The organism is Pseudomonas mandelii (assembly GCF_024138395.1).
GTDB lineage: Bacteria > Pseudomonadota > Gammaproteobacteria > Pseudomonadales > Pseudomonadaceae > Aquipseudomonas > Aquipseudomonas mandelii_E.
The window spans coordinates 57672-115342 of the sequence record NZ_JAMYDU010000016.1 but is presented as its reverse complement, the minus strand read 5'-3'; the positions used below and the strand labels follow the sequence as shown (position 1 = coordinate 115342).

Annotated in this window: 51 protein-coding genes and 2 pseudogenes (2 of these 53 cut by a window edge); 28 read left to right on the top strand and 25 right to left on the bottom strand. The window is 60.2% G+C overall.

What is annotated here, in order from left to right:
• Positions 1 to 189, bottom strand: the start of a protein-coding gene (locus NHU87_RS20920) for a hypothetical protein (protein WP_253552189.1). It extends 243 nt beyond the left edge of the window; 189 of the gene's 432 nt are visible here — the first part of the coding sequence; the start codon lies at positions 187 to 189; the stop codon falls past the left edge of the window.
• Positions 190 to 271: 82 nt separating this feature from the next.
• On the opposite strand from NHU87_RS20920, the gene NHU87_RS20915 reads away from it, so the two are divergent.
• The 6 genes from NHU87_RS20915 (at position 272) to NHU87_RS20890 (ending at position 6545) form a co-directional block, all read left to right on the top strand.
• Positions 272 to 622, top strand: coding sequence for a MerR family transcriptional regulator (locus tag NHU87_RS20915; protein WP_253552187.1), 351 nt, complete (start codon positions 272 to 274; stop codon positions 620 to 622).
• 25 nt (positions 623 to 647) lie between these two features.
• Positions 648 to 1334 (top strand): SDR family oxidoreductase, encoded by a 687-nt coding sequence (locus tag NHU87_RS20910; protein ID WP_253552185.1) that lies wholly within the window; start codon positions 648 to 650, stop codon positions 1332 to 1334.
• A 266-nt stretch (positions 1335 to 1600) separates the two neighbouring features.
• On the top strand, positions 1601 to 2959 hold the full coding sequence (locus tag NHU87_RS20905) for an 8-oxoguanine deaminase (protein ID WP_253552183.1): 1359 nt from the start codon (positions 1601 to 1603) through the stop codon (positions 2957 to 2959).
• 345 nt (positions 2960 to 3304) lie between these two features.
• On the top strand, positions 3305 to 4387 hold the full coding sequence (locus tag NHU87_RS20900; RefSeq protein WP_253552181.1) for a BMP family ABC transporter substrate-binding protein: 1083 nt from the start codon (positions 3305 to 3307) through the stop codon (positions 4385 to 4387).
• A 157-nt stretch (positions 4388 to 4544) separates the two neighbouring features.
• Positions 4545 to 5510 (top strand): 2-oxoglutarate and iron-dependent oxygenase domain-containing protein, encoded by a 966-nt coding sequence (locus tag NHU87_RS20895; RefSeq protein WP_253552179.1) that lies wholly within the window; start codon positions 4545 to 4547, stop codon positions 5508 to 5510.
• A gap of 81 nt (positions 5511 to 5591) precedes the next feature.
• A complete protein-coding gene (locus NHU87_RS20890; RefSeq protein WP_038978824.1) occupies positions 5592 to 6545 on the top strand; it encodes an adenosine deaminase in 954 nt (317 codons plus the stop codon).
• A 108-nt stretch (positions 6546 to 6653) separates the two neighbouring features.
• Here NHU87_RS20890 and NHU87_RS20885 read toward each other — a convergent pair whose 3' ends face one another.
• The 3 genes from NHU87_RS20885 to NHU87_RS20875 all read right to left on the bottom strand — a co-directional run bounded on the left by NHU87_RS20885 (position 6654) and on the right by NHU87_RS20875 (position 10149).
• Complete coding sequence (locus tag NHU87_RS20885; RefSeq protein ID WP_253552177.1) at positions 6654 to 8036, bottom strand: MFS transporter; 1383 nt, start codon at positions 8034 to 8036, stop codon at positions 6654 to 6656.
• A gap of 133 nt (positions 8037 to 8169) precedes the next feature.
• Positions 8170 to 8904, bottom strand: a complete 735-nt coding sequence (locus NHU87_RS20880; RefSeq protein ID WP_253552175.1) for an ArsR/SmtB family transcription factor — start codon at positions 8902 to 8904, stop codon at positions 8170 to 8172.
• 315 nt (positions 8905 to 9219) lie between these two features.
• Positions 9220 to 10149, bottom strand: a complete 930-nt coding sequence (locus tag NHU87_RS20875; RefSeq protein WP_253552173.1) for a LysR family transcriptional regulator — start codon at positions 10147 to 10149, stop codon at positions 9220 to 9222.
• A gap of 118 nt (positions 10150 to 10267) precedes the next feature.
• On the opposite strand from NHU87_RS20875, the gene NHU87_RS20870 reads away from it, so the two are divergent.
• A complete protein-coding gene (locus NHU87_RS20870; RefSeq protein WP_253552171.1) occupies positions 10268 to 11281 on the top strand; it encodes a zinc-binding alcohol dehydrogenase family protein in 1014 nt (337 codons plus the stop codon).
• 222 nt (positions 11282 to 11503) lie between these two features.
• Positions 11504 to 11674, top strand: coding sequence for a hypothetical protein (locus NHU87_RS20865; RefSeq protein ID WP_253552169.1), 171 nt, complete (start codon positions 11504 to 11506; stop codon positions 11672 to 11674).
• Between the two features lie 8 nt (positions 11675 to 11682).
• Here the strand turns inward: NHU87_RS20865 and NHU87_RS20860 are convergent, their stop codons facing one another.
• Both NHU87_RS20860 and NHU87_RS20855 read right to left on the bottom strand, forming a co-directional pair.
• Complete coding sequence (locus NHU87_RS20860) at positions 11683 to 12879, bottom strand: multidrug effflux MFS transporter (RefSeq protein WP_253552167.1); 1197 nt, start codon at positions 12877 to 12879, stop codon at positions 11683 to 11685.
• Between the two features lie 107 nt (positions 12880 to 12986).
• Positions 12987 to 13184, bottom strand: a complete 198-nt coding sequence (locus NHU87_RS20855; RefSeq protein WP_008069687.1) for a heavy-metal-associated domain-containing protein — start codon at positions 13182 to 13184, stop codon at positions 12987 to 12989.
• A 160-nt stretch (positions 13185 to 13344) separates the two neighbouring features.
• On the opposite strand from NHU87_RS20855, the gene NHU87_RS20850 reads away from it, so the two are divergent.
• From NHU87_RS20850 to cueR, 3 genes are all read left to right on the top strand, one after another.
• Positions 13345 to 13728 carry a hypothetical protein gene (locus NHU87_RS20850; RefSeq protein WP_253552165.1) on the top strand — a complete coding sequence of 128 codons (384 nt, stop codon included), beginning with the start codon at positions 13345 to 13347 and terminating at the stop codon, positions 13726 to 13728.
• Positions 13729 to 13959: 231 nt separating this feature from the next.
• The gene (locus NHU87_RS20845; protein ID WP_253552163.1) at positions 13960 to 16353 is read left to right on the top strand and encodes a heavy metal translocating P-type ATPase; all 2394 of its coding nucleotides are present in this window, start codon (positions 13960 to 13962) and stop codon (positions 16351 to 16353) included.
• On the top strand, positions 16350 to 16763 hold the full coding sequence (gene cueR, locus NHU87_RS20840; RefSeq protein WP_007907120.1) for a Cu(I)-responsive transcriptional regulator: 414 nt from the start codon (positions 16350 to 16352) through the stop codon (positions 16761 to 16763). Before NHU87_RS20845 ends, cueR begins: the two co-directional genes overlap by 4 nt.
• Here the strand turns inward: cueR and NHU87_RS20835 are convergent.
• Positions 16717 to 17932 (bottom strand): annotated as a pseudogene (locus tag NHU87_RS20835) (MFS transporter). The gene cueR and the pseudogene NHU87_RS20835 sit on opposite strands and share 47 nt — an antisense overlap.
• Positions 17933 to 18144: 212 nt before the next feature.
• Positions 18145 to 19038, bottom strand: coding sequence for a PA4780 family RIO1-like protein kinase (locus tag NHU87_RS20830; RefSeq protein WP_253552160.1), 894 nt, complete (start codon positions 19036 to 19038; stop codon positions 18145 to 18147).
• A 443-nt stretch (positions 19039 to 19481) separates the two neighbouring features.
• Between NHU87_RS20830 and NHU87_RS28705 the strand changes: the two are divergent.
• Positions 19482 to 20570: pseudogene (locus tag NHU87_RS28705) on the top strand (cache domain-containing protein); the annotation flags it as partial.
• A gap of 90 nt (positions 20571 to 20660) precedes the next feature.
• Positions 20661 to 21428, top strand: coding sequence for a methyl-accepting chemotaxis protein (locus tag NHU87_RS28700; RefSeq protein WP_370694472.1), 768 nt, complete (start codon positions 20661 to 20663; stop codon positions 21426 to 21428).
• Positions 21429 to 21584: 156 nt separating this feature from the next.
• On the opposite strand, the gene NHU87_RS20820 is transcribed toward NHU87_RS28700, so the two are convergent.
• Entirely contained in the window at positions 21585 to 22862 is a 1278-nt protein-coding gene (locus NHU87_RS20820) for an acetyl-CoA C-acetyltransferase (protein ID WP_253552156.1), read from the bottom strand.
• A 265-nt stretch (positions 22863 to 23127) separates the two neighbouring features.
• Between NHU87_RS20820 and NHU87_RS20815 the strand changes: the two genes are divergently transcribed.
• Positions 23128 to 24480, top strand: a complete 1353-nt coding sequence (locus NHU87_RS20815) for a 3-oxoacyl-ACP reductase (RefSeq protein ID WP_253552154.1) — start codon at positions 23128 to 23130, stop codon at positions 24478 to 24480.
• 2 nt (positions 24481 to 24482) lie between these two features.
• Entirely contained in the window at positions 24483 to 25337 is an 855-nt protein-coding gene (locus NHU87_RS20810; protein ID WP_253552152.1) for a MaoC family dehydratase, read from the top strand.
• Between the two features lie 166 nt (positions 25338 to 25503).
• Here the strand turns inward: NHU87_RS20810 and NHU87_RS20805 are convergent, their stop codons facing one another.
• Positions 25504 to 25914, bottom strand: a complete 411-nt coding sequence (locus NHU87_RS20805; RefSeq protein ID WP_253552150.1) for a response regulator — start codon at positions 25912 to 25914, stop codon at positions 25504 to 25506.
• A 69-nt stretch (positions 25915 to 25983) separates the two neighbouring features.
• Positions 25984 to 26196, bottom strand: a complete 213-nt coding sequence (locus NHU87_RS20800; RefSeq protein WP_253552148.1) for a Flp family type IVb pilin — start codon at positions 26194 to 26196, stop codon at positions 25984 to 25986.
• 325 nt (positions 26197 to 26521) lie between these two features.
• Here NHU87_RS20800 and cpaB point away from each other — a divergent pair, with 325 nt between their 5' ends.
• The 5 genes from cpaB to NHU87_RS20775 all read left to right on the top strand — a co-directional run bounded on the left by cpaB (position 26522) and on the right by NHU87_RS20775 (position 31803).
• Positions 26522 to 27451 (top strand): Flp pilus assembly protein CpaB, encoded by a 930-nt coding sequence (cpaB, locus tag NHU87_RS20795; RefSeq protein WP_253552146.1) that lies wholly within the window; start codon positions 26522 to 26524, stop codon positions 27449 to 27451.
• Positions 27452 to 27537: 86 nt separating this feature from the next.
• The gene (locus tag NHU87_RS20790) at positions 27538 to 28743 is read left to right on the top strand and encodes an AAA family ATPase (protein ID WP_253552144.1); all 1206 of its coding nucleotides are present in this window, start codon (positions 27538 to 27540) and stop codon (positions 28741 to 28743) included.
• Positions 28740 to 30020 (top strand): CpaF family protein, encoded by a 1281-nt coding sequence (locus NHU87_RS20785; protein ID WP_253552142.1) that lies wholly within the window; start codon positions 28740 to 28742, stop codon positions 30018 to 30020. Before NHU87_RS20790 ends, NHU87_RS20785 begins: the two co-directional genes overlap by 4 nt.
• A gap of 11 nt (positions 30021 to 30031) precedes the next feature.
• Positions 30032 to 30916, top strand: coding sequence for a type II secretion system F family protein (locus NHU87_RS20780; RefSeq protein WP_253552140.1), 885 nt, complete (start codon positions 30032 to 30034; stop codon positions 30914 to 30916).
• Entirely contained in the window at positions 30913 to 31803 is an 891-nt protein-coding gene (locus NHU87_RS20775; protein ID WP_253552138.1) for a type II secretion system F family protein, read from the top strand. Before NHU87_RS20780 ends, NHU87_RS20775 begins: the two co-directional genes overlap by 4 nt.
• Positions 31804 to 31990: 187 nt before the next feature.
• Here NHU87_RS20775 and NHU87_RS20770 read toward each other — a convergent pair whose 3' ends face one another.
• The 3 genes from NHU87_RS20770 to NHU87_RS20760 form a co-directional block, all read right to left on the bottom strand.
• On the bottom strand, positions 31991 to 32365 hold the full coding sequence (locus tag NHU87_RS20770; RefSeq protein WP_253552136.1) for a DUF6124 family protein: 375 nt from the start codon (positions 32363 to 32365) through the stop codon (positions 31991 to 31993).
• A 925-nt stretch (positions 32366 to 33290) separates the two neighbouring features.
• Positions 33291 to 34079 carry a response regulator gene (locus NHU87_RS20765; RefSeq protein WP_253552134.1) on the bottom strand — a complete coding sequence of 263 codons (789 nt, stop codon included), beginning with the start codon at positions 34077 to 34079 and terminating at the stop codon, positions 33291 to 33293.
• Positions 34080 to 34192: 113 nt separating this feature from the next.
• Entirely contained in the window at positions 34193 to 34663 is a 471-nt protein-coding gene (locus tag NHU87_RS20760) for a prepilin peptidase (protein WP_253552133.1), read from the bottom strand.
• A 75-nt stretch (positions 34664 to 34738) separates the two neighbouring features.
• On the opposite strand from NHU87_RS20760, the gene NHU87_RS20755 reads away from it, so the two are divergent.
• Both NHU87_RS20755 and NHU87_RS20750 read left to right on the top strand, forming a co-directional pair.
• Positions 34739 to 35179 (top strand): TadE/TadG family type IV pilus assembly protein, encoded by a 441-nt coding sequence (locus tag NHU87_RS20755; RefSeq protein ID WP_253552132.1) that lies wholly within the window; start codon positions 34739 to 34741, stop codon positions 35177 to 35179.
• On the top strand, positions 35176 to 37941 hold the full coding sequence (locus tag NHU87_RS20750) for an ATP-binding protein (RefSeq protein ID WP_253552131.1): 2766 nt from the start codon (positions 35176 to 35178) through the stop codon (positions 37939 to 37941). The genes NHU87_RS20755 and NHU87_RS20750 overlap by 4 nt, the downstream gene beginning before the upstream one ends.
• Here the strand turns inward: NHU87_RS20750 and NHU87_RS20745 are convergent.
• The 5 genes from NHU87_RS20745 to NHU87_RS20725 form a co-directional block, all read right to left on the bottom strand.
• On the bottom strand, positions 37911 to 39902 hold the full coding sequence (locus NHU87_RS20745; RefSeq protein WP_253552130.1) for a pilus assembly protein TadG-related protein: 1992 nt from the start codon (positions 39900 to 39902) through the stop codon (positions 37911 to 37913). The two genes, NHU87_RS20750 and NHU87_RS20745, sit on opposite strands and share 31 nt — an antisense overlap.
• A gap of 267 nt (positions 39903 to 40169) precedes the next feature.
• Positions 40170 to 40730: a DUF4136 domain-containing protein gene (locus tag NHU87_RS20740; protein ID WP_253552129.1), complete on the bottom strand. Its 561-nt coding sequence runs from the start codon at positions 40728 to 40730 to the stop codon at positions 40170 to 40172.
• Positions 40731 to 40783: 53 nt separating this feature from the next.
• Positions 40784 to 41410: a DUF4136 domain-containing protein gene (locus tag NHU87_RS20735; protein WP_253552128.1), complete on the bottom strand. Its 627-nt coding sequence runs from the start codon at positions 41408 to 41410 to the stop codon at positions 40784 to 40786.
• A gap of 12 nt (positions 41411 to 41422) precedes the next feature.
• On the bottom strand, positions 41423 to 42172 hold the full coding sequence (locus NHU87_RS20730) for a methyltransferase domain-containing protein (protein WP_253552126.1): 750 nt from the start codon (positions 42170 to 42172) through the stop codon (positions 41423 to 41425).
• Positions 42172 to 42474 (bottom strand): MazG-like family protein, encoded by a 303-nt coding sequence (locus NHU87_RS20725; RefSeq protein WP_253552124.1) that lies wholly within the window; start codon positions 42472 to 42474, stop codon positions 42172 to 42174. Before NHU87_RS20725 ends, NHU87_RS20730 begins: the two co-directional genes overlap by 1 nt.
• 292 nt (positions 42475 to 42766) lie before the next feature.
• Between NHU87_RS20725 and NHU87_RS20720 the strand changes: the two genes are divergently transcribed.
• The gene (locus tag NHU87_RS20720; RefSeq protein ID WP_008011267.1) at positions 42767 to 43060 is read left to right on the top strand and encodes a hypothetical protein; all 294 of its coding nucleotides are present in this window, start codon (positions 42767 to 42769) and stop codon (positions 43058 to 43060) included.
• Positions 43061 to 43246: 186 nt separating this feature from the next.
• Positions 43247 to 44587: an MATE family efflux transporter gene (locus tag NHU87_RS20715; RefSeq protein WP_253552122.1), complete on the top strand. Its 1341-nt coding sequence runs from the start codon at positions 43247 to 43249 to the stop codon at positions 44585 to 44587.
• A 23-nt stretch (positions 44588 to 44610) separates the two neighbouring features.
• Here the strand turns inward: NHU87_RS20715 and NHU87_RS20710 are convergent, their stop codons facing one another.
• The 6 genes from NHU87_RS20710 to NHU87_RS20685 form a co-directional block, all read right to left on the bottom strand.
• Complete coding sequence (locus NHU87_RS20710; protein ID WP_253552120.1) at positions 44611 to 45408, bottom strand: DUF4123 domain-containing protein; 798 nt, start codon at positions 45406 to 45408, stop codon at positions 44611 to 44613.
• The gene (locus tag NHU87_RS20705; RefSeq protein ID WP_253552118.1) at positions 45405 to 46724 is read right to left on the bottom strand and encodes a contractile injection system protein, VgrG/Pvc8 family; all 1320 of its coding nucleotides are present in this window, start codon (positions 46722 to 46724) and stop codon (positions 45405 to 45407) included. Before NHU87_RS20705 ends, NHU87_RS20710 begins: the two co-directional genes overlap by 4 nt.
• Before the next feature lie 232 nt (positions 46725 to 46956).
• Positions 46957 to 48870, bottom strand: a complete 1914-nt coding sequence (gene speA, locus NHU87_RS20700) for an arginine decarboxylase (protein WP_253552116.1) — start codon at positions 48868 to 48870, stop codon at positions 46957 to 46959.
• Between the two features lie 224 nt (positions 48871 to 49094).
• Positions 49095 to 49466, bottom strand: a complete 372-nt coding sequence (locus NHU87_RS20695; protein ID WP_074873454.1) for a translation initiation factor Sui1 — start codon at positions 49464 to 49466, stop codon at positions 49095 to 49097.
• 289 nt (positions 49467 to 49755) lie between these two features.
• Positions 49756 to 50325: an NUDIX hydrolase gene (locus NHU87_RS20690; protein WP_253552114.1), complete on the bottom strand. Its 570-nt coding sequence runs from the start codon at positions 50323 to 50325 to the stop codon at positions 49756 to 49758.
• Positions 50326 to 50328: 3 nt separating this feature from the next.
• Positions 50329 to 51396: a DUF2333 family protein gene (locus tag NHU87_RS20685; RefSeq protein WP_253552112.1), complete on the bottom strand. Its 1068-nt coding sequence runs from the start codon at positions 51394 to 51396 to the stop codon at positions 50329 to 50331.
• A gap of 441 nt (positions 51397 to 51837) precedes the next feature.
• Between NHU87_RS20685 and gcbA the strand changes: the two genes are divergently transcribed.
• The 4 genes from gcbA to aroQ form a co-directional block, all read left to right on the top strand.
• On the top strand, positions 51838 to 53508 hold the full coding sequence (gcbA, locus tag NHU87_RS20680; protein ID WP_253552110.1) for a diguanylate cyclase GcbA: 1671 nt from the start codon (positions 51838 to 51840) through the stop codon (positions 53506 to 53508).
• 51 nt (positions 53509 to 53559) lie between these two features.
• Entirely contained in the window at positions 53560 to 55506 is a 1947-nt protein-coding gene (locus NHU87_RS20675) for a methyl-accepting chemotaxis protein (protein WP_253552108.1), read from the top strand.
• A 176-nt stretch (positions 55507 to 55682) separates the two neighbouring features.
• Entirely contained in the window at positions 55683 to 57422 is a 1740-nt protein-coding gene (locus tag NHU87_RS20670; RefSeq protein WP_253552106.1) for a protein-disulfide reductase DsbD, read from the top strand.
• A gap of 132 nt (positions 57423 to 57554) precedes the next feature.
• On the top strand, positions 57555 to 57671 hold the 5' portion of the coding sequence (aroQ, locus tag NHU87_RS20665) for a type II 3-dehydroquinate dehydratase (RefSeq protein WP_007937215.1). It continues 336 nt past the right edge of the window; 117 of the gene's 453 nt are visible here — the first part of the coding sequence; its start codon is at positions 57555 to 57557; its stop codon lies beyond the right edge, outside the window.

Here is a 57671-nt window from a genome sequence, read left to right as displayed (position 1 = left end):
ATTCGCCATCAGCATGTGCATCGGCTCGAACGGCGGTAGTTCTCCAGGCAAATTAAAAGTCTGACTCAGGCTCAACAACACGCCATGCAACGCCGCAAAACTCCACGGCGTTACAAAAGCAGCGGTCACGATCAGGTCGTACCACGCGCTGCCACGCACCACTTGACGATATTGCGTTGAAGTCCACATCCGTCTTGCTCCATAAATTCAGGGAGCAACAAGGCTAAAGCCTGGAGTATGCTCCAGGGTCAAGCCCTCTCGAGACATCAAGATGCGCATCGGTGAATTAGCCCAGGCCAGCGCCGTCAGCCGCGACACGTTGCGCTTTTACGAGCAGCGCGGGTTGATTGCCGCGCAACGCAGCGCCAATGGTTATCGCGACTACCCGGCGGAGATGGTGCAACTGGTGCAGTACATCAAGACCGCTCAGCGACTGGGCTTTACCCTCGGCGAGATCGGCAGCAGCGTCGCCGCGCTGTGGCAGGCGCCCGACCCAGCCAATGCCGTTACCCAACTGCTGCAAGACAAACTGAACCTGATCGAAACCCGCATCGCCGAACTCGATGTCTTGCGTCAGGAACTGCAACATCGGCTCGGTCAAAGTTGTCCTTTAAATCCGTGATTTTCATCTATCAAGGAAGCCATTCATGTCCAAGGCAAAAAACGCACTCATCATCGGTGCCTCCCGAGGCTTGGGCCTCGGCCTGGTGAAAACCCTGCTGGCCGACGGTTGGCAAGTCACCGCCACCGTGCGCAACCCGCAGAGCGCCGAAGCCTTGCAAGCGTTGGGCAAGGTGCGAGTCGAAAAACTCGACATGGACGATCAGCAAGCGGTCATCGCCCTGAGCCAACAACTCAAGGGCGAGGTGTTCGACCTGTTGTTCGTGAATGCCGGGGTCAAGGGCCCGGAGGTCCAGACGCCGGGCGGCGCGACGTTGGCAGAGGTGGGTCAGCTGTTCTTCACCAACGCCGTGGCGCCGATCAATCTGGCCCAGCGTTTCGTCGGGCAGATTCGTGAAGACAGCGGTGTGCTGGCGTTCATGAGCTCGGTGCTGGGCAGCGTGACCATGCCCGACGCGCCGGAGCTGGCGTTGTACAAGGCCAGCAAAGCGGCGCTGAACTCCATGACCAACAGCTTCGTCACGCAGCTGGGCGAACAGAAACTCACCGTGCTGTCGCTGCATCCGGGTTGGGTGAAGACTGATATGGGCGGTGAAGGCGCGGACATTGATGTGGAAACCAGCACGCGCGGGTTGATCGATCAGGTGAACGCGTATGCCGGCAAGGGCGGGCATCATTTTGTGAACTACAGGGGTGAGACCATTTCCTGGTAACACCACCACACCCTGTGGGAGCTGTCTTGTCGGATCGCCGCACCGCTGCGATAGCATCACCTCAGTATCGCTGAAAGACCGAGGAGCCTGCATCGCGGGCAAGCCCGGCTCCCACAGGGTTTGGCATCGTCTGGACGAGTGAGGCTTGCTCGCGAAGCTTTTTTGTTCGAAACTCCGTACCTCGCCCCCGCGGCGACCCTGGATCAGCAGACAGGGCAACACTGAGCTGGCAACCCTGAACCCAACTTTCAGAGGAGCCGGCCACCATGCCTGCGACCCGTACCTGGTTAAAAAATCCCCTCGCCATTTTCACGGCCAACGCGCTCGATGCTCGTGGCGGTCTGGTGCTGCAAGACGGTTTGATCGTCGAAGTGCTCAGCGCCGGCCAGCAACCGTCCGCGCCCTGTGACCACGTTTTCGATGCGCGCGAACACGTGATCCTGCCGGGGCTGATCAACACCCATCACCACTTCTATCAAACCCTGACCCGTGCCTGGGCGCCGGTGGTTAATCAGCCGTTGTTCCCATGGTTGAAAACCCTCTATCCGGTCTGGGCTCGCCTCACCCCTGAAAAACTCGCCCTCGCCACCAAAGTCGCGTTGGCCGAGTTGCTGCTGTCCGGTTGCACCACCGCGGCCGACCACCATTACCTGTTTCCGGAAGGCCTGGAAAACGCGATTGACGTGCAGGTCGAGAGTGTTCGCGAACTGGGCATGCGCGCCATGCTCACTCGCGGTTCCATGAGCCTTGGTGAAAAAGACGGCGGCCTGCCACCGCAGCAAACCGTGCAGCAGGGCGAGGTGATTCTCGAGGACAGCCAACGCTTGATTGCCACGTACCACGAGCGCGGCGAGGGTGCGCAGATTCAAATCGCCCTGGCCCCCTGCTCACCGTTCTCGGTGACCCCGCAAATCATGTCCGCCAGCGCCGAACTGGCGAACACCCTCGACGTGCGCCTGCACACGCACCTGGCGGAAACCCTCGACGAAGAAGATTTCTGCCTGCAACGCTTTGGCCTGCGCACCGTGGATTATCTGGACAGCGTCGGCTGGCTCGGGCCGCGCACCTGGCTGGCCCACGGCATTCATTTCAACCCCGATGAAATCGCCCGCCTCGGTGCGGCCGGCACGGGTATTTGCCATTGCCCGAGTTCGAACATGCGCCTGGCCTCCGGCATTTGCCCGACGCTGGAGCTGACCGCTGCGGGTGCGCTGCTGGGTCTGGGCGTGGACGGTTCGGCGTCCAACGATGCGTCGAACATGATCCTCGAAACCCGTCAGGCGCTGTACATCCAGCGGCTGCGTTATGGCGCGGAAAAGATTACGCCGGAGTTGGTACTGGGCTGGGCGACCAAAGGCTCGGCGAGTTTGCTCGGGCGCAGCGATATCGGTGAACTGGCGGTGGGCAAGCAGGCGGATCTGGCGCTGTTCAAACTGGATGAACTGCGCTTCTCCGGCAGCCATGATCCGGTGTCGGCGCTGCTACTGTGCGGCGCGGATCGGGCGGACCGAGTGATGGTCGGTGGCAAATGGCGGGTGATCGACGGGCAGGTTGAAGGGCTGGACCTGAAAGCGTTGATTGCCGATCACAGTCAGGCGGCTCGGCAGTTGATCGCCGGAACCTGATACATCAAACAAATGTGGGAGCGGGCTTGCTCGCGAAGACGGCGTGTCAATCGATATCAATATTGCATGACACACCGCTTTCGCGAGCATGCCCACCCCCACAGTTTTGTGTGAGGCTCCCGCACCAGTGGATGGCGTGGATTGGTGAAGGCGCACCGGGATGGTTCTGTGGTGGTCGCCAGGGCCTCTTCGCGGGCAAGCCTCGCTCCTACAGAGTTTGCGCAGGTCATGTGGGAGCGGGCTTGCCCGCGATGGCCGTTACGCGATTTCAATCCATTTGTTGTCTTGTTGGTCAGCAATTTGCATTGCTCTCCTCCATCTCACAACAAAATGGAGTTCCCATTCATGCATAAACGTCCGTTGAAGCAGCTGCTTTGTGCTGTCGCCGCAGCCATCGGTCTGAGCGCCAGCTTGACCGCCAGTGCTGCCGACCCGCTGAAAGTCGGCTTCGTCTATATCGGTCCGATCGGTGACCACGGCTGGACGTATCAGCATGAACAGGGACGCAAGGCGCTGGCAGAAAAGTTCGGCGAGCAGATCACCACCAACTATGTGGAGAACGTCGCCGAGGGCGCCGACGCCGAGCGGGTGATCCGCAACATGGCCAAGGACAAATATGACCTGATCTTCACCACGTCTTTCGGCTACATGAACCCGACTCTGAAAGTCGCCAAGCAATTTCCCAAAGTGACCTTCGAACACGCCACTGGCTACAAGCAGGACAAGAACCTCGGCACTTATCTGGCGCGCACTTATGAAGGTCGCTACGTCGGCGGATTCCTCGCGGCGAAGATGACCAAGACCAAGAAAGTCGGCTACGTCGCTTCATTCCCGATTCCGGAAGTGATCCGCGACATCAACGCCATTCAACTGGCCCTGAACAAGTACAACCCGGGCACCGAAATCAAAGTGGTGTGGGTCAATTCCTGGTTCGACCCGGGCAAAGAAGCCGACGCGGCCAACGCGCTGATCGACCAAGGTGTGGACGTGGTGTTCCAGCACACTGACAGCCCGGCACCGATCCAGGCGGCCGAACGGCGCGGCGTATATGCCGTCGGTTATGCCTCGGACATGGCGCATTTCGGGCCGAAAGCGGTGCTGACGTCTATCGTCAACGACTGGGGGCCGCATTACATTCAGGCGACTCAGGGCGTGCTCGACCACACGTGGAAAACCCAGGATTACTGGGGCGGTCTGAAGGAAGGCACGGTTGAGCTGCCGATCAGCGACCTGGTGCCGGCTGCTGTGAGAACCGAAGCCGAACAGATCATCGCCGACATCAAGAGTGGTGCCCTGCATCCGTTCACCGGGCCGATCAAGGATCAGACTGGCGTGGAGAAAATCCCGGTGGGTGTGAGCGCGACGAATGCGCAACTGGCGTCGATGAACTACTACGTCGAAGGCATGAAGGCCGAGATACCGAAGTGACTTAGTCAGACACGAAACCCTGTGGGAGCGGGCTTGCCCGCGATGAGGCCATCACATTCAGCATCATTGTTGACTGTCAGTTCGCTATCGCGGGCAAGCCCGCTCCCACAGGGCTCTGCAGTGTTTTGTCAATCTGCGTACTCTTCAGGACAATCGCATGAACAGCCTCCCGATCATCGACATCAGCCCGCTCTACAGCGCTGATCAAAACGCCTGGCAATCGGTCGCCCTTCAAATCGACAGCGCCTGCCGTGACTGGGGCTTTTTCTATATCAAGGGCCACCCGATCGCCCCGTCGCGCATCGACGCCGTGCTCGACCATGCCCAACGTTTCTTCGCCCTGCCTACCGCCGAAAAACTCAAGATCGACATCACTCAAACCCGCCACCATCGCGGCTATGGCGCCATCGCCACCGAGCAACTCGACCCGAGCAAACCCAGCGATCTGAAAGAAACCTTCGACATGGGCCTGCACCTGCCGGCCGATCATCCCGAGGTTATTGCGGAAAAACCTTTGCGCGGCCCCAACCGTCATCCATCGATGCCCGGTTGGGAATCGCTGATGGAGCAACACTACGTCGACATGCAGGCGCTCGCCCAAACCCTGCTGCGAGCCATGACCCTGGCGTTGGGCATCGAGCATGATTTCTTCGATAGCCGTTTCGAACAACCGGTCAGCGTGCTGCGGATGATTCATTACCCTCCGCGCCACACTGCCAGCACTGAAGATCAGCAAGGTGCCGGCGCTCACACCGATTACGGCTGCATCACCCTGCTCTATCAGGATGCCGCCGGTGGCCTGCAAGTGCGCAACGTGCAGGGCGAATGGATCGATGCACCGCCGATCGAAGGCACGTTTGTGGTCAATCTCGGCGACATGATGGCGCGCTGGAGCAACGACCGTTACCTGTCGACGCCGCATCGGGTGATCAGCCCGCTGGGGGTGGATCGGTACTCGATGCCGTTCTTTGCCGAACCGCACCCCGACACGCCCATCGAATGCCTGCCCGGTTGCCAGGACGAACGGCATCCGGCGAAGTATCCGGCCACCACCTGCGCCGAGTTCCTGCTGTCGCGCTTTGCCGATACCTACGCCTATCGACGGGAACAGCAAGCCGTGTAATGAACCGGCTGGTCAGGTTTTGCTAATTGTTTCTGCGGGCATCTGTAGAATGCCCTCATTGCACCTGATGAGATTTCAAAAATGTACGACTGGCTGAACGCTCTGCCCAAGGCAGAATTGCACTTGCACCTGGAAGGTTCGCTGGAGCCTGAGCTGCTGTTCGCCCTGGCCGAACGCAACAAGATCGCCCTGCCGTGGAGCGACGTAGAAACCCTGCGCAAGGCTTACGCCTTCAATAATCTGCAAGAGTTTCTCGACCTGTATTACCAGGGCGCCGATGTGTTGCGCACCTCTCAGGACTTCTACGACCTGACCTGGGCCTACCTGTTGCGCTGCAAGGCGCAGAACGTGATTCACACCGAACCGTTCTTCGACCCGCAAACCCACACCGACCGTGGCATCCCGTTCGAAGTGGTGCTCAACGGCATCGCCGCCGCACTGAAGGATGGCGAGCAGCAGCTGGGCATCACCAGCGGTTTGATCCTCAGCTTCCTGCGTCACCTGAGTGAAGACGAAGCACAGAAAACCCTCGACCAGGCGCTGCCGTTCCGCGATGCGTTTGTCGCCGTGGGCCTGGACAGTTCGGAGATGGGGCACCCGCCGAGCAAGTTCCAGCGGGTGTTCGATCGTGCGCGCAACGAAGGCTTCCTGACCGTGGCGCATGCCGGTGAAGAAGGCCCGCCCGAGTACATCTGGGAAGCCCTCGACTTGCTGAAAATCCAGCGTATCGACCATGGCGTGCGCGCCATCGAAGACGAGCGCTTGATGCAGCGGATCATCGACGAGCAGATCCCGCTGACGGTGTGCCCGTTGTCGAACACCAAACTCTGCGTGTTCGATCACATGTCCCAGCACAACATCCTCGACATGCTCGAGCGCGGTGTGAAGGTCACGGTGAACTCTGATGACCCGGCCTATTTCGGCGGGTACGTCACCGAGAACTTCCATGCGCTGTACACCGATCTGGGCATGACCCAGGATCAGGCCAAGCGCTTGGCGCAGAACAGCCTGGATGCGCGGTTGGTGAAACCATAAGGCCGCCTTCGCGGGCAAGCCTCGCTCCTACAGGTCCAGTGTCAGTCTCACGACCTATGCAGAACTTGTAGGAGCGAGGCTTGCCCGCGAAGAACGATAACGCGGTGATTAATTGACAATCACCGGCTCACTCAACTCCTCCAACGTCTTGCCCCGGGTCTCCATCCCGAACATCCATACCACCCCCGCCGCAATCGCAAAGCACATCGCCCCCAGCGCAAACACCCCGCCCTGCCCGGTCATCGGGAACACCAGCCCGGTCACCAACGGCCCGAGCAACGACCCCACGCGGCCGATGGCTGACGCGAACCCCGAACCCGTGGCGCGTGCCGACGTCGGGTACAACTCAGGGGTGTAGGTGTAAAGCACCGCCCACATGCCGAACAGAAAGAACTGCATCAGCAGCCCCGAGGTAATCAACAGACTGACGTTGCCGCCAAACACCGCACTCTGGCCATAAAGAAACGCCATGACCCCGCCACCGAGCAACGTCACGACGCACACCGGTTTACGCCCCCAACGCTCCACCAGCCAGGCAGCCATGAGAAAACCGGGAATCCCGCCGAGGGAAATCAGCACCGTGTAATACACCGACTGGGTCACGGCGAAACCCGATTGTTGCAACAACGCGCTGAGCCAGGACGTCAGGCCATAAAAACCCAGCAAGGCGAAGAACCACACGCTCCAGATCATCATCGTGCGTTGGCGATACTGCGGCGACCAGATCTCCCCTAGCGCAGAGAAGAAAGTGCCCGGTTGACTCGCCACCCGAGGCAGACGAATCGGTTCAGGCAACTGCACATGGCCCAGAGAAGCCCGCACCCGATCTTCAATACCGAGCAAGACCTTATCCGCCTCGTCATGATGCCCGGCCTGCTCCAGCCAGCGCGGTGACTCGGGAATGAAAAAACGAATCGCCAGGACGAACACCGCCGGCACCGCCAACACCAGAAAGATGTCGCGCCAGCCAATCACCGGCAACAGGAAGTACGACAGCACCCCGGCCGCGACGAAACCGAGTGGCCAAAAACCATCCATCAACGCGATATAACGCCCACGTCTCTTGGCCGGAATCAGCTCGGACAGCATCGACTGGGCAATCGGAAACTCCATGCCCATGCCGATCCCCAACAAGACTCGGAACAGCGTCAGCGTTTCCACATTCTGCGCCGTGGAGCACAGGTAGCTGGCGATGCCCCACAACACAATGCTCCACTGGAACACCGGTTTGCGTCCGAAGCGGTCGGCCAGCATGCCGGACAGCGATGCGCCCAGAACCATGCCGAAGAAACTCGAACTGGCCAGCAACCCGGCCTGCGCCGTACTCAGGCCAAACTCGGTTTTGATCGAGCCGAGCAGAAAGGTCATCATCGCCAAGTCCATGGAGTCGAAGAAAAACGCCAGGGCAATGATGATGAAAATGATGCGGTGATAACCGCTGATGGGCAGCCGTTCCAGTCGTTCGGCCGCGCTGAAGCTTCGTGTGTCCATGCCACATTCCCCCAATCCTGATAATCCCCGGATCGAGTGTGCGCGATAGCGGCTGGGGGTTATTGCTGGATGCGACCTGGCCACAGCTCTGAACGACGCCTGAAACAAATCCCGGACGTCGCTCCTCAATGGTCTAAAGCGCCATTTCCAGCTCGGTTTCCTTGGCGAAGCGATGGATTTCCCGTTGCCCCGCAGGGGTGATCTGCAACGCTCGCGAATCGTTGGGCAGGCTCAACCAGCCCGATTGCATGAACAGCTGCAACAACGCCGCGCCCAATGAACCGCCCATGTGCGGACGTCTTTCGCTCCAGTCCGGGCAAGCGCAGGCGACTCTGCTGTTGCGATGAGCCAGCGCCTGGATGAACACACCATGCGTCGCCAATTGTGTGGCGCCCTTGTGAGTGATCATGACGCGCTGATCGAATTGCTCGATCCAGCCCGCATCCAGCAGACGCTGGTAGAGGTCGGCGGCCAGGGTGCCGCCCAGATGGTCCTCACAGAGCCTGGCTCGCAGCAATGACGAAGGCGCCGCCTGAGGTTTGGCGATAGGGCTCGTGCGTTTGAAAACCTCTGGAATGTCCCTAGGCGCGCTGGCCAGGGTCGCGCTGGCCAGGGCCTCTATCGCGGCGCCGACTTCGGGCGCGGCAAGCCGGAAAAACCGTTTGCGGCCACGGGTTTCGACTTTCAACAGACCTCCGGCGGACAAACGCCCTAAATGCGCACTGGCCGAAGACGGCGACAGGCCGGCCAGCAGCGCCAGCTCTTCGGTTTGCCGCGCCGAGCCGTCCATCAAGGCCCACATCATTGCGCTGCGCTTTGGGTCAGCCAGCAATGTGGCGATCTGGCTGATGCAAGGTGCATGTTCCATGTATTCACTCCCTGTTGAATCGTTTCGTCTACTGCTCAGAGACATCTTGACCAGTAATGTGTCGTCGGCCAAGACGCGAAAACCGCCATAAACCGGGCAAAGTCACCCACTCACCCAGGCCATGCTTCGCGGGTGCAACGAAGGTCCGGTGATGACCATCGGGTATGACCGAATCGAACCTGAACTCGCCATTGCGAGGTCGACGGTGCGTACATGAGGCGGGCGCTAGTATAAGCGGGTTAACCGCCGGTTCCTGCCCTCGGGGCTCCATTGGTGGTGATAGTTCCTGACAGAAATTTCGCTATTTGCCTGCGACTAATGATCGACATCCGATTTCGTCGGAAATTGACTGCTTATATGAGCGCATCGGCTGGCAAGCATTTCCCGCAAAAGATTCACCGGCTTACTCAATTGTGCGCGATGGGCGCACAGCAAATTCAGCGGTGCGCGCTCACAAAGCAGCTCCGGCATCAGCACTTTCAATCGACCGGCCAACACATCGGCGGCGACATCAAGCCAGGACTTATAGGCAACCCCCGCCCCCGCTATGGCCCACAGACGCACAACATCGGCGTCGTCACTGAAGCGATCGCCACTGACCGTCAGGCTCACTTCGCGTTTGCCATCGTGGAAACTCCAGTGATCGTGAACCCGGCTGCCGAGCATGAACAACAGGCAATTGTGCTGGGCCAGTTGCTCCAGATGCCGAGGTTCGCCATGCCGGGCCAGGTAACTCGGCGCCGCACAGAGCACACGACGGTTCTGCGGGGCGATGGGCAACGCCACCAGGCTCGAGTCTTCCGGCTCGCCATAACGCAGGGCAATGTCCACCGGTTGGCGGAACAGGTCGGCGATGCGGTCGCCCAGCAGCAACCGTACCGTGAGTTTCGGATGCTCGCGCTGAAATTCGTCGAGCCATGGCAACAGCAGGTTGCGCCCGAAATCCGAAGGCGCCGACAGCTGCAACATTCCGCTGACCTGATCCTGCCCGCTGGCCAGCAAGCGGCGGCCCTCATCGAGATTGCTCAAGGCTGCCCGGGCGTATTCCAGAAAACCCTCACCTTCCGCGGTCAGGCGCAGGCTGCGGGTGGAACGGGCGAGCAAGCGCGCGCCGAGTTGTTGTTCGATGCGCTTCAACGCCGCACTGGCCACCGCCGCCGACATATCCATCCCCCGCGCCGCTGCCGACAGACTGCCCAGGTCCGCGGCCCGAACGAACAACTGCAAGTCATCGAAACGCAACATCCTCAGCCTCGATTATCAAAAAAATATTGAAAGAGACTGCTCTTTTAGCGGGTTTTATCTTGCCGGGAAATAACCAATCATCTGTCCCATCGAAATCATTACCTCTCAGGAACCCACCATGAAAGCCATTGCCTACTACGCGTCCTTGCCCATCAGCGACGAAAAATCCCTGCAAGACATCGAACTGCCAGAACCGGTCGCCGGCCCGCGCGACCTGTTGGTGGAGGTCAAAGCCATCTCGGTCAACCCGGTGGACACCAAGGTTCGCCAGAACGTCCAGCCTGAAGGTGGCACGGCAAAGGTGCTGGGCTGGGACGTGGCCGGTGTGGTCAAGGCTGTCGGCAGTGAAGTGACCTTGTTCAAGGCCGGCGACAAGGTGTTCTATGCCGGCTCCATCGCCCGTGCCGGCGGCAATAGCGAGTTGCATGTGGTGGACGAGCGCATCGTCGGCCATATGCCGAAAACACTCGGTTTCGCCGAAGCCGCCGCCCTGCCGCTAACCGCCATCACCGCGTGGGAACTGCTGTTCGAACGCCTGCAAGTGCGCGAAGGCAAAACCGATGAGGGCCAGAGCCTGCTGATCGTCGGTGCCGCCGGCGGTGTGGGTTCGATCCTCACGCAATTGGCCAGCCAGCTCACCGGGCTGAAGGTCATTGGCACCGCTTCCCGTGCACAAACCCAGAGCTGGGTGCGAGACCTGGGCGCCGATCAGGTGATCGATCATAGTCAGCCGCTGAGTGAAGAACTCAAACGTGCGGGGTTCGAGCAGGTGACCCACGTCGCCAGCCTGACTCAGACCGATCAACACCTGGACCAATTGGTGGAGGCGTTGGCACCGCAAGGCAAACTGGCGCTGATCGATGATCCGAAGTCGCTGGACGTGACCAAGCTCAAACGCAAGAGCCTGTCGCTGCACTGGGAATTCATGTACACCCGCTCGCTGTTCGAAACCGCAGACATGATCGAGCAACACAAATTGCTCAACCGCGTTGCGGGGCTGATCGATGCCGGCACGCTGAAGACCACGGTCGGCGAACACTTCGGAACCATCAACGCGGCCAACCTGCGGCGTGCCCATGAGCTGTTGGAGAGCGGCAAGTCCAAGGGTAAAATTGTGCTTGAAGGGTTCTGAAGAGTAGGAGCTGCCGGAGGCTGCGATCTTTTGATTTTAGTGTTCTAAAAAGCAAGATCAAAAGATCGTCCGAACGCGGCCCGAGCCTTCGGCAGCTCCTACAGGGGATGATGGCGATCTTTTGCCGTCAGTCAGAGAATTGACCGTTGTCATAATTACGATCGTATTCAGGTCTACAATCGAAAACTCTGCGAACAATCATTTTACGAAAGGAGCTCAGCAATGAAGATCCTGATCAAAGAAGTGGCAAAATCCTGCTGGCAGGTCCGTCTGGATCAACACGCTGTGACGTTTCGCAGTGAAGCCGAAGCCTTGGCCTTCACTAAAACGCTTGAAGCGCGTTTGCACGCGCCCCATCAGATTCCCGACCGTCAGCAGCGCGCTGCTGGCTGAGTCCGTCCTCAGACCTGGGCTTGCACCAGCGCCCGGGCATTTTGCAAACGCCGGGTGAGCATCGCCGCGCTCACCACCAGAATCCCGCACAGGCTGATGACCATGGCCATCGGCATGGCGCTGCCATCGTGCAAAACACCCACCAATGCTGCGGCCCCGGCGGCGACGCTGAACTGCAGGCAACCAAGCATCGCCGAGGCACTGCCCGCCCGCGCGCCCTGCCCGTTCATGGCGCAGGCCGAGGCGTTGGGCACAATACAACCCAGGCTGGCGATGCAGAGAAAAAGCGGAATCAGCAACGGCCACAACTGCGCGGTGTGCAACGCGCTGACCGCCAACAGGGCCAGACCGCCCACCAGATAGAGCCAGACGGTACGCGCCAGTAAAAAGGTCGGGCCGCGCTTGGCCAGCATCCGGGCATTCACCTGGGCAACCAGAATGAAACCCGCCGCGTTAATGCCGAACAGCCAGCCAAAATGCTCGGCCGGCACACCATAGAGTTTGATGAAGACGAACGGTGAACCGGCGATGTAGGCAAACATCCCGGCGATGGCGATGCCACCGGTCAGGGCATGACCGAGGAAGATCGGATCCGCCAACAACCGACCGTACTGACGCAGCGCGCCCGACAACGGTTGGCGTGACACATGGGCCGGCAGACTTTCCGGCAGCCCGAGGGCCACCGCCAACCCTGCCAGTGCACTGAAACCGGTCAGCACCAGAAAGATCGATTGCCAGCCCGTCGTGTTAACCAGCAACCCGCCCAGCATCGGCGCAAGAATCGGTGCCAGGCCCATCACCAGCATCAACTGCGAAAAGACCTTCGCCGAACCCACGGCATCGCATTTATCGCTGACCACCGCCCGCGCAATCACCATGCCTGCGCAACCGCCCAGCGCCTGGACGAAACGTGCGCCGATCAGCCATTCCAGAGTCGGCGCATAGGCACAGGCCAATGAAGCGGCGGTGAACAAGCCGACGCCTGTCAGCAAGGGAATCCGTCGCCCAAAGCGATCCGCCACCGGGCCGTACGCCAGTTGGCCAATGGACAGACCGAGGAAATAGGCGGCCAGGGTCAGTTGAACGTGTTTTTCGTCGGTGCCGAAAGCGAGCGCCATCGCCGGGAATGCCGGCAGATAGAAATCGATCGCCAGCGGACCGAAAGCGCTCAAGGCACCAAGAATCAGGATTGTGCGAAGGTTCATCAGGCGTCCAGGTTGGGCATGCAGGTTGGCCATGGATCGGCAGGCCAACAGTCTAGCCGGGCGTGGACGCCTTGAACATTCCGTTAGGTCGCTAACTATTAAAAAACTCAGGCCAGTTTGACGCCATAACCCTCTTCGCTGATCGCGGCGATTACCTGATCGGCCGTCAGCGCACTTTCAACGCCGACTTCTTTTGCCGCCAGATCAATGCGCACGCTGGCTGCCGGATCCTTGGCTTGCAGCGCTTGGGTGATGGCCTTGACGCAATGACCGCAGGACATGCCTTCAACGTTGAACACTTGCATGGGACGTCTCCTTGATGGGGCCCTTCAATGAGGGTTGGTGGCAGTCTCGAGCTTGCCACCATGGCAAGGTCAAGTTCTCAAGCAAGCTGCCGGGCTGGCAATCGGCGCCGTGCTCGGCCAAGCTGCGTCCATCTATGACTCGACATCAGGAGATTCAGCCATGCGCTGGTCAGCTCTCAGCCTGTTTGGCTTCCTCAGCCTATTTGCCGCGACACCTTCGGTTCAAGCCGCCGGGGAGGACTACGGCGTGCTGATCATTTCCCGCGAGCGCCTGGAGGTTTCAACTTCCTGCGAGATCGGCGTGTACATCCAGGATCAGCTATCGGCGCGACTGTTCCAGGAACAGAGCACCTCGTTCAACCTGCCGCCAGGCAATGTGTCCCTGCGCCTCAAACTGCTGCCGGGCCAAGCGCCAGGTTGCAACCCGGGCATGCTCGCGCCGGGTTCGCAGAACATCACGCTCAAGGCCGGGGATGTGTTGAAGTTCCGGATTGCGATGACGCAGGAAGGGATGTACCTCAAGCCTGCTGCCCTCGGATATTGATCACCACCTAACCCGTAGGAGCGAGCGGTGCGGCGATCCGACTTGCCCGCGAAGAGGCCATAACAGTCGGCATTGATGTTGAATTTGATGGCCTCTTCGCGGGCAAGCCTCGCTCCTACAAAGTGCAAAGTCGCGCTCTGCATGGGCCCGCAACGATTTGCAGAGTGGCGCTTGACCTTGCCCGCATGGCAAGGTTGATCCTGTAGGCAATTTCTACAGGGAGCGTGACCGATGTCCGAATCCACCACTTTCGATCTGCCGATTGCCGGCATGACCTGCGCCAGTTGCGCCGGGCGTGTCGAGCGTGCCTTGAGCAAAGTTCTCGGTGCCACGGCCGTCAGCGTCAACCTGGCCACCGAACAGGCTCGGGTTCAAGCGCCCAGCGACAGCCTGCCGGCCTTGATGGACGCGGTGCAACAGGCCGGGTACAGCGTGCCACAGCAGAGCCTGGAATTAAGCATCGAAGGCATGACCTGCGCGTCATGTGTCGGTCGCGTCGAACGGGCACTGGCCAAGGTGCCGGGAGTCAAAAGTGTCAGCGTCAACCTGGCCAACGAACGGGCGCACCTCGAACTCCTCGGTCAAATCGATCCGCAAATCTTGATCGGCGCCGTGACCAAGGCCGGTTACTCCGCCAGCGTCTGGGAAGTCGACCACCCGCAAACCGACAATCAACAACAACGCCTGCACCGCGAACGCTGGGCCTTGCTGGCGGCCATCGCCCTCGCCTTGCCGCTGGTGCTGCCGATGGTGCTGCAACCTTTCGGCGTGCACTGGATGCTCCCGGCGTGGGTGCAGTTTGCGTTGGCCACGCCGGTGCAGTTCATCTTCGGCGCACGCTTCTATGTCGCTGCGTGGAAAGCCGTGCGCGCCGGCGCCGGCAACATGGATTTGCTGGTAGCCCTGGGCACCAGCGCCGGTTATGGCCTGAGCGTTTACGAGTGGGCCACCGCTGCGGGCCGCATGCCGCATCTGTATTTCGAAGCCTCGGCGGTGGTGATCGCTCTGGTGCTGTTGGGCAAATACCTGGAAAGCCGCGCCAAGCGCCAGACCGCCAGCGCCATCCGCGCCCTTGAAGCCTTGCGTCCGGAGCGAGCCATTCAGGTGATCGATGGCCGCGAACAGGACGTCGCGATCAGCGCTTTGCGCCTCAACGATCTGGTCATGGTCAAACCCGGCGAACGCTTCCCGGTGGATGGCGAAGTGGTGGAAGGCCAGAGTCACGCCGATGAAGCACTGATCAGCGGCGAAAGCCTGCCGGTACCGAAACAACCGGGCGACAAGGTCACCGGCGGCGCCATCAATGGCGAAGGTCGGCTGCTGGTTCGGACTTTGGCGCTCGGTGCAGAAACCGTGCTGGCGCGGATCATCCGCCTGGTCGAAGACGCGCAGGCGGCAAAAGCACCGATCCAGAAACTGGTGGATAAAGTCAGTCAGGTGTTCGTCCCGGCGGTGCTATTGATCGCGCTGGCGACCTTGATCGGTTGGTGGCTGTACGGCGCGCCACTGGAAACCGCGTTGATCAACGCCGTCGCAGTGTTGGTGATCGCCTGCCCTTGTGCACTCGGGCTGGCCACGCCGACGGCAATCATGGCCGGCACCGGTGTGGCGGCGCGCTACGGGATTTTGATCAAAGACGCCGAAGCGCTGGAGCGTGCTCATGAAGTCAGCGCCGTGGTGTTCGACAAGACCGGCACGCTGACTTCGGGTACACCACGCATCGCTCATCTGAGTGCCATCGAAGGTGACGATGCTGCTCTGCTGCAAATGGCGGGGGCACTGCAACGCGGTAGCGAGCACCCGTTGGCCAAGGCTGTGCTGGATGCCTGCGCCGAGCGTGGCTTGACCGTGGCGGATGTCAGCGACAGTCAATCGCTGACCGGGCGCGGCATTGCCGGCAATCTCGATGGTCGGCGATTGGCGTTGGGCAATCGGCGTCTGCTGGAAGAAAGTGGCCTGAGCGCCGGGCCATTGGCCGACTCCGCAAGCGCTTGGGAAACCGAAGGCCGGACCCTGTCCTGGCTGATCGAACAAAGCCCCGAACCGCGAGTGCTCGGCCTGTTCGCCTTCGGTGACACGCTCAAACCCGGCGCTCTGCAAGCGGTGCAACAGCTGAGCGCACGAAACATCAGCAGCCACTTACTGACCGGGGATAACCGCGGTAGCGCCAAAGTGGTCGCCGAGGCGCTGGGGATCAGCGATGTCCACGCCGAAGTATTGCCGGCGGACAAAGCCGCCACCGTCGCCGCATTGAAAAAAACCGGCGTGGTGGCAATGGTCGGCGACGGCATCAACGACGCGCCGGCCCTTGCCGCGGCAGACATCGGCATCGCCATGGGTGGCGGCACCGACGTTGCCATGCACGCCGCCGGCATCACCCTGATGCGCGGCGATCCACGGCTGGTGCCGGCGGCGCTGGAAATCAGCCGCAAGACCTACGCGAAGATTCGCCAAAACCTGTTCTGGGCCTTCGTCTATAACCTGATCGGCCTGCCACTGGCGGCGTTCGGCTTCCTCAACCCGGTGCTGGCCGGCGCGGCCATGGCGCTGTCGAGCGTCAGCGTGGTCAGCAATGCGTTACTGTTGAAAACCTGGAAACCCAAAGACCTGGAGGACAATCGATGAACATTGGCCAAGCGGCCCGCCAGAGCGGTCTGAGCGCGAAAATGATTCGTTACTACGAATCCATCGGCCTGCTCAAGGCGGCCCATCGCACCGACAGTGGCTATCGGGTCTATGGCGACGACGATCTGCATACTCTGGCGTTCATCAAGCGCTCTCGGGATTTGGGTTTCTCGCTGGAAGAGGTCGGCAAACTGCTGACCCTCTGGCAGGACCGTCAGCGAGCCAGCGCCGATGTGAAGGCGCTGGCCCGTCAGCACATTGACGAGCTGAATCAGAAGATTCGCGAACTTGGCCAACTGCGCGACACCCTGCAAGACCTGGTAGAACATTGCCACGGCGACCACCGGCCGGACTGCCCGATTCTCAAGGAGCTGGCGTCGGGCTGCTGCGCCGAACCCGCCCATTCCTGAGCGCCAACCCCTTCGCCACCAGCAACGTGGTGAGGGGAATGCCGTGGAACAACAACACCACTGAGCCGGGCGTCCACCAGGAATAGAACGGCGCGGCGATCAACATGCCGATGCCGAACCCGGTCATTTGCAGCAGCGTCAGAAAGCTGAAAATCGGCAGGCGCAGGTTGTCCGGTTCACGTTGCAGGCGCGACATCAGGCCGACTTCCGAGAACCCGTCGCCCAAGCCTGCTGGAAATGAAAACAGCAGCAAGCCGTAAAGGGTTTGCTGTTGGAACATCAGGATGAAGCCGCAGGACATCAGTAAAACGCCAAAGAAAAATCGCCGTTCAAGGTGCGCGTTGTCCGTACCTTTCAGGCGACTGGCGATTCGCGCACCGATGAATTTCCCAATGGCCCAGACCGCCAGCATCAGGCCCAGAGTGGTGCTGGCCGACTCGGGTGTCAGCAGTTTTGAAATGATCGGGAGGCCGACGTTGTGCGCGGCGCTGCCAAGGGTATCGGCCATCGCGACGGCAAGCATCGCCGTCAGTACCGGTGCCGTGCGTAAGCCCTGACGCAGGGCCGTCCATTCGCCTTGTTGGTGAAGGGGTTCATCACGGGGTGCAGGTCTGGGAAACCGCAGCGGCACTATCAACAACGCCGCCAGCAGGTAAGTGACCACGTTCAGGGCAAACACCGTTTCAAAGCCAAACCCCGCCACCAACAAACCCGCCACCAGACTCCCGCCGACCATCGCCGCGGACGACGCCGAGGTAATCCAGGCATTGGTCCTGAGCAGCTGCGCCTTATCGATCATGTGCGGTAATTGGCTGTTGAGGCCGATGGCGAACATCGAATTGCCGAACCCCAGGCCGAACGCGATCAGCGGTAGCAGCAGCGTTTGTTGGGTGACCGGCAACACCAGCAGCAAGCCCAGCAAACCGGCGCGCAGCAGGTCGAAGGCAATCAGCGGCAAGCGCCCGGCCCAGCGGCGATAGAACCGGGTGCCGATCAGACTGGCAAAAATCCCCCCGGCTACACGGCTGGCGAGGAAGATGCCGACACTCATGGCGCTGTTGCTGAGCAGGTAAACGTAGGTGGCCAGAGGCAACCATGTTGAGGAAAGCGCCGAAGTCCGAAATCAGCTGGGCGGCGATGATCAGTTGGGCATTGCGGGTGGAGTTCACATTCAGTCCTTGAGTGTGGGGAGTATCGCCGTGCTGGATTGTCTGTTCTGACGCCATCGCGGGCAAGCCACGCTCCCACAGGTCAGGTGTCGATCATAGAATCCGGGGCGACACAAAACCTGTGGGAGCGTGGCTTGCCCGCGATGCAGACGCCGCGATCCCAAAAAAGCATCTACAAAAAACCCGGCCGAAGCCGGGTTTTGGTCAACCGATCACTGCATCCACGGTGGAGGCGGCTCTTCGGTCTTGCTCGGTGGCGCATCATCCGCCGCCCGAACCGCTTGACGCCGCTCTTCATCGAGACGGGCCGCCTCGATCTCGCGCATGATCCCGCCGACGTCCGCCAGTTCTTCCGGCTCGTCGAACTCGCCGGTCAACACACTGGCCGGGTGCAAAGTGCCGGCTTCGTACAACGCCCACATTTCCTTGGCGTACTTGGTGCGTTTCAACTCCGGTGCAAAACGACCGAAGTAAGACGCCATGTTGCCCACGTCCCGCTCCAGCATATTGAACGCGTGGTTATTGCCCGCCGCATCCACCGCTTGCGGCAGGTCAATGATGACCGGGCCGGTCGGCGTCAGCAGTACGTTGAACTCGGACAGGTCACCGTGCACCAGACCGGTACACAGCATCAGCACGATTTGCGAAATCAGAAACGCGTGATATTCGCGCGCCTGGTCCGGCTCCAGCACCACATCGTTCAGACGCGGCGCGGCATCACCGTACTCGTCGGCCACCAGTTCCATCAGCAGCACGCCTTCGAGGAAGTCATACGGCTTGGGGACTCGCACACCGGCACCGGCCAGCCGGAACAACGCCGCCACTTCGGCATTCTGCCAGGCATCTTCGGTTTCTTTCTTGCCGAACTTGGAGCCCTTGGCCATCGCTCGAGCCTGCCGGCTGTTGCGCACCTTACGGCCTTCCTGATACTCGGCCGCCTGACGAAAACTGCGTTTATTCGCCTCCTTGTAGACCTTGGCACAACGCAGCTCGTTGCCGCAGCGCACCACATAAACAGCTGCTTCTTTACCACTCATGAGTGGGCGCAGCACCTCGTCGACCAGACCGTCCTCGATCAGGGGTTCAATGCGTTTTGGAGTCTTCATCAGCTTTTATTGTGGGTCCTTTATTACCAAACACGCGAAAGTCATTCGTTATACGGCAATCCTCTCATTCGCGGGAGGGGTTGCCGACCTATGAACGTTCCCATGACATCAAGAAGCACACAATGTGCCGGATTAATCGGCACAACCCATTGACCGTTCAGGATCATAGCTGAGCCTGCGCCACTTGTTGACGAAGGGCTACAAGAGCATTTGCGACAGAATCTGACACATAGCCCCTACCCTTCGCCGGATTTTTCTCAACAGGCCTAAATTTCCACGTTCCTCAGCCGAAGTCATTAGAGAGAAAAGGAATTGTCCGACAACCGCCCCGACAATGATAACGAGGGCGCACTCAAGGATGGGGTGTATCAAAAATTTTCGGCTGCCAATAATCCGCGAGTCATCTGCACTGCGTGGGCCTACAAGAAAAAACTGGAGCGCGGATGAACATCAAACAGAAGTTGACCTGGGCGTTTGCAATCATCGCCTGCTTGCCCGTGGTGCTGGTCGCCACCCTCGTGGTACTGAACTTGCGCAGCGATGCCAAGGACAATTTTGTCGACGGCAGCGGCCGGGAGATTCGTCAGGTCAGCAATGCCATGCAGCTGTTCTTTGACGGCATCAGCCAGAACGTCGATTACCTGGCCACCCAACCGCTGATCAAGAACTCCGACGACAGCCTCAAGACCTACATGAGCGCCAACGCCGAGAGCATTCCCCAAGGCGAGTCGGACAAAAAGATCTTCGCCCTCCTCCAGGACCTGGGCAACAGCCACCCGGCCTATGCCTATGCCATTCTTGGCACCGCCGCGGGCGGTTACGTGTCTTGGCCAGACGATGCCAAACTGAACAATTACGACCCGCGCCAACGCCCTTGGTATAAAGCCGCGCAGGCCAAACCCGGTAAGCCATTTCGCACCGAAGCCTATTACTGGGCTCAGGATGACGCGACTTACGTCAGCACCGTGCGCACCATCGATAACAAACTGGGCAGCAATGGCGGCGTGGTCAGCATCGACGTGACGCTCAAGCAGCTCACCGAAATCGTCAAACAGATCAAACTCGGCGAAACCGGCTACCTGATGCTGGTGGAAAATACCGGCAAAGTGCTGGTCGATCCGAAGCAACCGGAACACAACTTCAAAGCCCTGACCAGTCTCGGCGACGGTTACGCGCAATTGGCCAAGGCCAGCAAAGGGCTGGTGGAAGTCGAGCTCAATGGCGAGCGCTACATGGCCAACGTCTGGCCGTCGGAACAACTGGGCTGGACCTTTATCGGCCTGATCAAGCAGACCGACGTGATGAGTTCGGCCACCCAACTGACCTGGCTGATCGCGATCATCGCGGCGGTACTGGCGGTGTTCTTTGCCATCGTCGGCGCCAGTTTCGCCAGCCTGATCGTGCGACCGATCCGCAGCGTGGCCAGCGGTCTGGAGGGCATCGCCCAAGGTGAAGGCGACCTGACCAACAACCTGCAAATCCGTGGCAGCGACGAAACGGCTCAATTGGCCAATTGGTTCAACCAGTTTCTGGCGGCGATTCGCAACCTGATTCAGAGCATCGGCGGCGCCGCGACCAAGATCCTCGCCACCTCCCAGAGCTCGACGCAAGTGTCCAGCGACATGGCCGAAGCTGCCGGGCGCCAGCGTGAAGCGGTGGACATGGTGTCCACGGCGTTCCACGAAATGGTCGCCACTGCCAACGAAGTCGCGCGCTCCTGCAGCCAAGCCGCCGAGTCGGCTGACAGCGGCCAGCGCCAGGCGCGCGAAGGTCAGCAGCAGATCGATGCCGCAGTAAGCAGTGTTGATCGCTTGAGCCAGGAAATCGAACAGTCGGCGCAATCGATGCAACAGCTTGAGCGCGATAGCAACGACATTCAGTCGATCCTCGGGACCATTCGTTCGATCGCCGAACAGACCAATCTGCTGGCACTGAACGCCGCCATCGAAGCGGCTCGGGCGGGTGAACAGGGTCGTGGTTTTGCGGTAGTGGCTGATGAAGTCCGAGCCCTGGCCAAACGGACTGCCGACTCCACGGCGGAAATCGACGGGCTGCTGGGCAACCTGGCCAAACGCACCAGCCAGGTGACGCAGCAAATGCATGCGAGCCTGGAGGTGTCTCAGCAATCGGTGACCCGTATCGGCGAAGCGCGCAGCAGCTTCGGGCAGATTCGTGAGTCGGTGGATGTGATTCGCGACATGAACACTCAGATCGCCACGGCGGCGGAGGAACAGCATCAAGTGGCGGAAGACATCAATCGCCACATCAGCCAGATTCATGGTGATGCGCAATTGGTGGCGGAACTGGCGAACTCGGCGCGGCTGGATTCTCAGAGCCTGGCGGGGTTGTCGAATGAGCTGGATGGGTTGGTTCGGCGGTTCAGAACCTGAAGTTGGGTTTGATCGTTCCCACGCTCCGCGTGGGAATGCAGCACGGGACGCTCCGCGTCCCTGCCGAAGCGGACGCGGAGCGTCCAATGAGGCATTCCCACGCAGAGCGTGGGAACGATCAGTGCTTGAAGAGTTCACCGGGTGTAAACCCGATAATCAGCGCTCGATAATTGCCGTCACGCCCTGCCCCCCGGCGGCGCAGATCGAGATCAACCCTCGGCCCTTGCCCGCCGCGTTCAGCAGCTTCGCCAGGTTGGCGACGATACGCGCACCGGTGGCGGCAAATGGATGCCCGGCGGCCAGTGAACTGCCCTTGACGTTGAGCCGATTGCGGTCGATGGAGCCCAGCGGCGCGTCGAGGCCGAGGCGGGTTTTGCAGAACTCCGGATCTTCCCAGGCCTTGAGTGTGCAGAGCACTTGCGCGGCGAATGCTTCGTGGATTTCGTAGTAATCGAAGTCCTGCAAGGTCAGGCCATTGCGCGCCAGTAAACGCGGCACGGCATAAGCCGGTGCCATCAGCAGCCCTTCGGCACCGTTGACGAAATCCACCGCTGCCGCCTCGCCGTCCCGCCAATAGGCGAGGATCGGCAAGCCGCGCTCTTTCGCCCACTCCTCACTCCCCAGCAGCACCACCGACGCGCCATCGGTGAGTGGTGTGGAGTTGCCCGCGGTCAGGGTGCCCTTGGCGCTTTTCTCAAAGGCCGGTTTCAGCGAGGCGAGTTTTTCCAGGGTCAGATCCGGGCGCAGGTTGTTGTCCCGGGTCAGGCCGAGGAACGGCGTCATCAAATCGTTGTGCCAGCCTTCGGCGTAGGACGCGGCCAGTTTCTGATGGCTTTCCTGGGTCAGCTGATCCTGCTCGTCACGCGGGATGCTCCAGGTCTGGGCCATCATTTCACAGTGTTCGCCCATAGACCGACCGGTGCGCGGCTCGCCGATGCTTGGAAAGTCGGGCATCAAGTGGCGGGGACGCAGTTGCAGGAAGGTTTTCAGTTTATCGGCGGTGCTTCGGGCGCGGTTGGCTTGCAAGAGGATCTTGCGCAGGCTTTCGTTGACTCCGATCGGCACATCCGAGGCTGTATCGACGCCACCGGCAATGCCACATTCGATCTGACCCAGGGCGATTTTGTTCGCCACCAACAACGTCGCCTCCAGCCCCGTGCCGCAGGCTTGCTGGATGTCGTAGGCCGGCGTCATCGGCGACAACCGCGAGCCCAGCACGCATTCGCGGGTCAGGCCGTAATCGCGCAAATACTTGAGCAACGCACCGGCCGCCACTTCGCCCATGCGCACACCGTGCAGGTTATAGCGCTCGATCAGGCCTTCCAGCGCTGCGGTGAACATCGACTGGTTACTGGCAGTGGCGTACGGCCCGTTGGACCGCGCAAAGGGGATACGGTTACCACCGATAATCGCGACGCGGCGCAGCTGAGTCATGAAAAAGCTCTCCTTCCTGATATTCAATTGTGAACACATATCCTGTGGGAGCGGGCTTGCCCGCGAAGGAGCCGGCCCATTCAACATCTCTGCTGACTGACACACCGCTATCGCGGGCAAGCCCGCTCCCACAGGTTCTGCGCTCCCTGAAAGTCCCATTACAAACTAACCTGCAATGATCAAGCGTAGGCCGTATCTCGTGGATCGAACGACTAATTGCAATTCCTGGTCCACACTTTTAACCCCAGCTGCTGGAGCGTGATCCATGTCTGACCGCTATATCGACTTCGCCAATTCGTCCATCGGCCATCGTGTGGTCGGTGCCTTGGGTCTGCCGACGCCGGTACGACTGGAACGCTGGCAAGCAGGCCGATTGCGGCCAATCGAGGGGGCGCTGTTGATTGGCGGTGGCCCGCTGACGGAAAAAGTCAGCGCTCTCGCCAACCGCCTGACCGACACGATTTACAGCTACGGCGCCGACCCGACCCTGGCCACCGCGTGGATTCCCGGCCATGGTCAGAAACTCAAAGCCGTGGTGTACGACGCCAGTGATCTGGTGCAGGTCGATCAGCTCAAACAGCTGCGCGAGTTCTTCCAGCCGCTGATGAAAAACCTCGATCACCATGCGCACCTGGTGATTCTTGGTCGGGCGCCGGAAACCTTGAGCGACCCGTTCGCCGCCAGCACCCAACGCGCCCTGGAAGGTTTCAGCCGTTCGCTGGCCAAGGAACTGCGCAGCGGCGGCACTTTGCAGCTGATCTATGTCGGCGAAGGTGCCGAAGATCAACTGGAAGGCCCATTGCGGTTTTTCCTCTCGCCCAAAAGCGCGTTCATTTCCGGACAAGTCATTCGCTTGAAGGCGTGTGAGGCGCAGGTGATGGACTGGAGTCGCCCGTTGTCAGGGCGCAAGGCATTGGTGACGGGCGCGGCGCGCGGCATCGGCGCCTCGATCGCTGAAACCCTCGCTCGCGACGGCGCCGAGGTGATCCTGCTCGACGTGCCACCGGCCAAGAACGATCTCGAGGCCTTGGCCGCACGCCTCGGCGGACGCGGCATCACGCTGGACATCTGCGCCGAAGACGCCGCCGCACAACTGATCGAACATTTGCCCGATGGCATCGACATCGTGGTCCACAACGCAGGTATCACCCGGGACAAAACCCTCGCCAACATGACCCCGGAATTCTGGGACGCGGTGCTGGCAGTCAACCTCAACGCACCGCAAGTGCTGACCAAGGCTTTGCTCGACAGCGGCACCTTGCGTGACAACGGCCGAGTAATTTTGCTGGCATCCATCAGCGGCATCGCCGGCAATCGCGGGCAAACCAATTACGCCGCGAGCAAGGCCGGATTGATCGGCCTGGCCCAAGCCTGGGCACCGCTGTTGAGTGAGCGCGGTATCAGCATCAATGCGGTGGCGCCAGGGTTCATCGAAACCCAAATGACCGCGCACTTGCCTTTCGGTCTGCGCGAAGCCGGCCGGCGCATGAGTTCGCTGGGTCAGGGCGGCCTGCCACAAGACGTCGCCGAAGCCGTGGCCTGGCTGGCACAACCGGGCACCGGAGCGTTTACCGGGCAAGCGTTGCGCATCTGCGGACAAAGCGTTTTGGGAGCCTGACCATGACCACCGACTGGCACACACTCAATAGCGAACCGGGCCTGCAAACGCTGTATGTGAAGGCGGCAACGCGACGCAAAATCACCGGCACCACACTGCCTGACCTTGGTTATCACTGCTGGGTCAATGTCGATCCGAAACGCCTGGAGGCTTATCGCAAGGTCTGTGGCTTCGCCGACAACGGGCTGCTACCACCGACATATCCACACATCCTGGCGTTTGCCTTGCAGATGCAGTTGCTCACTGCCAAAGCGTTTCCGTTCCCGCTGCTGGGGCTGATTCACTTGAGCAATCGCATCCGCATCTTGCGCCCCATGGGCGGCGTGCACCGGGTGCGGGTCAGTGTGAAAGTGCAGAACCTGAAACCTCATGCCAAGGGGGCGACATTCGATTTGGTGACGACACTCGACGATCAGTTGGGGCCTCTGTGGGAGGCGGAAAGCCAGATGCTCTGTCGCGGCGTCAAACTGGAAGGCGAGCCGGTCGAGGAAGCTTTTGCATCGACGCCGTCGCTGACCGAAGTCGCCCGCTGGAAAGCGCCGGCGGACATTGGTCGCCGATACGCCAAGGTGTCCGGGGACTACAACCCGATCCACCTGAGTGCAATCAGCGCGAAACTCTTCGGTTTCCCTAGCGCCATCGCCCATGGGCTGTGGAACAAGGCCCGTACGCTGGCAGCCCTGACCGATCATTTGCCGACGGCAAACGTCGAGATTGCGGTGCAGTTCAGGAAACCGGTGCGCCTTCCCAGTGAAGTGACGCTGATGTCCAGCGCGGCGGGGTCCAGTGGGGATTTTCAGTTGATGGGCGCGGGGGAGATTGAGCATATGGTGGGGCAGTGGCGGCCGGTTGCCTGATTATCCGGTACATACGCGGCTCCACTGTAGGAGCGAGGCTTGCCCGCGAAAGCTGTCTAACATTCAACATTGATGTTGCCTGACACGCCGCCTTCGCGGGCAAGCCTCGCTCCTACAGTGGGGCGGCGTACACCTGGGAAAGGTTGGTCGGCTGTCTGGCTTTAGATCAGGAATTAACCACCCCCCGAGGCTGCGGAAACAAATTATTCAACGTCTCCAACAACCGCACGTGATAAATCGGCTTGCGAAACAAATCCAGCACCTGCAATCGCAGCATATCGCTCACATCATCCATATCCGCATGCCCCGACGTCACGATCACCGGCAAATGCTGACGAGCCGTATGCTCACGCAACCGCTTGATCAACGACATGCCACTCTCCTCCGGCATCCGCAAATCAGTAATCACCAACGCAATATCAGGATGACAAGTCAAATGATGAAGGGCGAGTTTGACCGACGTTGCCGTAAAACAAGTAAAGCCCTCGCCCTCCAGCAACTCCGCCAGTTCCAGCAACGCATCTTCCTCATCGTCGACCAGAAGAAGCTGTTGGCGTGGGAGCGCTGGAGCGTTCATGAGTAATCACCTGCAATGGACTAAGCATTGACGTTAGAACCACCCTGGCAGGTTAGCAAGCGGTCTGCATCAAGGAGTAGCAGGTACTAGCGAATCCTTGAGCACGGTAAAAATATCGGTTACCGCAGTCGAGATAGGTTCCATGAACACCACCAACGAAACCGCTGCCATACCCGCAATAATCGCGTATTCGATACCCGATGCACCTTCCGTATCTTTAGCTAGATATTTGAACAAAATGACTTCGGTTTTGATCTTCTGAATAACTCTAGTAAAGGACATGACGTGTCTCCTAAGGCAGCGAATGTTGCACGGCCGCAACATGATTCCCCTCTGCCAGCATCAGCATTGTCGGCAAACCCCGGACCAACAACTGTAAGAACGCATTAATACTTAAGTAATAACCGGTTCATCGACGTAATAAAGCAGCCCTTTTGGCTGCAGCCCGTTACTTTTGTCAGATATTTACTGACCTGTAATGGCTTTTTGCTCTACCTGCGCTACCGTCAAATAGCGAAATAGTTCCATGTTCATAGCTGCCTGATTGCGAAGTCATCTCATTTATAAACTCTTGGGGGCATTACGCAGCAGGAAAGGGAGAGCCGTCATGAACAGTCGCGTCACCATGGGCCTGGCCGGGCTGTTTCTGGTAGGCGCCATCATTGCCGGTTATTGGGGGCTGGCGCTGAGTCGCCAACCGGCACCCGAATCCGTCGCGCAACCCGGCACGTCATCGGCCCCGATATTGGCGCCGGCGGACGACCCGACTCGCCAGCCCGTGGTTGTGCTGCTGCGTGACATCGCGCCGTTCGAGCCAATCACCGCCGCCGACGTGACCGTGGAAAAACTCCGGACGGCACCGGCCGGCAGCCTGTCCCGTCTCGATCAGGTCGTTGGCCGTATGCCTTGGCGCATGCTGACTGCCGGCAGTTGGCTCAATGATGAAAGTTTCGAAACCGGCGGTGCACTGGCGCGAATGATCCGCCCCGATGAGCGCGCCTTGGCCGTGGCGGCAGACGACGTGGTCAATGTCGGCGGTCAACTGAGCCCCGGCGACTATGTCGATGTCCTGCTGTTTCTGCGCATGGACACCAACAACCTCCAGCAATCGGCCCAGGTAGTGGTCCCGGCGCTACGGGTGCTCGGTGTCGGCGACCAGTTGGGGCTGATGAACGATGGCCAGCCTGCCAACCCGGCGCGCAGCACCGAAGAAAGACTCAAACAGGAACAGCAGCGCGCCAGCGCCCGCACCGTTTTGCTGGCCGTCCCCGAACCCCTCTTGAGTCGCCTGATGCTCGCCGCTCAGGTCGGGGTTCTGCGCCTGGCCGTGCGCAGCGCCGAGGAAAAACGCCTGAACCAATACTGGGCCGGCAACCGCGAATCAAAGGCGAGCCTGGCCAGTGCCAATCGCGAACTGGTGCAGTTCAGTCAACTGGCCCTGGCCGGCACACCCAAACCCGCCACCGGCGGCGCAGCACCGCGCAAGACGAGCGTGGAAGTCATCCGCGGCAATGAAGTCACCCAACAAACGCCCTGAATCGAGCGAGGACGCTTTTCCATGCGCAGACGTTTCACGCAGTACTTGCTCGACAACGGCTTCGATAAATGCAGCGGGTTATTGCAATGAGCCAACCCCAGAACCTGAGTCAGACGTTCCTCGCGATCACGCGCAACAGCACCGACTTCGAGTGGCTGCAAGGTGCGCTTGCCCCTTTGGGCCGAGTGATCAGCGCCGGCGGCGGCAACCTCGATGAACTCTTGACCCTGGTAGACGTGACCTGCGCCAGCCTGGTGTTCGTGGGTCTGGACCGTGAACATGTGGTAGCCCAGAGCGCGTTGATCGAGGGTGCCCTGGAAGCCAAACCGATGCTGGCGATCGTTGCCTTGGGCGACGGCATGGATAACCAACTCGTGCTCAATGCCATGCGTGCCGGCGCGCGGGATTTCGTCTCTTACGGCTCGCGTTCCAGTGAAGTGGCCGGCCTGGTGCGACGCCTGAGCAAACGCCTGCCGACCGTGTCGCCGAACACGCAACAGAGTCAACAGGGTGGCCTGACCGTGCTTTACGGAGCGCAGAGCAATGCCGACGGAGCGTTGCTCGCCAACCACTTGGCGAACGTGGTGCAAAAGAGCGGCCAGCAGACACTGTTGCTGGATCTGGGCCTGCCGCGTGGCGACAGCCTTGCGTTGCTGGGGCTGGAGAGCTCATTTCATTTTGGCGATGCGTTGCGACATCTGAGGCGCCTCGACGCGACCCTGATCGACAGTGCCTTCACCACCTGTGATGCCGGGCTGCGGATTCTCGCCTACGCCAGCAACGACGAACCGCTGGAACAGACCAGTGCCGCCGAGCTGTACATGCTGCTCAGTGCCTTGCGTCAACATTTCCAGCACATCGTGGTGAACCTCACCGGCCAGTCGGACAGCGAAGCCTTGCGCACCTTCGTCAGCCATTGCGACAAGTTGCTGTGGTACACCGATCAGAATGTGCTCGACTGTCGACGCAACCTTGAGGTGCTCAGCCGCTGGCGCGAAAAAGGCCTCAAGCTCGATCACGCCAGGTTGCTGGTGGACCGCTATCTGCGCAGCGTCGCGCCAGACTCCGACACCTTGGGCAAAAGCTTCGGCATGGAGGTTATCGCGGTCTTTGCCTACAGCCCGGAAGTGCGGCTCAACGCCAAGAATCAGGGAGTGAGCCTGTTCGAATTGGCCCCGCGTGAAAACCTGACCCAAAGCCTGCGCGCCCTCGGCGAACGACTGGCCAAACGCTCCGAAGACCCGGACAAACCCAAGACCGGCTGGTTCGACCGATTGAGGGGCGCGCCATGAGCGGGGAAAAACTCTTCGGCGCGCCCTCCCACGGGCCAGCCGGTAATACCGACCACGAAGGCCTGAAACTGGTGCTGCACCGCTACATCATCGACGCCATCGAAGAGTCCGGGAAAAACCTGCTGGAAGGTTCGCGGCAAATGCTGTCGCAGTTCGTCATCGACAAAGTCGGCGAGTACATCGCCCGTCTGCACTTGGCGATTTCCCGTTATGAGATGGAGCGACTGGCTGAGGAGATCGTCGACGAGCTCACCGGCTTCGGCCCGCTGGAGGTGCTGCTACGCGACTCGGCGGTGACCGAGATCCTGGTCAACGGCCCGCACCGGGTGTTCGTCGAGCGCGAGGGCGTTCTGCACCTGAGTGACCTGCGCTTCATCGACGACCATCATGTCGAGCGGGTGATGCAACGAATTCTCGCGCCTCTGGGCCGACGGCTCGACGAGTCTTCACCGATGGTCGATGCGCGCCTGCCCGACGGCAGCCGGGTCAACGCGATCATCCCGCCCATTGCCCTCGATGGCCCGTGCCTGTCGATTCGAAAATTCCGCAAGGACATGCTCAAAAGCTCCGACCTGATGGCGATGCAGACTATCGATCAGGCGATCTTCGAATTTATTCAGGAGGCTGTGGGCAAGCGCTGCAACATCCTTGTCAGCGGCGGTACCGGCACCGGCAAGACCACGCTGCTGAACATTCTCAGCCAGTTGATCGCCCCTCACGAACGTCTGGTCACCATCGAAGACGTCGCCGAATTGCAACTCGGTCATCCTCACGTGGTGCGCCTGGAAACCCGACCGCCGAATGCCGAAGGCCACGGCGAAGTGAAGGCCAGCGATCTGATTCGCAACGCGCTGCGGATGCGCCCGGACCGGATCATCCTCGGCGAGATTCGCGGCGTCGAAGTGGTCGACGTGCTCACCGCGATGAACACCGGGCACGACGGTTCCATGAGTACCGTGCACGCCAACAATGCCCAGGATGCGCTGTTGCGCCTGGAGACGCTGGTAGGCCTGACCGGGCGCTCCATCGCCGAACGCACCCTGCGGCAAATGATCTGCGCGGCGCTGGACGTGGTGATCCAACTGACGCGCCTGCCCGATGGCCGCCGCTGCGTCAGCGAAGTGGTGGAAGTCGTCGGTATTCGTGATGACGTGTATGTGACCAATACGCTGTTTCGCTTCGACCGACGCACCGGCTTCGGTTTCCTGCGCGAGGCGGTCAACCCCGCCGGCGATAAACTGCGTCGCGAATCGGCGCTCTCTCCCTTATCGCACTGAAGGATCACAGCATGCTCAAACCGGCGCTGCTCATCCTGATTTGCCTGACGTTGCTGGGCTTGTCGATCCGTTTGTTCTACAACGGTCTGCGCCAGACCGGCATCGATCGAACCCTCGGTCGCTTGATGCAGGGGCAACCGCAACTGGCGGTGGCGAAATCATCCTGGGCTGGCCTGGAACGAGCCTTTCTGCGCGCCGGTCTCGGTCGTCCCACCGAACGCCTGGGGTTGTGGCTGTTGCTCTGGGCGTTGGGAATCTTGCTGGGGTTTGCCCTCGCGGGCTGGATCGGTTTGCTGGCGTTGTTGCTGATGCCGCCCCTGGCTTTGCGGCTGTACATCAGTTGGTGCTATCAGCGCCGACTCAAGCGCATGATCGAACAACTGCCGTCGTTGCTCGATCACACAGTGCGCAGTTTGAAGTCCGGACGCACCCTGGCCGATGCGGTACTGGTCGCCATCGACGCCGCCGAAGACCCACTGAAAAACGCCATGGGCCGGGTTCAGCGCAACGTGCACCTGGGCGTCAGCCTGCCTGACGCTGTCACGGACTTCGCCGAACTGTACGAGAAAGACGAGTTTCGCTTGTTCGCGCTGGGCCTGAAGGTCAATCACCGCTACGGCGGCAATGCCAGTGAGCTGTTTGAGAACCTGATCAAAATGATCCGCGAACGAGACCAGGCTGCGCGCCAATTGCGCGCCATGACGGGCGAAACCCGCATCACGGCGATAGTGCTGGCCCTGATGCCCGTGGGGCTCGCCGCCTACTTCTTGCTGTCCAATCCGAAATACCTGCTCGCCATGTGGAACAGCAGCTCGGGGCAAATGATGCTCGCGACCGCGTTCGGCCTGCAGGTCGTGGGTTGCCTGGCGCTGTGGCGCATGTTGCGTAGCGTATGAAAATAGCCCTGCTGATCAGCGCACTGATGTTTCTGGCGGCCACGTTGTTGCTGCTCAGTGGCCTGCTGGACCAACATCGACGTGCTCGCCAGGTGGCTCAACGACTCGACGGCAAACCACTGAGCGACCATCGCGTCCGTCACTGGTTGCAAGTGCTGGGCGACAGCCGCATCGGTCAGCGCTCGGTCAAGCTGGACAACGAAACCCAAATGCTGCTCAACCGCCTCGGCTGGCGCAGCGCCCGGCAACGCTCGCTGTTCGCCGCCTGCCAGATCGGCATACCGGTGCTTGCGTTGGTCCTGAGTCTGTTGATCCAGAGCGTGTTCTTCCCGCAGGTGAATAACCTTTGGATCACCCCGGCCTTCGCCACTGCCCTCGGTTACTTGCTGCCCAAACGCTTGCTGGCCGCTGCCGCACACCGTCGGCAAAGACAACTGGCGATCGAGATTTCGACCTTCATCCCACTGCTGCGCATTCTGTTCGAATCCGGCATGGCGGTGGAGCAGTCGCTGCGAGTGCTAAGCATCGAAGGCAAACAATTACTGCCAGCCCTGACTCACGAGCTGCGCCTGATACTGACCCGGGTCGATTCCGGTCTGGAACTGGGTGAAGAACTGAACAAGGCCACCCAGTTACTGGCGGTGGACGAGTTCACTGACACCTGCGTGATTCTTCAGCAATTGATCCACCAGGGCGGCGGCGCCATGAAATCACTGCTGGGGCTCAAGCTACTGCTCGATGACCGGCGCCTGACACGCTTGCAGGAATACATCTCCAAGATGTCCGCGAAAATGTCCGTCGTGATGATGTTGTTTCTCTTCCCGGCATTGCTGATCGTACTGGCCGGCCCCAGCTTCAGCGCTTTGGGCCGGGCCTTTGGTCGTTGAAAGGCCAACGGCGATCCCGTAGGAGCGAGGCTTGCCCGCGAAAGCTATGTGTCAGTCGACCAATCTCTCACAGATGTACCCAGCTCAACTGTAGGAGCTGAGCTTGCTCGCGAAAGCGGTGTGTCAGATGACTTAAATGTTGAATCTTGGAAAGCCTTCGCGGGCAAGCCTCGCTCCTACAAGGGGATCAGCTGTGTGGCGCGGGTTTTGGTATGTCGACGTTATCCAGCATTCGATTCACCGCCAGCTCAGCCAGCATGATGACCTGCTGAATCGCCAGAATCGTATGCCGCTGCGGGGCGTCGACATACGCGGCAATGTCGCTGGTCATGACACTAGCAGAAGCCAGCGATTCGCAGACATGGGCCAGCAGGCTTTCGTTGTCCATGTCCGGCGCAACCATAAACATCCTGCTTGGCTTGCGGCGTTCGGTTTTGTTTGGGGTGGGATTGAGGTAGTGGTCGAGCGCGCGGTTAGCGGCGTCGTGGAATTTTTTTGAATCAGCAGATTCGTAAGGGGAAACGTTGTCGGTTTCTGGGGGATTCGGGGTTGCTTTGAACATGATTACACCTCTGGGATGAAATGGAGCCACTTCCAAATTGCCGCGATGCAATTTGGGGTGGCAGCTGTACGCGGGTTCGCGGACCGATCCCCGAGGCAGCTCGGCATACCCGAAGGTATCCCGCGCACAGTCGCCATGACACGAAACGACAGACACCCAAAAGTGTTGTTGTTTGGTGGAGCGATTATGCCTCAAGAATCGAGCCGCGACGCCCGATCGCTGAAATGTCAGCGACGGACAAAGGCTAGAGACGCAGCGTCCGACGGGCAACCTGAAAAACATGTGGGAAGGTTCTGATGTTTTTACCGATCGTTAAACATCATTGTCTGTAAGGCCGCCATCGCGAGCAGGCTCGCTCTCACAGTGGGTTGGCGTATGTCTGAGGGAGATTGGTCGGTTGTGAGGCCGCCTTCGCGGGCAAGCCTCGCTCCTACAAGTGGGGCGGCGTATGTCTGGGGGAGATTGGTCGGTTGTGAGGCCGCCTTCGCGGGCAAGCCTCGCTCCTACAAAGTGGAGCGGCGTACACTCGCTCCTCACCACTCAACAGGCCGAGCGTTAGCTCGCCTGCCGCTTTTGATTTTGATCTGCCCGCCCCTTCGGGAGGCTGAGCGGAGGTGTTCATCTGGGGATTGGCGCGCAGCGCCGTTCGACGCAGTCGAACTCATCGCATGTAGGTTGAAGCGAAGCCAACCGTAGGGCGATGCCCCCAGATGGATACCGGAGCGAAGGAACGCCGAGCCTTAGCGAGGGGCCGTACGCTTGGGGCGAGACCTTTTGGTTCCTTTTGGGGCGTTTGCCAAAAGGGACTCGCCGTAAGGGCGAAACCATAAGCGGCCGTTACCGCAGAAATGGATATGTACTCAGTCAACCAAAATACAGGTCGGCTGTAAGGCCGCCTTCGCGAGCAAGCCCTCAGCGTATTCGACTAGTGCGCAGTAAGCCGCCGCGCAGCGGCACTACCAGGCGACAACGCCAACGCCACCTGCGTGCGATTATGCATATGCGTCAACCGCAACACCTGCGACACATAAAGCTTCACCGTGTTCTCGGTAATCCCCAACTCACAAGCGATCTGATAATTGGTCTGCCCCTTGCCCACCAACCGCGCCACCTCCAACTGCCGCGGCGACAGCTGATTGAAAACCGCCGGCATTTCCACCCGCTGCGCCTCACTGAATGCACCCTCAGCCGAATCAGACAAAGGCACCGAGGACGGCCCCCGACGAACCTTGTCCAGGTCCTGATACAGCTCGTCGATCGACTCACAAAGGTACTGCAGCTTCTGACTCAAATGCCCCAACTGCAGGTTTTTCTGCCGCTCCTGCAAGACCGCTTCCTGACGCTGCAAACCTTCAAGTAACTCAGCCAGATCAATCGGCTTTTGATAGTAATCAGCGAACCCGGCACGCAAGGCCTTGATCACATCCTGCTTGTCTGCGCGGCCGGTGAGCATGATCGCCTCGAACGCCCGGTGCTTGCCGGACAACCGTTGCAGCGCCTGGACGAGTTGAATGCCATCCATGTCAGGCATCTGCAAATCACAGAGCACCAGACCGATATCTTCATATTCATTGAAACGCTCGATCGACTGCTTGCCGGACTGACAAGGAACACAGCGATAACCATTGCGCTCGATGAACTCGCACAGTTCTTCGACAATCAATGGTTCGTCATCGACCACAAGGACTTTTATTGCCGATATCAGCTTGTTCACGTGTCACTCCAGGCTTGACCGTTCCTGTACCCACTTCCAAAGGCTGTACAACAACTGTTTTGAAAGTAGACGCACTTTCCAACTATGTACATAGAACGAATATTGCCCGGCGACTAATGCATCCAGACCAGTGTGAGCAACATGCCCACCAGTACGAATGGCGCAAAGGGCTGCTTTTTTGACGCTCCTGGTTCCAGGTAACGAAGACGATCCCTAAGCCCCTGTCCCATATACAGCCAGAGTCTTGGCGCCAACAGCAGCCAGAACGCGCTGGCCAATCCGGCGCCGATGAAGCCGCCGAGCAGGTGCATACCGTCCGTCGCAAGGCCCAGCGTCGCCATCAGTTTCACGTCGCCCGCCCCCAGACGTTTCAATGCATAACCGGGCAAGGTGAAGGCCAGAGCCAACAACAAAGCCCAGCCGCCCTGCACCGCTTCGGCCCCCAACCATGTGGTGCCCGTCCACAACAGATATATCAGCGCCAACACACCTGCACCAAGGGTCAGACCATTGGCGATGTGCCGCTCCCGGACATCCTGTGCTGCGCAAAGCGTCAGCCAGATAAGTAGGACCAAGTTCTGCATCCGGTAAAAAACATCCGTTTTGGCTGAATGATTCTATGCTGATACTACGTCGTGATGGTCAGGGTAGACGCACTCATGAAAACAGGCCTCCCCCGCAAACAAAAAGGTGCCGTGGCAATTGAGTTCGCCTTGGTGTTCATCATCTTCTTCGCCGTGTTTTATGGGGTGGTCAGTTACAGCCTCCCGCTGTTGCTGATGCAATCGTTCAATCAATCGACGGCCGAAGCAGTGCGCCGCAGTGTGGCGCTGGACCCGAGCACCGCCAATTACGCCACCGCTGTGCAAACCGTGGCTACCACCGAACTGACCCGGCAGTTGGCCTGGATTCCCGCCGCGTTGAACTTCAATGTGGCCACCGACGCCAGTGCCACTTACACCGGTGGCGTGCTCACGGTCACCATCAACTACCCCACCAGTAAACTGAATCAGGTCCTGCCGTTTCTGGTGCTGCCGGGGATCGGTTCGGTGCCCAATCTGCCGGCGACCCTTACCGCTCGATCGAGCCTGCAATTTTGAGTTCCGGAGACAAGCTCTTCGGGCGCCTGCTCAATCGCCAACCGCCACAGCCCTCGAACAGTGCGGACACGCCGAGCGTGCAACGTGTCGGTTTGCAGTTGCATCTGAATGACGAGGGCCGAGTAATGCAACTGAGCGGCCCGCTGCGGCATCTGCTGGCGCAACAAATACCCGGCGCGCAGGCACCGCACCTGCTCGATTACCTCATGCCCCATAGCGGCCTGTCGGTCGAAGGCACGCCTGCCGAGTGGCAGGGACAGAGTCTGGACCTGGATTTTTTCAGCCTCGGCGAACAACCGCTGCATCTGCGTGGCTGGGTGCAGCCATTGGGCGAAAACTGGCTGTTGCAGTTGATCGACATCGGCGACCTGCTGCTCGAACGTCGACAAGCGCGCAGCCGCGAACAATGCCAGTTACTCGCGGCGCAGATCAGCGAACAGTTGCGTCTGTGCAGCCTGACACGCTTGCCCGAAGTGCTGGCGGAGCAACTGCAAGGTCTGGCCCAGCGCTTTCAGATCCCGTGCATCGCCATGGCCTTGCTCGACGAACAGGCAGAGGGTTGGCTGATCCACCAGCATTACGCGGCCTTCGATGCCCCCGGATTGTGGGAAATCGATCAACGCCTGGGCACCGGCCTCGACAGTTTGAATGGCTCCGCCCCTCAGCAACTGATCCCCAGCGAACACCCGCGCCTGCAAAGCATCTTCGGCAATGCAGAAGGGTTCGCGGTGCCTTACCACAATGCCCTGGGCGTGGTCGCCTGGTTGCTCTGTGGTTTCTACCCGGTGCAACAGCGTGCTCCCGACCTGAGCGAGCGCGACTGGTTGCAACTCACCGCAGCCTTGGCCGGCCCGTTGCTTGAGCGCTTGCGCGAGCATCAGCACCATCTGCAACTGGAGCGGCTGGAGTCTCTGCAAGCCTTGCTTGGCACTGGCTGGTGGGAGGTCTTCAGCGACACCCTCGAGGTGCAATTGGCGCCGTCGCTCGCCAATACGTTGAACCTTGCGAGTACTCGTTTGCCGCTGCACGACTGGCTCGAACAGATCCACCCCGCCGACCGTGAAGAGCTGACGATTCGCCTGCAAACCTTGCAGGACGAAGGCGCGCCGTTGCTGCTGTGCGTGCGCCTGCATCGCCCCGACGCGGCGCAAACGCCGATCTGGTATCGACTGCAAGGCCAGGCCTTGGGCATCGGCAAAAACCGGCGGCTGGTGGGTTTCATGCTCGACATCAGCGACATCAAAAATCAGGAGCAGAGCGCCGCTGCCGCCCATGCCCGGCTGGACAATCTGATCGCCAGTTCACCGGCGGTGATCTACGTGCAGCGCTATGTCGAAGGTGCGCTGCAACCGACATTTTTCAGCGACAGCCTGTTGCCGCTACTCGGTTGGTCGCTAGCCGATTGTGCCGCTGGCACGCTGGTGGAACGGGTCCATCACGAAGACCGCGATCGCTACTTCGAGCGCACCCGACAACTGCTGCGCGAAGGCTCAGTGCGCGCCCGTTATCGGCTGCGCGACAGTCGCGGCGATTACCACTGGCTGCTCGACGAAGCCAAACTGCTGCGCGACGACCTCGGGCTGCCGGTGGAAGCTGTGGGGCTGTGGCTGGATGTCACCGAAGCGACTCTGGCCGCCGAGAAAGTGAAACAGAGTGAAGAGCGCTATCGGATCCTGGTGGAAGATTCCCCGGCGATGATTTGCCGCTACCTTCCAGACCTGACACTGACCTTCGGCAACCGCCCGCTGGCGACCTACCTGGAATGCCAGCCCGAGCAATTGCCGGGGGTGAACCTGGGCAGTTGGATGTCGCCGGAACAGCGCGAAGCATTCCTCCAGCGCCTCAGTCGACTGACCCCGGAGTTCCCAGTCAGCACCGCGGAAATCAACCTGCAACTGCCGGGACGGGAACACGCGTGGTGGGTCTGGTCGGATCGCGGGGTGTTCGACGAGCAGGGTCGCTTGCTGGAGATTCAAGCCGTGGGCCGTGACAACACCGAAGTCCGGCGCGCCCAGCAACAGCTCACCCAAAGCGCGAAAATGGCCACCCTCGGCGAAATGGCCACCGGGCTGGCGCATGAAATCAATCAGCCGCTGAACGTGATGCGCATGGCCATCGTCAATGTGCTCAAGCGCCTGAGCAATGGCGATGCGCAAATCGATTACCTGACAGACAAGCTCAACCGCATCGACGCGCAAGTCCAGCGCGCGGCGCGGGTGGTGGATCACATGCGGGTGTTCGGTCGGCGTTCGGAGATTGAGCAGCACCCGTTCAATCCGGCTCAAGCCATCGAGGGCACGCTGTCGCTTCTCTCCGAAGGCATGCGCGGCAAAGGCGTCGAGCTGCGGGTCAGCGAGACCGGATTTGAAGTGCAGGTGCGCGGTTACGTCGATCAGCTGGAACAGGTGCTGATCAATCTGATGGTCAATGCGCGGGATGCATTGTTGAGCAAACGCGAAGCCGACCGGGAGTTCAAACCATGGATTTCGGTGTATGCCGAACGTGATGAACATTCGGTGCGACTGTGGGTCGAGGACAACGGCGGCGGTATCGATCCACGGCTACTGGAGCGGATTTTCGAACCGTTCTTCACCACCAAACCGGTGGGCGTTGGCACCGGACTCGGGTTGTCGGTGAGTTACGGCATCGTCGAAAACATGGGCGGTAAGTTGAGTGTAAGAAACTCGACCGAGGGCGCGCGGTTTTGTATCGAGTTGCCGATTGCCACGGATCAGATCACCAGCGTCGCGCGCCCCGAGTGACAGCTGAGGTTGGCGCCGACGTCGACCTTGTTCAAATCGATCCCCAGGCTTAACAGTAAGGTGTTGATCAAGCTGTCGAGCAATGGGCTGAGCACGCTGTTGATCGCACTGATCAGCAAGTTGGTCACGCTGCTCAGAATCGCCCCCAGACCGCCAACGAGACTGCCCGACGGGCCATACATGTCCACGTGAATGTTAAGCGGGGTGTTGAGCAAACTGCTGACGATACTGCTGGTGGTGAACGAGTAGTAGAACGGTGGCTGGTTGATTTCCGGCAGGCTGGTGGCGGGTGGTGCGGAGTAGACGTGGGGAATGTTGGTGTTCGCCGCCACGCTGGTCATGCTGCTGTCGGCAACGATACTGATGCCTCCACCGACGCCGGGCACACGCGGATCGCAGGTGATGGGCAAAAACAGAAGCCTGCGACAGGTTTTGATCCCGATATCGATCACCTTCAACGGCTGCACCGTGACCGCCGGTGGTGTGGTGTTGCTGCCGAACATACTGGCCGAATCGATCCGGCCGATTTTCAGGTTCACCAGCGATGTACTGGTGCTGGTGGTCAGGGTTTTATTGGTGTTGCTGACGCAGCTGTAGGCCGTGACGTAACTGCTGGCACTCGCGACCTCCAGCGCCACGTCGAGCCGTATTGGCCCCGGCAATAGCTTGATGTCGGGTGTCTGGCAGGGCGCGCCCAAGGCACAGGTCAATGAATTGAGCACCGCCACCAGATTGAGATTGAGCAACGCGTTGAGGGTGTTGGTCAGCGGTCCTGCCAGATCGGTTACCGCATTTACCAGCGCCACGATGGCGTCGAGGGCCGGCAAGTCGATCGATAGCAATGTGCGCACCTGCGCGGTTCTCACGTAAATCCGGTCAGGTCCCAAGGGGTTCAGTGCAGCCTTTTTCGGATTGCCGATCGCGGAGAGTTGCGGCGGCTCCAGGACCTGCACCCGAGCCGTGATTTGCGCCAGCCCCGCCAGATTGATCGGCAGCGTCGCCACCAGACCGTTTTGCTTATTGGCCAGTTGCACGATGCCTTCGATCAGGTTGAACACGCTCACACTGGTCGCCAACGCCGACATATTGCTGCCATTCTCCACGTGCAACAAATTGCCCAGCACCACGGTCGTTGAGCCCGCGGCAACCTTGAGTGCTTGCAGACCGACGATGGTCGCCGTCGCACCGAGAGTGCCATTGGGGTCCAGCACATTGACGGCAGTCTGGATCAACTGGCTGACGGCCACCGAAGTCCCCAATACCTGGTTATATCCGGCGGCGTTGACACCGAGGTCGACCTTCAGTCGATCGAGGTAACTCAGCAGGCTGATGTTGGTGTTCAGCAAACCGTTCCAGCCTGCCACGGAGAGGTTCAGGTTGCCGCCCAGCAAACCACCGAACAGCCCATTAAGGATGGCCGACTTGCTGGTATCGATACTCAGCGCCGTCGTGCGGATAGTCAGCGATGCCAGCGGTGGCGGCAACGCTGCGACGGCGGTCGCGGTCAGGTTGAGGGGCGCGCCGGCCGGAGCACCGCCGAACAGGGCACCCATACCACCGGCGAAACTTTGCAGGATCGAATGGCTGACACTCACCCGAATGGCTTCGCTACTGCTCGGATTAGCCGTAAAAACCCGAAGATTATTGGCGTCCAGGCTCAAGGTGCCACAGGTTACCGCCAAGCTGCGCGTGGGGTCAGGAAGCGTGAAATAGTTGCGGTTTGCGCTGGCGGTGGCATAAGCGGTAGCGGTGGCACCCGTGGCGCAATCACCGTTGCGCGTGGCGGCCTCCAGCGCGGCCATATCCGCGACCCGTTGCAAGCTGCGTTTTTCCAGGTACAGGCGGCCGCTGTCGATCACGACCAGCAAGAACACCAAGGCCATGCCCAGCGCCAGTACCGCCATCAAACCGATCGCTCCCCGTTGCCGGGCCGGGCTACGAAACTGCAAGCGGGGAGACATGGCACACTCCTTTGCCGGCGCACTGCCGAGGGCTACCTCCAACGATGTGAAGCAGTGTAGACAAGGGTCCGCCAGATTGCTGGCAACATGCCATTTCACCAACTTATAGTGGGCTTGTGTGATGACGAAGATCTGTAGGAGCGAGGTTTGCCCGCGAAGAAGACACCGCGGTTTTTCAGGCATTACGCGTTATCGTTCTTCGCGGGCAAGTCGGATCGCCGCATCGCTCGCTCCTACAGGGGGCTGTGGTGCTGGATAGTTCAGCGTTTAGCGCGGTGGATAGTTAGCCAATATCCGCCCGACCGTCTCGTGGATTTTATTGCTGCGATCCTGCGGGTTCGGTGCGCGGCTGAGCGTCTGTTCGTCGCTGCCGCGCCATACCAGTTTGCCATCCTTGCCATCGAGCAGGTCGACCTGAATGGTCGCCACCTTGTAGCTGATGTTGCGGGTTTCGTACATCGGCCCGCCCCAGTAGCCGTAGCCGTGCCATGGACCACCCCAGCCGCCGCCATAGTTAGTGGTCACCTGTTGTTGACGATCTTCGACCACCAGATAGGCCTGCACCTTCAGGTCCGAGCGGGCACCGGCAGCGGCCGGACGCAAGCCACGCTGATCCAGCTGATCGGCAACGGACTGGCGAATGCGTTGTTCAGTCAGGTCACTCTTGATCCGTGGATCATCGGGACGGTATTGCACGGCGGGCTCTTTCCAGCTCCAGCTACGATAGGCGGCAAAGTCGCGGCTGGCGTCGAAATCATGATTGATCTGGTTGGCGGCGCAGGCAGTGAGCAGCGCGGCCATGGCCAGTAAAACGAGACGGCGGGACATGATTTTTCTCCGATAGAAGACATGCGCCTGCGGGACGCTTCCGGTAAAGGAAGCTAACTAGGAGGATACGCCGACATGGCCTTTTCGACAGCTTCGCGTATGGCATCGGCACGCTCGCTCTGGCGGCCCTGACTGCTGGTTTCGGCACTGGCACTCCATACCGGCTGGCCGGTGCTGGCGTCGAACAGATCGACGCGCACCACCACGACTTGTACCTGATAAGTACGGATGACCGGCACCGTGTTGTACATGCCGTAACCGCTGCCGTAGCGGTTGTAACCGCCATAACCACCGCCGTAGTAACCGCCACCATAACCGTAGTCGTCCTGCACCTGACGCAAACGGGTTTCCAGGCGCAAATCGGCACTGACCAACAGGTCCGCCGGGCGGTTGTCGTGCAACGGGCGCAAGCCGCGTTGATCGAGGGCATTGCTAACGGCTTCGGCCACCTGTGCCGAGTCGGCCCAGGCCGTGCCCGATGGCAGGCGCCCGTTGAGCCAGGCCCAGCTGCGATAACGCCCGTAATCCCGTGGCGGCGCCGGGTAGGCGCTACGGTCGAAGGTCGTGGCGGCTTGAGGCGGTGCCGGCGGCAGAGGATTGGACGTCGCGACATAAGGGTTGCTGCCCTGACAGGCCGCCAACCCGAGGCAGATCATCAGTAACCCTGAACGACTTTTCATTTCGCACTCCGCTCAGATCGGCCGGCAGATCCAGTGCAAATAGCGCCCAAGCCCGGCGAAGCTTGGGTGACGACGGTGGGCCAGTTCCATTTCCAGCAAGTCCGGCAGTTGGACGCGGGCCTGGAATTCCACCGGCATATAATCGTAAAAAACCCGCACCCCACTTTGAGTTTCGACCTGCCACATGCTCTCAAGTTGCGCCGCCAGTTCCCGTGGATCCAGCGGCTGCTGCGGGGTCAGGCTCTGCTTCTCGCCGGCCATATCGTTCTTGCGCATCTTGCGGAAATGGCCCTTGAGCAGGTTGCGGTAGATCAACGCATCGCGGTTGTAGAACGCCAGGGACAACCAGCCGTCCGGCTTCGTCAACTGATGCAGTACCGGCAAAATCGCATGGGGTTCGGCCAGCCATTCCAGCACGGCGTGGCACAGCACCAGATCGTAGGGTTCGGTGAGCTGACCGAGCAGATCCTGCCACGGCGCCTGAATGAAGGTCGCCGTCTGCCCGGCTTCGGCGAAACGCTGACGGGCGCCTTCAAGCATCGGTTCGGCAGGCTCGGCGAGGGTCACCTGATGACCGCGCTCGGCCAGCCATAACGACATGTGGCCCAGGCCGGCGCCGATGTCCAGTACGCGCAACGGGCGATCCGGCAGGGTTTCGGCCAGGTCGGCTTGCAGCACCGCGAGACGGATCGCACCTTTGGCGCCCCCGTAGATTTTTTCGGCGAAGCGCGTCGCCAGTTGATCGAAATGACGGTCGCTCATTAGCTGAACCGCCGTTCGCTGTCCACGAGTTTGCTGCGCACCACTTCATTCATGTCCAACCCCAACTCGCTGCATAGCAGCAGTAGATACAGCACGATGTCGCCGATTTCCTGCCCGGCATGGGCGAGCTTGTCTGCCGGCAACTGGCGTGACTGATCTTCGGTCAGCCACTGGAAAATCTCCACCAGCTCGGACATTTCCACGCTCGCGGCCATGGCCAGGTTTTTCGGGCTGTGAAATTGCCGCCAGTCATTGCGGTCGCGAATGGCGTGCAGGCGTTCGGTCAGTTCAACAAGGTTCATCGGGCTCTCCTGAAGGCGTATAGCTTCAAGGGGATGACGGGCGAAGGCAAGGTCTACGTAGCAGCTGCCGAAGGCTGCGTTCGGCTGCGCAGCAGTCGCAAAACCGGGCACCAGGATCTTTCAGTTTTAACGAGGATGCAGGACTGACGACTGCTTCGCAGCCGAACGCAGCCTTCGGCAGCTGCTACAAAGATGTTTGCGCCATACTTGAACAGTTGGGAACTCAACAGCACGAACAATAGCCCAACGCTCGGATCCGGCAACCACGCCACTACTCCATCAGGACGTATACATGCAGGTAGAAAGCTTTTTCGAATGGCTCGGCCAGATAATCGGTTCGGCCATCCGGTTCATCATCGATGCCCTCAGTGGTCTGTTCAATCTGTTGAGCAACGCTGGCAGTAATTTTGTCGAAGGGTTGGCCCAGGCGCTGGGCATGGACACTTCGATCGTCAGCATCATCACACTGATCATCGGGCTGATGCTGCTGTGGGCGGCGATCCGCGCCTTCATGAACGCGTCGATCATCATGGGGATTATCTGGTTGTTGCTGGGGTTGTGGTTGCTGAGCTGGATTGTTCATTAATCCCACAAATCCCTGTGGGAGCGAGCTTGCTCGCGATGACGCCAGCATATCCAACATGCAAGTTGACTGTCAGTCCGCTATCGCGAGCAAGCTCGCTCCCACATGGATCTTTGATGTTTTGTAGATTGCGTTCACTTAGCTGAACACAATCAACCGCTACAATGCAGGCGCCCCCAAGGAGCCTGCATGTCCAACCTGATTGCCGACTGGCGCGACCGTCCGACCCATCGTCGAGTCTGGGCGCTCGCCGCCCCGATGATTCTCTCGAACATTTCCGTACCGCTGGTGGCGCTGGTCGACAGTACCGTCGTTGGCCACCTGCCCCATGCTCATCAGCTCGGTGCTGTCGCGGTAGGCGCCAGCCTGTATACCTTTCTCGCGTGGGCCATGGGCTTTCTGCGTATGGGCTCCACCGGGTTCGCCGCCCAGGCTGCCGGGCGCGGGGATGGCGCAGCGTTGCGGCAGATTTTGCTCCAGGGTCTGTTGTTGGCCATGGGCCTGGCCATTTTGTTGGGCGCCGTGGGCGTGCCGTTGAGCGGGCTCGCGTTGCACTTCATGCAACCGTCGGCGGAGCTGGATCAGCTCACCCGCGAGTTCTTCCATACGCGGCTGTTCGGCTTGCCGGCGGCGCTGGCCAGCTACGCGCTGGTGGGCTGGTTCCTCGGTACCCAGAACGCTCGGGCTCCGCTGGCGATTCTGCTGAGCACCAACCTGGTCAATATCGCGCTGAACCTGTGGTTCGTGCTCGGCCTGGATTGGGGCGTGGTCGGCGCGGCCCGGGCCTCGGTGATCGCCGAGTGGACCGGCGCACTGATCGGCCTGTTCATGACCCGCAAAGCCCTGCGCGCCTACCCCGGCCATATCGCCTGGGCCGCGCTGGCGTTGTGGCAGAGTTGGCGCCCATTGCTGGCGGTCAATCGCGACATCTTCATCCGCAGTCTGGCGTTGCAGTCGGTGTTTTTCCTGATCACCGTGCAGGGTGCTCGACTGGGCGATGCCACGGTCGCCGCCAACGCCTTGCTGCTCAACGGCCTGCTGCTGACCGCGCATGCCCTGGACGGTTTGGCTCATGCCGTAGAAGCCCTTTGCGGACACGCCATCGGTGCTCGCGACCGAGAGGCCCTGCGCCGCTCATTGGTGGTGGCGTGCGGTTGGTCATTGCTGGCGAGTCTGGGGTTTGCCTTGTTGTTTCTGTTCGCCGGGCATCTGTTCATCGAGATGCAGACCGACATCCAGAGCGTGCGCGACACTGCTTTCCTTTATCTGCCTTACCTCGCGGTGCTGCCGCTGATTGCCGTCTGGAGTTACCTGCTCGACGGCCTCTTCATCGGCGCCACCCGCGCCCGGGAAATGCGCAACGGCATGCTGCTGACGGTGATCCTGCTGCTGCCCTTCGCCTGGGCGCTGCAAGGCTTGGGCAACCATGGATTGTGGATAACCTTCCTGTTGTTCATGTTGCTGCGCAGCCTGACCCTCGGCGCGTTCGCCTGGTACTTGCGCAAGCACGACAGCTGGTTAAAAGGATGACGAGGGGCCGGCCTTTCGCTCATTCAGGGTTGGTCGTTCTGCCACAGGTTGCGCAGGCTATCGAGACGCTCCTGCTGTGTGCCTCCCGACAATGGACGCCCGGCCACTGCGTCGGGATGCTGCAAGCGCAGCCATAACCAGCCATCGAGCACCGGACGTTCGCTGAAACCCAGCGCCAGCCCTTCCTGCAAGTAAGCCCACACACTGTTGTAGTCGGTGTTGGTGGATCGGCTCCAGCGCCAGGCGTGTTGTTCCAGCAGGCAGGTTTGCAAGGTATCTCGCTGACGCGGGCTGAGGTTTTCTTCGATGGCCAGCGGCCGGACGGCAAGCCGCGGATTGAACAACTGCTGCCAGCCCTGGCAGCCTATCGCCCGGTCGGCCCAGGTGCCACCGAACCAGCGCAATTGATCGATCGGACCGAGCCAGCGACTCAACTCCTGCGCATCGCAGGCATCGAAAAAATAACTCGCCGTGTGTGGGTTGTAGTAACTCAACAAGGCCCGGTGATGCAGACTCAAAGTGACTGTGAGCATGCGTCGCAAATGCTCCAGCAGCTGCGATGGCGTTGCTTCACTGGCTAGCAGCAATCCGCTCCAGATGTGTGGCGCACTTTGGCACAGCTCGGCCAGTGCCGGGCATTCGCGAAGGTCGACCAACACCGGCCCGTGCTCACGCAAGGGGTGAAATTCGGTGCCTTCGAACAGGCGGAATGATCGGACATAAGCAAACTGTTGCCGTAAATTCGCGCCGGCCTGAGGCACGCCCGGCACATCGAGCAACAGCCATTGCGGGGTCGGGTCGACCGCTTGAGCGGCGATCATGCCGCACCGCTCTGGTCGAGCTGCATCGCCGCCCGGCAGGTGCAAAAGGCTTGCGCGCAGTGACTAAAACTGCCGCCCCCGGGTAGCAGGCACAGGAGCGCCAAGGGCTCGCTGGATTGCAGCAAACCCAGCAAGCCCTCGAGCACCGGGCTGACATCGGTCGTCAAAGAGGGTGATAGGTCGGGTATGACTGCCTGTGCGCCCGACGTTGCGCCGGGAAGAAACCCGCTGATCAAGGGCTGATCCGGATCGCCTTCGATAAAGCTCACCAGCACCTGCGCCCCTTCACTCAATGGCAGGGTACCCGCGCCTTCCAGCTCGGGAGCCAACGGTAACCAGCAGTGACTGGGCGCTGCGCCCTCCCCTTGGTAAAGCCAGTCAAACTGCACGGCCACCGGTCTGGACAGATCCGGTTGTGACTCATCGACCTCGACCACCCACGCCCGCTGCAGGCTGTGCATCCTGGGTTTCACGCCCGAATGAGGCGCCACGAAAGGCACTTCCTGCACAACGGCGCGCAGTTGATTGCTATAGGGAGCCCCCTCCTGCCCCCCCTGATGCTCGACATGGGTCAGTAGCCAGAGACGATTCCAGTCCACACAGGGATGGCCGGACAGCGGCATCAGTTGGCCGCTGCGCAACGTCGCCAGATTCGTCTGGCCTTCGGCGATTTGCCCGCACCCGTGCAGCTTGAACTGATGCACACCGGGTCGTTCGTTCTCACCCTCGAAGACGCTCTCTTCGCCACGACTGAACTGCCCCAGGCCATCGCCGAAAACCAGACAGTGCCCGCGTGCGCAGTGTTCGAAGTAGTAATGAAGTCGTTCCTGGGCGCACAGACGCTGGAAAAATTGCAGGTCTGATTCTCGGTATTGCGTGCAGAAATCATGGGACGGGTAATCGCTGCTCAGGTCGAAGCGCCGATCCTTGCCGGCAATACCGTGCTCCTTGAGCACCTGAGCGAGAATCTCCGGCACCGAGCGCTGGCTGAAGATTCGCTGATTGAAGCGCTGCGCCAGACACGCCAGCCTGGGCCCCAGACGCACACGGCAAAGCCTGGGTTCGCCACCATGGCCGAGCTGAACGAGGCCAAGCAACTGCCCGTGGATACCCTGCCCTTGGGGCCCGAAGTGTAAAAAGGCCGAGCGGTACAGCAGGTTCGCAAGGTCCAGCGTGGGGTCATCGTTCAGCAGATCCACCTCGAACACAAAAGGCTCGCTGATGGCTTCACTACCGGTAAAGGCCAAGACCTCAAAGGGATCGGGAAGACCCGCTATATCCAGACGAAATGACGGCTCGTTGGCTGGATCGAACATCGGCGATTCTCTACAGGAGGGGCGGCCGGGGATTCTCGCTGAGAGACATGGCCGAGTAGAGTGCCGAAGTACAACTTAGGAAATGACCTACGTGAAAAGAAGACCACATCCCTTGGATAGCCGGAGTGTGGGTCATTTCGCGTGAAAAAAGGGAAGTCCCGCACCAGGCCATCTGAAATTTCCCCAATGAATGGAGAATTTTCAGACAACCCGATGAGAACGGAGCCTTACCTCAAGAAGACAGGTAAGACGAACGGGTCAGGCCCAGACGCAATGCATCGAGGAACTGGGTGCGCTCGGCGGCGCTGATGCGGGCACTGGCGCACTTGTCGCGGTAGTGGGTCATCAGTTCTTCCGGCGACAAGTGCACGTAACGCAGCATGTCTTCGATGGTGTCGTGGGTTTCGATACCGGCGTGATACACGCTGCCATCGGCGTTCTGGTAGATGTTTACCGAATCGGTGTCACCGAACAGGTTGTGCATGTCGCCGAGAATTTCCTGGTAGGCACCCACCAGGAAAATCCCCAGCAGATAGTCTTCGCCTTCGTTCAGACCGTGCACCGGCAAGCTGGTCTCGATGCTCTGCTCGTCGACGTACTGCTTGATCTTGCCGTCGGAGTCGCAGGTCAGGTCTTGCAGTACCGCACGGCGCAGCGGCTCTTCGTCGAGACGGTGCAACGGCAGAATCGGCAGGACCTGGCCGATGGCCCAGGTGTCCGGCAAGCTCTGGAATACCGAGAAGTTGCAGATGTACTTGTCGGCCAGCTTGTCGTTGAGTTCGTCGAGCACCTGACGGTGGGAACGCTGACGGGCCTTCAACGAGTTGTGCAGGCGACGGCAAACGGCGAAGTAGCATTGCTCGGCTAGGGCTTTTTGCGCCAGGGTCAGCTTGCCATCGGCGTATTGAGTGGCCACATCGCTCATGTAGTGCGTGGCGCGCCAGTAAGTCTCGGTGACCATTTCGATATCGGTCGGGCCGAGCAGGTCAACCAGCCACTGCACGGTTTCCGGCAGCTCTTCCTTGTTCTCGATCTTTGGCACGTCGTCGTTGTGTTTCTCGACGTCGGTTACCTGAACCACCAGCATGGCATGGTGGGCGGTCAGGGAGCGGCCGCTTTCAGAGAAGATGTTCGGATGCGGCAGGCTCTGCGCGTCGCAGAACTCCTTGAGCATTCCGACCACGACACCGGCGTAATCGTCCATGTCGTAGTTGATCGAACTGGCGTTACGCGAGTGGGTACCGTCGTAGTCCACGCCCAAACCGCCGCCGACGTCGATGTGATCCACCGGCAGGCCAAGGTTGCGCAGCTCGCCGTAGTAACGGATCGCTTCCTTGAAGCCGTGCTGATAGTCCGCCAGGTTGGCGATCTGCGAGCCCATGTGGAAGTGCAGCAGGCGAATGCCCTGATCCAGGCCGGCAGCGCGGAAACGCTCGACCACCGACAGCAGTTGCGCCGCCGACAGGCCGAACTTGGATTTTTCGCCACCGGTGTCTGCCCATTTGCTCGATGCCAGGGACGACAGACGCACGCGCAGGCCGACCTGCGGCTTGACCTTGAGCGACGCCGCTTCTTCGATCACCAGACCGACTTCGGATTCTTTCTCGATCACGATGAACACGTTGTGACCGAGCTTCTGGCCCATCAGCGCCAGACGGATGAACTCGCGATCCTTGTAACCGTTGCAGACGATGGTGCCGCCCTTCGGCGCCAGCGCCAGTACCGCCAGCAGTTCCGGCTTGGAGCCGGCTTCCAGACCGATCGATACGTTCTGGGTGGCGATGATGTTTTCGATCACCGCTTCTTGCTGGTTGACCTTGATCGGGTACAGCGCGGTGTATTTGCTCTGGTATTCCAAGCGTTCAATGTTGGCGTCGAACGCGCCGGTCAGCTGACGCACGCGGTCTTGCAGGATGTCAGGGAAACGCACCAGCAACGGCAAGGACAAACCGCTTTTGCGCAGTTGATCGACTTGCTCGAAGAGGTCGATAGGCGAACTGGCCGGACCGTTCGGACGAACTTCGACGCGACCGGCGTCATTGATCGCGAAATACCCGGCCCCCCAATGGCGAATCCCGTAAACACTGCGGCTGTCCGCAACTGTCCATTGGCTGCCATCGTCTTTGCGTGTGCGTCGTACGGACATTGAAGTCCCCTATAAAGAAGTCATAGAGCGTCGCCTTGAGTTCAGGCCGGCGCAGTCTAAAGAATGAAAATGACGATTAGCCTGCATGCAAGGGGCATAGACCTCGCATTCAGCGCTGAGTTTAGAAACCGGTCAGAACAGGCTCTGTGAAAACCATGTAGACGACGCCAGACCAGAATTGAATCGGGGCCGGATCAAGCCGAGGGTGGTTTTCACAGAGGCTGCTAGCCGCCGGACTTCTTCGCTTTGAAACCGTGTTTGATCAGCTCGGCCAAGAGTAGCTCGACATGATCGCCCTGGATTTCGATGATTCCGTCTTTCAACGCCCCACCGGTCCCACAACGTTTTTTCAACGTCGTGGCCAGATCCTTGAGCGCCTCTTCGGCCAGCGGCACGCCAGTGATGGTGGTCACCGTCTTGCCGCCACGACCCTTGCTTTCGCGACGCACGCGGGCGATGCCGTCGCCGGCCGGGATAACGGTCTGTTTGCAGATGCAGGCATCCACCGGTTTACTGCAATCCGGGCAATGACGACCTGCGTCGGTGGAAAATACCAGGCCACCAAGGGCGGCGAAGGATGCGGCTTTTTTGGCCACCGGCAATCCTCTTGGGAGGACAAAGACTGGTCGCGGCAACCCGGGAGGGAGCCATCGACCGCGAAGCCCCACTCAGGCAGGGGCAGCGCTACTGAAACGGAACCTGTAGGAGCGAAGCTTGCTCGCGATGGACGTTAACGATAACGCGCGGCTTCAGGCAGCACGTGTCGTCCTTGCGTTTTTCGCGAGCAAGCTTCGCTCCTACAAAAAAGCATTACCGGTTCAGTTTGAAAAGGTCGCGCAGTGTAACGGCAAAAAGCCGACTTGCTAAGAGCCAATCGGCGCCAATTTATAGCTCTTTTGCGACGTCATCCCCTTGGGCGCGAAGATAGCGCTGCAAGGCCGCCAGAGAGTCCGGGCAATAAGGCTTCTGCGTGATTTCCAGCAGGACCTGATCGATCGGCATGAAGCGCGCTTCAAGCACTTCTTCCGGCTGCAGGATCAACGGGCCGTCCCACACCGCCGAAAACGCCGAACACCAGAGTCGGTTGCCGGTGTCTTCGAAGAAAAAGTGATCATGGACGGTCAGTTCCACACCGCTTACGCCCAATTCCTCTTCCAGCTCGCGGGCCGCCGACTCCGCGTAAGTCTCGGTGGCCAACACCATGCCACCGGCCGCCACGTCCCAGTAACCGGGGTAAATCGCTTTGCTCAGGGTGCGCCGGTGTACGCACAGCTCACCGGCAGAATTGAACAGCATGATGTAGGTGCCGCGCCCGATCAGCTCGCGTTCGCGCAGGTCGGAGCGGACCAGAGCGCCGAGCAGGTTGTCCTGCTCGTCGACCCAGGCGATCTGTTCGGCATCGGAGGCCGCGCGGTGAGCGGCCTCCCGCATCCCATCGACGGAGTTATCAACCATGGCTCAGCCCTGACTAAGCAACTGACGTAAATCGATCACCGCGGCGTTGGCCCGGGAGATGTAATTGGCCATGACCAGCGAGTGGTTGGCCAGCACACCGAAGCCGCTGCCGTTGAGAATCATCGGGCTCCAGACCGGTTCTTGCGAGGCTTCCAGTTCACGAATGATCTGACGCACGCTGACCGTGGCGTTTTTCTTCGCCAGCACATCGGCGAAGTCGACTTCGATGGCGCGCAGCAGGTGGGACAACGCCCAGGCCTGACCACGGGCTTCGTAGAACACGTTATCGATTTGCAGCCACGGGGTTTCGACGACTTCTTCGTCAACCTGCGGCACCTGACCCAGCGCCGGCACTTCGGTTTTCAACGCAGTATTTAGCTTGACCCGGCCCACGCTGGCCGACAGCCGTTGCGACAGCGAACCCAAACGCGTCCCCACATCACCCAGCCAGTTGTTCAGGTTGTCGGCGCGGGAATAGAACAGCGCGCTTTTCTGGTCAGGCCCCGACAGACGTGCCTGATAGCGGCTCAGGGAATTGATGCCTTCCAGGTACTCGGATTCACTGGATGGCAGCACCCAGCTTTTGTTGTCGAAGTTGAAACGCGGCTCGGCCTTGGCCAGGTCAGCATCTTCGGCGGACTGCGACTGGGAACGGGCGAAGTCTTTACGCAGCGCACGACTCAGGTCGCGGACCTGAACCAGCACGCCATATTCCCAGCTCGGCATGTTGTCCATCCACAGGCCCGGCGGGAAACGGTCGTTGGAAATATAGCCACCCGGTTTGTTCAGCAAAGTACCGGCAACGGTCTTGAGGGTTTCCACCGTGGTGTACCCGACGACCATTTGCTTGCCTTCTTTCTCGGCCGCCACCTGGGCATTCTGCTGAACCGGGAACAGCGCCGGCTCCTGGCTCCAATACCAGCCCAGCGCGATCGCCACCAATAGATAAAGAGCAATCAGAGTGGCCAGCGCCCGGCTGAACAACAGGCCGCCAAAATAACTGCGGGTGGCCGATTTCGGTTCAGCGGCACGCTCAGGCGCGCTGCCCGTGCGGTTCTTCCAGTCCAGCATGGCGGTATCCTTTCAATCACTTGAGTTCATCGGTTCGACCACAACCCTACGCCATCGTGCGTCATTTGCCGCGCATTAAATCCTGCAAGACACAGCGAGCCACATAATGACCGCGATCGAGCTGCCACTATAAATGAAGCACGCCCCTTGTAGCAGCTGGCGCAGCCTGCGTTCGGCTGCGCAGCAGTCGTGAAATCAGACGATGCGGTGTTTCAGGAAGACTTCGCGCTCAGTTTTTACGACTGCTGCGCAGCCGAACGCAGGCTGCGCCAGCTGCTACATATATTGCGCACAACTCTGATGCCTATGCGACCAGTCGGTCGGAAACTGAATGAAGTCGCTTTGCAGATTATTGACGTACGACACTCATGCAACCGAAAAGAGGTGCTAGCATAGAGCCACCAGTCGATCTCAGCATGCACCCTAACTAGTAGTCAGGATATGACCGAGCCAGAAGACCCCAGCCGTGAGCGCCTCAAGCACCACTTTGCCCAGCGGGTAATTCATCAGGCACGTCAAATTCTTGAGATATGGCAACGCCTGCAACGCAACGAATGGTCCACCACCGACTTGTCGGAGCTGAGTGAGGCCAATCTGCGCCTGCTGCGCTTTGCCGAACGTTTCGAGCAACCGGAACACACCCAGCTGGCGCGCCACATCGGCCAGTCACTGGAAGCGGTCGACGCCAATCGCGGACGCCTGAGCAGCGGACTGATCACTGACCTCAATCGTCTGATGCAGCGTCTGTCCCGCACCGGCCTGCGCCATGGCGATCAGCTCGAACAAACCTTCCTGCCGCCGCTGCGCAAGCCGATCTACGTGATGCTGCAGGATCACGACCGGGCCGAGCGGCTGGCCAAGCAACTGGAATTCTTCGGGCTCAGCGCTCAATCCCTCGACAGTGTCGTCGCGTTCCGCTCCTCGATGGTCGAGCGTCTACCGGCGGCGATTGTCATGGACGTCGACTTCAGTGGCGCCGGCATCGGCCTGAAACTGGCAGCCGAAGCCCAGGAAGGTCTCGAACAACCCTTGCCGCTGTTGTTTTTCAGCCTGCACGAAACAGATACTCCGACCCGCCTCGCCGCCGTGCGCGCCGGCGGCCAGGAATTTCTCACCGGCACCCTCGAAGCTTCGAGCCTGCTGGAAAAAATAGAAGTCCTGACCTGCGTCGCCCAGTACGAACCTTATAAAGTGCTGATCATCGACGACTCCCGCGCCCAGGCCTTGCACACCGAACGCCTGCTCAACAGCGCCGGGATCGTCACGCGGACCTTGATCGAACCGATCCAGGCCATGGCCGAACTGGCGGATTTCCAGCCAGACCTGATCATCCTCGACATGTACATGCCGGCCTGCACCGGTACTGAACTGGCCAAGGTGATCCGCCATAACGACCGCTATGTCAGCGTGCCGATCATTTATCTGTCAGCCGAAGACGACCTGGACAAGCAGCTCGACGCCATGAGCGAGGGCGGCGACGATTTCCTGACCAAGCCGATCAAGCCACGGCACCTGATCACCACCGTGCGCAACCGCGCGGCGCGGGCACGCAATCTGAAAGCGCGGATGGTGCGCGACAGCCTGACCGGCTTGTACAACCACACCCACATTCTGCAATTGCTCGAAGACTGTTCGTTCCGCGCCCGGCGTGAAAACAAGCCGCTGAGCTTTGCGATGCTCGACATTGACCATTTCAAACGGGTCAACGACAGCCATGGCCATCCCATGGGCGACCGGGTGATCAAGAGCCTGGCGCTGTTTCTCAAGCAACGGCTACGCAAGACCGATTTCATCGGCCGTTACGGCGGTGAAGAGTTCGCCATCGTCATGCCGGACACTGATATCGAATCGGCCTACAAGGTGCTCGATGAAATCCGTCAGCGCTTCGCCGAAATTCACTACCCGGCTCAGCCGCAGGACCTCTGGTGCACTTTCAGCGCCGGTGTCGTCGAACTGCGCGAAGATTCTGACAGCTTGTTGATGGCCAGCCAGGCGGACGAAGCGCTATACCGCGCCAAAGACGCCGGCCGTAATCGCGTGCAAGCTGCGCGGGAGTCAAAGCAAAGTGCCACCTTTTCATCGGAATCAACCGATTCGGTCATAACCCTGTAACAGAAACGCAATAAGTTCAGGCACTTACCATTCTGCCGTTGGTAGACCACAATGCGCCTGAAGCTGTTGACCAATCTCAATACCCTCCTTCTGGTCGCCGTGTGTGTGGCCCTTGGCGCCACGCTCTGGTGGTCGCAAAAAGCCTTGGAGCGCCCCTATCTGTTGATGGAGCGTTACCTGGGCCTGTCTCAGCAGTTCCAAAATGAAGTGGCGCGCAACGTCGAGGATTACCTGGCCAGCGGCAATGCCCTGCGCCTGAGCAGCGCCAGCCAGGCCCTCGATGCCTTGCAAAAGGAACTCGGCGAGTTGCCACCGGCATTGGCCGATACCTTGCGCCCCAGCCTGTCGAATTTGGCAGAATTCAGCAAAACCGACCTGCTGGCTGCTGGCAAACTCGCGGGCGACCCGCAAGCGCTGCTGCTCCAAGCCGAACGCGAACTCGGCGCCAGCCTCGATCAGCTCAGCCAATACGCCAGCGGTAATGCGGCGTACCTGACGCCCCTGCTCGTTGCCTCCCAACATCTGGGCAAACTGTCACTGGCCCGGGACAAACTGGTCAGCAGTGGTCGCAGCGAACTGGCCGCCGACGTCGAACGCGAAGTCGCCAACATCCGCACTCAAGCCGAGCAACTGGACGCTTTACCGCTGCTTGGTGTAACCGCCAGCACCGAATCGAACACCGATGATTTCGCCGCGATGATGGGTTTGGATAACACCGAGAAAACCGTCGCCGAAGATGCCGGCGTCGGCCTCAAACGCGAACTCAACAGCCTGCTCACCCGCTACCCTTCGGAACTGGCGCGTACTCGCGAACAAATCCAGAAACGCGCCGACCTCAGCACCGCGACTCATTTGAAAATCGCCGCCGTGCAGCAGTCCATCGCCGGGCTGGAACCGGTGGTGCGCGCCCAGCACGGGCAGATCCAGAGCGAAGTGCGGTTGATGCAAGGGGTGATGATCGGGCTGATCCTGTTGATCGCATTGCTCATCGATACCTTGCAGCGACGCCTCGCTCGAACGCTGACCAACCTCGCCCCGGCGCTGTCGACCTGGGCCGAAGGTGATTTCAGCCGCGACATTCAATTGGGCTCGACCAACCGCGAACTGCATGACATTCAAGCCTCGCTCAATCGCTTGCGCGCCTATCTGGTCGACCTGGTAGGCACCATTCGCCTCAATGCCGAGCAAGTCGCCGGTAGCAGCCGAACGTTGGCCGAATTGAGCAATGACCTGCACAGCGGCGCCGAGCATCAGGCTGGCGACACCGCGTTGATCCGCGACTCTCTGGGTGAACTCGAGGCGACGATTCAACAAGTCGCCGGTGATGCCAGCCAGGCTGCCAACGCCAGCCGCCATGCAGGGCTTGCGGTGGAACACGGTCAGAAAGTGATCGGCCTAAGCCTTACCGGGCTGCATGCGTTGGTGGGCGAAGTGCAAGGCAATGCGCAGATGATCGAACATCTGGCTGAAGAGTCGGCGACCATCGGCGGTGTGCTGACGGTGATCCGCTCGATTGCCGACCAGACCAACCTGCTGGCCCTGAACGCCGCCATCGAAGCAGCCCGTGCCGGCGAAATGGGCCGCGGGTTTGCGGTAGTGGCCGAAGAGGTCCGCTCACTGGCGCAACGCACCGCCGGCGCCACCGCCGAAATCCAGACGCTGATCGCAGGCCTGCAAACCGCCGCGCGGCAATCGGTCGAAGGTATGCGCGCTCAGGTCGAACACGCCGAAGCCACGGCCAATCAGGCTCAGGCGGCCGATGGCGCGCTGGATAAAATCGTCGGGGCGATCCAGACCATTTCCGACACCGCCGTGCGCATCGCCGATGTCACCGCCCAGCAGAGCGGCGCTGTCAGCGAAATCCGCGATCACAGTGAGCGCATTCACCAATTGGGTGGGGATAACTTGCTGCGCATCGGCGAGGGGCGTGAGCAAGGGGAGAATTTGTTGGTGCTGGGTGGACGGTTGCATACGGCCGTTCAGGCCTTTCGGGTCTGAAAGACCACATCATCCCCGTAGGAGCGAGGCTTGCCCGCGAAGAACGATAATGCGGTTTACCAAGGGACCGTGTAATCGTTCTTCGCGGGCAAGCCTCGCTCCTACAGGATGGGGTTACGAGGCAACACGCGTCGCCGTCCGCTATCATGCCCACACTTTCGATACGCGAGATTGTCATGCGCCGTTTGCTCTGCCTGTTGTTTTTAGTGCTCGCCCTGCCGGCCCCTGCCGCCGGGTTGCTGGACAGTCGGCCCAGTTCCACGCTGGGTTCGATCAACAACAGCGCTGATTTCCTGCCGGTGCGCGAAGCCTTTAAGTTGAGCCTGGTAGAAAGCACGCCGCAATCGATCAAGCTGCGCTTCGTCGCCACCGAGGGCTACTACCTCTATCGCCATCGCTTCCAGTTTCGCGCCGAACCAGCCGACATTGGCCTCGGCGCGGCGCAACTGCCCAAAGGCGAACAAAAGCACGATGAGTACTTCGGTGATGTCGAGGTTTACCACGGGATTCTCGATGTAGAACTGCCGCGCACCGATTCCCGCGCCTTTACGCTGGCCGTGACCTATCAGGGCTGTGCCGACAAAGGCTTGTGTTACCCGCCCGAGACCGAACGCCTGAGTATTGATGGCAGCGGGGCCGCCACCACATCCTGGAGCTGGCGCGAACTGGCGTTGTTTTTTCTCGCAGGAGTGGGCTTGACCTTCACCCCCTGCGTGCTGCCGATGCTGCCGATCCTCTCCGGGGTGGTTCTTCGTGGGCAGGTCGGTGGTTTACGCGGCTTCAATCTGTCGCTGGCTTACGTACTGCCGATGGCTGTCTGTTTCGCCCTGCTCGGTGCCTTGATGGGAATGTTCGGCGCGCAGCTGAATCTTCAGGCGCGCCTGCAATCGGCCTGGGTGCTGGTGCCGTTCGCGATGTTTTTCGCGGTGTTCGCCTTGGCCATGTTTGGCGTCTTCGAACTGAAACTGCCCCACGCCATCAGCAGCCGCCTGGACCGGATTGCCGGGCGTACCGAGGGTGGTTCGTTGTGGGGCGCGGCGGTGCTGGGCGTGGTGTCGAGCCTGCTGGTTTCGCCGTGTGTATCGGCACCATTGGCCGGCGCGCTGCTGTACATCAGCGCCAGCGGCGACGCTCTGGGCGGCGGCTTGAAACTGTTCATGCTCGGCCTGGGCATGGGCACGCCGCTGTTGCTGGTAGCGACCGGCGGCGCGGCCTGGCTGCCGAAAAGCGGTCCGTGGCTGATCTACGTGAAAAACGCGATTGGGGTGCTACTGCTCGGGCTGGCGATTGCTTTGCTCAGTCGGGTATTGCCGGGCCAGATCACCTTGCTGTTGATCGGCTTGCTCGCCGGGGGCGTCGGGTTGTTTATGGGCGCGCTGGAATTCGTCTATAAACCGCCAAGAAAACGCCTGGGACAATTGCTCGGGATGTTCCTGCTGTTTTATGCCCTGGCCTGTTGGTACGGCGCCTTCAGCGGCCAGACCGATCCGTTCAACCCCATTGGTCAACCGCGTAATGTTGCGAGCAACAGTCAACCGCACATCGTCGGCAATTGGCAAACCATCACCACCCCAGCCGAACTGGACCGCGTTCTCGCCGAAGCCAAATCCTCCGGTACGCCGCTGCTGCTCGACTGGTACGCCGACTGGTGCATCAGTTGCAAAGTCATCGAACACGAAGTTCTCAACGATGCCAAGGTCATCGAAAGCCTCAAAGGCTATCGATTGATCCGTTTCGACATCACCGCCAGCAACGCCGAACAACGCGCCCTGCTCGACCGCTACACGCTATTTGGTCCTCCGGCGCTGATGTTTTTCGGCAGGGATGGTATCGAACGTGTCGATGTGCGGGTGATCGGGGAGATCAGCGCGAAGAACTTCGCTGAACGTGTTGCGAAAGCAAATGACCGGATTTAACGACCCGGTCACATATTTCGCGTAAACATCGGCCATCGTGCTGGCTATTGCATAGAACTGGACAGTCACAAAGGCTTTGCGGCATAGTCGGCGGGTTCTGACAATTGCACACAGATCACAAAGGAGCAGCCGATGGCGACCCTATTGGTTTTACACGGCCCCAACCTGAACCTGCTCGGCACCCGGGAACCGGGCGTCTACGGTGCAACGACGCTGGCGCAGATCAATCAGGATCTGGAACAGCGGGCG

Bases quoted from the DNA above. Each gene is read 5' to 3' on its own strand.
- NHU87_RS20890 (WP_038978824.1), top strand. From the start codon at position 5,592: ATGTACGACTGGCTGAACGCTCTGCCCAAGGCAGAATTGCACTTGCAC.
- NHU87_RS20740 (WP_253552129.1), bottom strand. From the start codon at position 40,730: ATGTCCCGCCGTCTCGTTTTACTGGCCATGGCCGCGCTGCTCACTGCC.
- NHU87_RS20675 (WP_253552108.1), top strand. From the start codon at position 53,560: ATGCGCCTGAAGCTGTTGACCAATCTCAATACCCTCCTTCTGGTCGCC.
- NHU87_RS20685 (WP_253552112.1), bottom strand. From the start codon at position 51,396: ATGCTGGACTGGAAGAACCGCACGGGCAGCGCGCCTGAGCGTGCCGCT.
- NHU87_RS20715 (WP_253552122.1), top strand. From the start codon at position 43,247: ATGTCCAACCTGATTGCCGACTGGCGCGACCGTCCGACCCATCGTCGA.
- NHU87_RS20845 (WP_253552163.1), top strand. From the start codon at position 13,960: ATGTCCGAATCCACCACTTTCGATCTGCCGATTGCCGGCATGACCTGC.
- NHU87_RS20850 (WP_253552165.1), top strand. From the start codon at position 13,345: ATGCGCTGGTCAGCTCTCAGCCTGTTTGGCTTCCTCAGCCTATTTGCC.
- NHU87_RS20820 (WP_253552156.1), bottom strand. From the start codon at position 22,862: ATGACTCAGCTGCGCCGCGTCGCGATTATCGGTGGTAACCGTATCCCC.
- NHU87_RS20800 (WP_253552148.1), bottom strand. From the start codon at position 26,196: ATGTCCTTTACTAGAGTTATTCAGAAGATCAAAACCGAAGTCATTTTG.
- NHU87_RS20760 (WP_253552133.1), bottom strand. From the start codon at position 34,663: ATGCAGAACTTGGTCCTACTTATCTGGCTGACGCTTTGCGCAGCACAG.
- NHU87_RS20900 (WP_253552181.1), top strand. From the start codon at position 3,305: ATGCATAAACGTCCGTTGAAGCAGCTGCTTTGTGCTGTCGCCGCAGCC.
- NHU87_RS20780 (WP_253552140.1), top strand. From the start codon at position 30,032: ATGCTCAAACCGGCGCTGCTCATCCTGATTTGCCTGACGTTGCTGGGC.
- NHU87_RS20710 (WP_253552120.1), bottom strand. From the start codon at position 45,408: ATGATCGCCGCTCAAGCGGTCGACCCGACCCCGCAATGGCTGTTGCTC.
- NHU87_RS20725 (WP_253552124.1), bottom strand. From the start codon at position 42,474: ATGAACCTTGTTGAACTGACCGAACGCCTGCACGCCATTCGCGACCGC.
- speA (WP_253552116.1), bottom strand. From the start codon at position 48,870: ATGTCCGTACGACGCACACGCAAAGACGATGGCAGCCAATGGACAGTT.
- NHU87_RS20690 (WP_253552114.1), bottom strand. From the start codon at position 50,325: ATGGTTGATAACTCCGTCGATGGGATGCGGGAGGCCGCTCACCGCGCG.
- NHU87_RS20885 (WP_253552177.1), bottom strand. From the start codon at position 8,036: ATGGACACACGAAGCTTCAGCGCGGCCGAACGACTGGAACGGCTGCCC.
- NHU87_RS20775 (WP_253552138.1), top strand. From the start codon at position 30,913: ATGAAAATAGCCCTGCTGATCAGCGCACTGATGTTTCTGGCGGCCACG.
- NHU87_RS20755 (WP_253552132.1), top strand. From the start codon at position 34,739: ATGAAAACAGGCCTCCCCCGCAAACAAAAAGGTGCCGTGGCAATTGAG.
- NHU87_RS20865 (WP_253552169.1), top strand. From the start codon at position 11,504: ATGAAGATCCTGATCAAAGAAGTGGCAAAATCCTGCTGGCAGGTCCGT.
- NHU87_RS20805 (WP_253552150.1), bottom strand. From the start codon at position 25,914: ATGAACGCTCCAGCGCTCCCACGCCAACAGCTTCTTCTGGTCGACGAT.
- NHU87_RS20790 (WP_253552144.1), top strand. From the start codon at position 27,538: ATGAGCCAACCCCAGAACCTGAGTCAGACGTTCCTCGCGATCACGCGC.
- NHU87_RS20770 (WP_253552136.1), bottom strand. From the start codon at position 32,365: ATGTTCAAAGCAACCCCGAATCCCCCAGAAACCGACAACGTTTCCCCT.
- NHU87_RS20730 (WP_253552126.1), bottom strand. From the start codon at position 42,172: ATGAGCGACCGTCATTTCGATCAACTGGCGACGCGCTTCGCCGAAAAA.
- cpaB (WP_253552146.1), top strand. From the start codon at position 26,522: ATGAACAGTCGCGTCACCATGGGCCTGGCCGGGCTGTTTCTGGTAGGC.
- NHU87_RS20735 (WP_253552128.1), bottom strand. From the start codon at position 41,410: ATGAAAAGTCGTTCAGGGTTACTGATGATCTGCCTCGGGTTGGCGGCC.
- NHU87_RS20860 (WP_253552167.1), bottom strand. From the start codon at position 12,879: ATGAACCTTCGCACAATCCTGATTCTTGGTGCCTTGAGCGCTTTCGGT.
- NHU87_RS20815 (WP_253552154.1), top strand. From the start codon at position 23,128: ATGTCTGACCGCTATATCGACTTCGCCAATTCGTCCATCGGCCATCGT.
- NHU87_RS20895 (WP_253552179.1), top strand. From the start codon at position 4,545: ATGAACAGCCTCCCGATCATCGACATCAGCCCGCTCTACAGCGCTGAT.
- NHU87_RS20720 (WP_008011267.1), top strand. From the start codon at position 42,767: ATGCAGGTAGAAAGCTTTTTCGAATGGCTCGGCCAGATAATCGGTTCG.
- NHU87_RS20745 (WP_253552130.1), bottom strand. From the start codon at position 39,902: ATGTCTCCCCGCTTGCAGTTTCGTAGCCCGGCCCGGCAACGGGGAGCG.
- NHU87_RS20915 (WP_253552187.1), top strand. From the start codon at position 272: ATGCGCATCGGTGAATTAGCCCAGGCCAGCGCCGTCAGCCGCGACACG.
- NHU87_RS20810 (WP_253552152.1), top strand. From the start codon at position 24,483: ATGACCACCGACTGGCACACACTCAATAGCGAACCGGGCCTGCAAACG.
- NHU87_RS20910 (WP_253552185.1), top strand. From the start codon at position 648: ATGTCCAAGGCAAAAAACGCACTCATCATCGGTGCCTCCCGAGGCTTG.
- cueR (WP_007907120.1), top strand. From the start codon at position 16,350: ATGAACATTGGCCAAGCGGCCCGCCAGAGCGGTCTGAGCGCGAAAATG.
- NHU87_RS20705 (WP_253552118.1), bottom strand. From the start codon at position 46,724: ATGTTCGATCCAGCCAACGAGCCGTCATTTCGTCTGGATATAGCGGGT.
- NHU87_RS20785 (WP_253552142.1), top strand. From the start codon at position 28,740: ATGAGCGGGGAAAAACTCTTCGGCGCGCCCTCCCACGGGCCAGCCGGT.
- NHU87_RS20875 (WP_253552173.1), bottom strand. From the start codon at position 10,149: ATGTTGCGTTTCGATGACTTGCAGTTGTTCGTTCGGGCCGCGGACCTG.
- NHU87_RS20870 (WP_253552171.1), top strand. From the start codon at position 10,268: ATGAAAGCCATTGCCTACTACGCGTCCTTGCCCATCAGCGACGAAAAA.
- NHU87_RS20855 (WP_008069687.1), bottom strand. From the start codon at position 13,184: ATGCAAGTGTTCAACGTTGAAGGCATGTCCTGCGGTCATTGCGTCAAG.
- NHU87_RS20830 (WP_253552160.1), bottom strand. From the start codon at position 19,038: ATGAAGACTCCAAAACGCATTGAACCCCTGATCGAGGACGGTCTGGTC.
- NHU87_RS20905 (WP_253552183.1), top strand. From the start codon at position 1,601: ATGCCTGCGACCCGTACCTGGTTAAAAAATCCCCTCGCCATTTTCACG.
- NHU87_RS20670 (WP_253552106.1), top strand. From the start codon at position 55,683: ATGCGCCGTTTGCTCTGCCTGTTGTTTTTAGTGCTCGCCCTGCCGGCC.
- NHU87_RS28700 (WP_370694472.1), top strand. From the start codon at position 20,661: ATGGCCGAAGCTGCCGGGCGCCAGCGTGAAGCGGTGGACATGGTGTCC.
- NHU87_RS20880 (WP_253552175.1), bottom strand. From the start codon at position 8,904: ATGGAACATGCACCTTGCATCAGCCAGATCGCCACATTGCTGGCTGAC.
- gcbA (WP_253552110.1), top strand. From the start codon at position 51,838: ATGACCGAGCCAGAAGACCCCAGCCGTGAGCGCCTCAAGCACCACTTT.